This window comes from Pseudomonas sp. KSR10 (assembly GCF_022355455.1).
Classification (GTDB): Bacteria; Pseudomonadota; Gammaproteobacteria; order Pseudomonadales; family Pseudomonadaceae; genus Stutzerimonas; species Stutzerimonas stutzeri_E.
Genome location: NZ_JAKOEN010000019.1, coordinates 1,229,355 through 1,287,025 on the forward strand (window position 1 = coordinate 1,229,355; position 57,671 = coordinate 1,287,025).

Consider the following 57,671-nt stretch of genomic DNA (forward strand, 5'->3'; position numbering starts at 1 on the left):
GTTGCCCGGCCACCGGGTGGGTGTATCCGAAGATGACCGGGCCGACCTGCTGATCGATCTCGCGACAACGGATCCGGCTTGCCATGTGCTGCTTCAGCAAAGAACGCAGCCGATCGCCGATCTGCTGCTGGTCAACCGCGTCAATCCGGCGAGCCAGCTACAGCGGGATCTGTTAATGATCTGGCGCAGGCGTCCTGGAATGTCACGACCGCCGCAGCTGGTGCATGAAGACGAGGCAGCACCAGAGGCTCTCGCACACAAGATGACAATTGGCCACTACGCACCTCAAAGCCAGGCGGCCAGCGACCTGCGAAGCCTGGCGATCTGGTGCCTTGCTCAGCGCGCAGAGTGCTGAACATGCTCAGCCCACTGCGTTACTACCAAGCCATCCGATACCGGCGTGGCGCGAGTCTGTACGGCGCGCTCAGCTGGTTGGTCGCCTATACACTGGCCTGGCTGCTATTGCGCCTCGAAGCCCCCGGCTGGCAGTGGGTATTGGCTGAGCGTCGCAGACTCTATCCGCACGTGGCCGACAAACGCCCTAGCGCGGGCGACCCATTACGGGTTCTGATTCAGAGCGTCTGGTTGATCCTCGCGCGCCCCTTGCAGGAACCAGGCACGCGTCGCCTATGGAATCCGGCCCGATCAGCAGGCCACCGGCTGCGTAGCGTCGCGGCCAAGCTGGCCGTGCCGATGCGCGCGAGCAGCGACCTTCTGCCGGGGCTGAAGGGTCTGCGCAACGTCGAGGCGCGCGCCAACCGTGCCGAACGCTGGCACTCCAAACTATCGAAACCAGCCAGATACGCATTTAACGCGGCCATCGCGGTGCTCGCCACGCTGCTCAGCATTCTTTGCATCACCGAGCCCTTCGGCTATGCCGCACAGATCACCTTCGTTCTGCTGCTCTGGGGGGTCGCCCTGCTGGTCAGGCGGGTGCCGGGCCGCTTCGCGGTACTGATGCTCATCGTTCTCTCGGCGATCATTTCCTGCCGCTACTTGTGGTGGCGTTACACGGCGACGCTCCGGTGGGATTCGCACTTCGATCTGGCCTGCGGCATTGTCCTGCTTGCCGCCGAGACCTACTCATGGATCGTGCTGATCCTCGGCTACGTCCAAACCTGCTGGCCGCTCGATCGTCAGCCTGCACCCTTACCGAAAAACACTGCTGAGTGGCCGTCGGTCGATCTTTTCATACCGACCTACAACGAAGACCTCTCGGTAGTGCGCACCACTGTGCTAGCCGCGTTGGGGCTGGACTGGCCGCATGAAAAGCTGAACATATACATCTGCGATGATGGACGGCGGGACAGTTTCCGACGCTTTGCCGAAGAGGTTGGGGTGGGCTACATCACTCGCCCGGACAACAACCACGCAAAAGCCGGCAACCTCAACCACGCCATGACCGTGACCCACAGCGAGCTGATCGCCATTTTCGACTGCGACCACATCCCGGTGCGCTCCTTTCTTCAGGTCACCACGGGCTGGTTTCTTCGCGATTGGAAGTTGGCGCTGGTGCAAACCCCACATCACTTTTTCTCGCCAGATCCCTTCGAGCGCAACCTCGGCTCGTTCCGTCGCAAGCCCAATGAGGGCGAGCTGTTTTACGGCTTGGTCCAGAACGGCAACGACATGTGGAACGCTGCATTCTTCTGTGGCTCCTGTGCGATTTTGCGCCGCACAGCCGTAGAGAGCATTGGCGGCTTCGCCGTTGAAACCGTCACCGAGGACGCGCATACCGCGCTGCGCCTGCATCGCTCGGGCTGGAATTCAGCGTATCTGCCTACGCCTCAGGCGGCCGGCTTGGCGACAGAAAGCCTGTCGGCGCATATCGGCCAGCGGATACGCTGGGCACGCGGCATGGCTCAGATATTCCGTACCGACAATCCTCTTCTGGGTCGCGGCCTCAGCATCTTTCAGCGCTTGTGCTACGCCAACGCCATGCTGCATTTCCTTGCCGGCCTGCCTCGCCTGATCTACCTGACCGCACCGCTCGCATTCCTGCTCCTGCACGCGTACATCATCTATGCGCCGGCGTTGATGATCGTCTTGTATGTGTTGCCGCACATGATTCACGCCAGCCTGACCAACGCACGCATGCAGGGCGAGCACCGGCATTCGTTCTGGGGCGAGGTCTACGAGACGGTACTGGCCTGGTACATCGCCCGTCCCACGACGGTGGCGCTGTTCAATCCCGGGAAAGGAAAGTTCAACGTCACGGCAAAGGGCGGGCTGATGGATCACGATCAGTTCGACTGGCGTATCGCCCGGCCTTACCTGGTCCTGGCCATACTCAACGTCGCGGGGTTGGGATTTGCCGTCTGGCGACTGTTCACAGGCCCAGTCACCGAGATCGGTACCGTCCTGGTCAGCTCCGCCTGGGTCATTTACAACCTGCTCATCATCGGCGCTGCCGTGGCGGTTGCGTCGGAGGTGAGGCAGATACGCCGGGCGCATCGCGTTATGGCTCGCCAGCCCGCATCGCTGAAGCTCAGCAACGGACACCTGTTCCCCTGCACATTGTTGGACTTCGCCGAAGGCGGTGCCGGTCTGCAGATCCCGTCTGGCCTGCAAATCGGCATGGATCAGCCGATTTCCCTGATCCTGCGGCGCGGCGACCGTGAATTCATTTTCCCCGGGCGCGCCTCTCGCCAAGTTGGAGAACGTCTGGGAATCCGGCTCGACACCCTCGATCTGGCCCAGCAAATCGATCTGGTTCAGTGCACGTTCGCTCGTGCCGACGTCTGGCTGGATCGCCATGATGGCTTCGAGACGGACCGCCCACTACACAGCCTCATCGAGGTTCTGCGTATGGGAGGTCGCGGCTATTACCGCTTGCTCGAACAGCTCCCGCAAGGCTTGAGCAAACCGCTTCGCCCCATTTTTCGACTAGCCGCCTGGCTACTCAGCTTCTGCCCCCGTACCCCAGCCTCTAAACCTCTGGTAAATCTGCCATGAACACCCAAACGCACTCCTGGACGCTGCTTACCACCTTACTGTGGGCACTCACTGCTGTTGCTTCCACGGAGCCGAGCGTTGACGTTGATATCGCGCCACCCAGCTGGGATTCCAGTCGTAGCTTCAGTGACTTGGGCCGTCCTCGGGATCAGTTGCTATTGGGTATCCGCAACGCCGAGCAGATCGAATTTCGCCTGCGCCACGACCGGATCGCCACCGACGCCACTTTGCACCTGGACTACACACCTTCACCGGCCCTGCTTCCAGTGCTCTCGCACCTGCGGATCTACCTGAACGACGAACTGATGGGAACGCTGCCCATCACTAAGGAGCAAATAGGCCAGCGGGTCAGCAAAGACCTGGCGCTCGACCCGCATCTGCTCGGAGACTTCAACCGGGTACGCGTCGAATTCGTTGGCCATTACAGCGATATCTGCGAGGACCCGGCGCACAGTGGCTTGTGGCTCAATCTCGGCAGGCAGAGCCGGGTCAGTCTTCATGAGCAGGCGCTGGACATCGCCGGCGATCTGGCTTGGTTTCCGCAACCATTCTTCGATGAACGCGACAGTCAGCCTCTCAACCTCCCGGTCGTATTCAGTGGCGCCCCGACACCCAACGAGCAGCGTGCAGCTGGCATTCTGGCTTCCTACTTTGGCGGTTTGGCGGCCTGGCGAGGCGCCAGCTTCCCCGTGCTGTTCGATGCACTGCCGTCCACAACAGCCCGCCCGCAGCCAACCGTGGTCTTCGCCACCAACTCCCGCCGCCCGTCGTTCCTCGCCGAACACCCCGAGGTAGACGGCCCCACGGTAGAACTGATCGAGCATCCAGAAGATCGCTACAGCAAGTTGCTGCTCATCTTCGGTCGCGACGATAACGACCTCATCGTAGTGGCATCGGCGCTGGCAATGGACAACGGTCAGTTGCGTGGCAACCGGGTCCGGATGGAGCGAATGGAGCCGCCTGCTCGCGTGCCGTACGACGCGCCCAACTGGATACGTACCGATCGTGCAGTACAGCTTTCAGAGCTGATCGACTATCCCCAGCAGTTACAAGTAAGCGGGCTACAACCATACCCGATCACACTGGACGTCAATCTGCCGCCGGATCTGTTTGTCTGGCGCAACCAGGGCATTCCGTTACAGACCCGTTATCGCTACACCCCGCCAACGACCACGGACGAATCACGCCTCAATATCAGCGTCAACGATCAGTACATCACCAGCATCGCCTTGCAAGGCAGCGATAGCCGCAGCGGTGTGGAAAACGTTCGACTGTCCGTCCTTTCATCCGACTCGACAACCGAAAGCGAGAAGTTGCTGGTGCCCGCGCTCAAGATGGGTATCCGCAACAAGGTGCGATTCGAGTTCAATTTCGCCAGCAAGCTGGGCAATGCCCAGCGAGACCGCTGCCAGACCTACCTGCCGACCAATATCCAGGCCGCCATCGACGAGCAGTCTTCCATCGACCTCTCGGGCTACTACCACTACATGGCCATGCCCGACCTGAAGGCCTTCTCTCGTAGCGGCTTCCCTTTCAGCCGGATGGCTGACCTGTCCGAGACGCTGGTACTGGTCCCCTCGCAGCCCAACCAGGAGCAAGTCGGAACCCTGTTGGATACGCTTGCCCTGATTGGCTCGCAAACCGGTTATCCGGCCTATGGCGTTCGTATCACGGATGACTGGAAGATGGCCGAGCAGGTCGATGCCGATCTGTTGTTAATCGGCCCGCTGCCGCAACAGCTGGCAGACGGCGCGACATTACCGATTTTGCTGGAATCGCCACGTAGCTGGTTACAGAACGGCGGGGGCGGGCCGACCATCGAGCCGGCCAACGGCAACCTCGGCATGACCGCCAACGGTCCACTGGCAGCAGTGGTTGGCCTGCAGTCGCCTTTTCACACGCAACGCAGCCTGGTTGCACTGCTCGCCTCGGCTCCGCAGGACTACGCGCTGTTACGCGATGCCTTGACTGATTCCGGCAAGCAGGAGGCTTTTGCCGGTGCTATCGCGTTGATTCGCAACAGCGGAGTCAGCAGCCATTTCGTTGGCGACCAGTACTATGTGGGCGATCTGCCTTGGTGGCTGCTGCTGTGGTTCCACCTTTCTTCGCATCCAGTTCTTTTGGCTTTCCTGGCAGCCGCTAGCATCGTGCTGTTCGCTATCGTGCTCTGGCGGGCACTGAGCTGGGCTGCTCGTCGGCGCCTGGCCGACGCTGAGTGAGCCCGATGCGCAGCTATCGATTGTTGCTGCTCGCGGCACTGCTCCCGGTGTGGTGCCACGCACAGGTACCGGCGGACCGGGCAGAGCAGGCCGAATGGCTGCTGGCCCAGATCCGCGCCGCCGAGGCGGTGAGCCGCGACGAACTGGTTCATGACGCCTTGACGCGTCTACAGCGCGTTGCCCCTGGCGATGCGCGTGCGCTGCTGGCCGAAATGCGACTCGCCCTGCGTCAGAGGAACCCGCAACAGGTGGAAGCGCTGCAACTGCGCTTGCAGCGGTCGGCGGCCGGCACCGAGGCCGAGCGAGCTGGACGCGTTCTCTACTCATTGAGCCGTGAGGCCGGGCAGCAGCAACTGCAGCAGGCCCGGCTGGCAGCCATGGCGGGCAGGCCAGAAGACGCACTGCAAGGATTTAGAGCGCTCTATGGTGACAAACCGCCGACGCTGGAACTAGCAGTCGAGTACTGGCGTGTGCGCAGCGCTCAGCCGGGTCAGCGTTCGCTGGCGATCGACGCGCTACGCCGCCTTGACGAGCAATACCCGGGCAATCCACCCGCTCGTCAGCTATTGGCCAACCTGCTGTTCGAAGATGGACAGGACACGGCGGCCCTCGCTCTGTTGGCCGAGCTGGGACGCAACCCGGCCGCGACCGATGCGGCAGCCCAACGCGAGTTCGAATACCTCGCGACCCGGCGAATCGACGACACCAGCATAAAAGCCTGGACCGGCTTCCTTCAGCGTTATCCCACCGGCCGTTTTGCCACCGATGCGCGATCGAATCTGGAACGAAGCCAGCGGCTGCTGGCCGATCCATACTGGCGAGCCGGGCAAGAGGGACTGCACCTGCTCGATCGCTCGCAGGACGCGGCCGCCGAAGCCAAGTTAAGGCAGGCCTTGCGCGGCTATCCGAACGACCCCGAGCTGTTGGGCGGCCTCGGCCTGGCGCTGATGCGGCCGGGCCATCGCCAAGAGGCGCTGGTGTATTTCGGCCGCGCCAAGGAACACGAAGAAGACATCGACAATCTGAGCAAGTGGAACGACCTGATCGTCTCGACCCGCTACTGGCTCACGCTCGAAAAAGCCGACCAGGCGCTCGAGCAAAAGCGGACTGAGGAAGCGGCGTCGCTGTACGCCAGCGCCCTCAAGCAACAACCGAGCAACCCCTTCGCCCAGCTCGGGCTGGCACAAGTCGCCGAAGCGCAAAATCGACTTGCCGACGCTGAAGCCGGCTACCAGCAGCTGCTCAGCCGGGAGCCGGGCAACGCCAGCGCGATCCGCGGACTGCTTCGCCTGTATCAGGCGCAATCGCCAGAACGCGCGCTGGCGTTCATCGAAACGCTCGGAGCCAGCCAACGAAATTCCTTCGCCGAGATGCGCAATGGTTTACTGTTGGCCCGCTATCGCCTGCTCGCCGAACAGGCGCTGGAACGCGGCGACCAGCCTGCGGCGATCACTGCACTGAAGCAGGCCCGCAGCTTGGCGCCAGCCGACCCCTGGCTGACCTATCGACTAGCCAGCTCTTTACGGCAGCAACAAGCCTTTATCGAAGCCGATGGGGTATTCGACGACCTGCTCAAGCGGCAGGCCGACGATCCCAGCGCGCGCTACGCCCACGCGCTCTATCTGTCCGGTGCACAGCGCGATGCCCAGGCGCTCGCCAGCCTGCATCGCATCAAAGAGTCCGACTGGGACGAAGACATGCACGCCCTGGCGACGCGCCTCGAGCGGCGGGAGTTGATGTCCCGCATCGACAAGCTACGCGCCACCGGCCGTGAGGCGGCGGCCGTCGAGCTGATGCAGAAGCGGCTGCGCACGCACGGCGATTCCGTGGACGATCTGTTGGTGCTGGCCGATTGGGCGGTGATACGCGGCGAGTCCGCGGTCGCCTCTCCCTATGTCGAACGCGCACTGCACATCGACCCGACTCACCCGGAAGCGCGCCTGATGCGCATCGAACTTCTGCTCGCCGAGGGCCAAACGGATGCCGCCAGACAGGCGCTACGAACAACCCCGCCCGCATTAACCGAGAATGACTGGAACGCCAATCGACGCCTGGCCAACAGCTGGGCCGAGGTCGGTGAGCTGGACAAGGCGCGGCAGATGCTTCAACAGCTGGAGGCAGGCCTGCAGCGCCCCGATCCGCTGATCCGGCGCGACACCGCGCGGCTTGTTGCCGGGATCGATCCGAGCGCGGCGATGGCTTACTACCGGCAGGCACTGATTGATGCCGACCTGCTGGCAGAATCCGCCAGCACCGCCGAACTGACCCAGGCCACCCGGCAGAACGCCGCAGATGACTGGCTGATCCGCAGCCTTCGCAGTGACACCGCCGCCCTCCACCAGCAGCAAGACACCACCCTAACGCTGCAGCACGACCACGGCTGGCGTAACGATGATGGCACCCCGGGCATTTCCGAGCTGCTCACCGACACCACCCTGTTGCACCTGGAAACCCCAGTAGCCAACGGCCGCAGCTTCCTGCGCGCCGAACGCCTGGCGCTGGATGCCGGCAAGCTGGAAGAAGATGCTTTCTTTGGCGCTTGTAGGGCACGCGACGATTGCGCGGGCCAGAGCCAGCGCGGCACGGCAACGCTGCTGGCCGGGGGCTGGCGCGATGAGCGACTGGAGGCGGATCTGGGCCTGACCGAAGGGTTCGAAATCGACAATTTCTACGGCGGCGTAACCGGTAGAAGAGATATCGGCCCCATCGGCATGTCACTCAGTGCGTCACGGCGGCCAATGAGCAACTCGCTGCTGTCCTACGGCGGCGCTCGCGATCCGGTAATCGGAACCCGCTGGGGCTCGGTCACCGCCAACGGCATGAGCCTGGGCACGAGCTGGGACGAGGGCGGCGCGCATGGTCTGTGGTCGTCGCTGGGTTACCACTGGCTGCTCGGCGACAACGTCGCCAGCAACAACCGTCTCACGGCCATGGCCGGCTACTACTACAAACTGGTCGACCGCCCCGACGAGCGCGTCCGCACGGGCCTGACCTTCATCCACTTCGGCTACGACAAGGACCTGAGCGGCCATACTCTCGGCCAGGGCGGCTACTGGAGTCCGCAGAACTACAATTCCATCAGCGTGCCGATCAGCTACGCCTGGCGCAACCAGGACTGGTCCGTGCTGCTGGAAAGCAGCGTCGGTTGGTCCGTATCGCAATCGAGCGGCAGCCGTGACTATCCGCTGGCGGCGCTGCGGGACAAGGTGGCCGCGATCGATTCAGAGGTGGCCACCCAGACCAGCGAAGGGTCGACCAGCCGTGGACTCAGCTATCGCCTGCAGGGGCTGTTCGAACGGCGGCTCAGCGATCATTTCGTGCTGGGCGGTGGGCTCAGCCTGTTGCAGAGCGACGAATACGCACCCAGCCGCGCCATGCTCTATCTGCGCTACAGCTTCGCGCCATGGCGAGGCGATCTTGCCCTGCCCGTCGAGCCATTGCTGCCCTACGCTGACTTCAGATGACGACGCGGTAACCGACCCAGCCAGAGCGCCGGCAGTTATACTTGCCGGCTTTTCTGGCCGGTCGGCCGTCATTTCCGCCCGCAGGACATTCAATGGACAGCATCAATTCCCGCCTCGCCGCAGAACTGGGCGTGCGCCCGCAACAGGTTGCCGCCACCGTGGCGCTGCTCGACGAAGGTTCCACCGTGCCCTTCATCGCCCGTTACCGCAAGGAAGTCACCGGCAGCCTGGACGACACCCAGCTGCGCCTGCTCGAAGAGCGTCTGCGCTACATGCGCGAGCTGGATGACCGCCGCGCTTCGATCCTCGCCAGCATCGAAGAGCAGGGCAAGCTGACACCCGAACTGAAGCGCGAGATCGACCTCGCCGACACCAAGACCCGCCTCGAAGACCTCTACCTGCCCTACAAGCAGAAGCGCCGCACCAAGGGCCAGATCGCCCTGGAAGCCGGCCTCGGCGAGCTAGCCGATGCGATCTTTGCCGATCCGGAGCTCGACCCGGAAAGCGAGGCCGGCCGTTTCGTCGACGCAGAGAAAGGCTTTGCCGACGTCAAGGCGGTGCTCGAAGGCGCCAAGTACATCCTCATGGAGCGCTTCGCCGAAGACGCCAACCTCCTGGCCAAGCTGCGTGACTTTCTCACCCACAACGCCACGCTCAGCGCGCGCGTGGTGCCGGGAAAAGAGAACGAAGGCGCTAAGTTCAGCGATTACTTCGAACATGACGAACCACTCAAGAGCGCGCCGTCGCATCGTGCGCTGGCGATCTTCCGTGGTCGCAACGAAGGCGTGCTCAGCGTCAGCCTGAAAGTGGGAGACGAGGCGCCGGGCACCATGCACCCGGGCGAAGTGATGATCGGCGAGCGTTTCGGCATCGCCAACCGTGGCCGCGCGGCGGACAAGTGGTTGGCCGAGGTGGTGCGCTGGACCTGGAAGGTCAAGCTCTATACGCATCTGGAGACCGACCTGCTCGGCGAACTGCGCGACAAGGCCGAGGACGACGCCATCGGTGTCTTCGCGCGCAACATGCACGACCTGCTACTGGCCGCGCCGGCCGGCCCGCGCGCAACCCTGGGCCTCGATCCGGGCCTGCGTACCGGCTGCAAGGTGGCCGTCGTCGATGCCACCGGCAAGCTGCTGGACACCGCCACGGTCTATCCGCACGCCCCGCGCAACGATTGGGACGGCACCCTGGCGGTGCTGGCCAAGCTCTGCGCCAAACATGCCGTCGACCTGATCGCCATCGGCAACGGCACTGCCAGCCGCGAAACCGACAAGCTTGCCGCCGACCTGATCAAGCAGGTGCCGGGGCTCAAGCTGACCAAGGTAATGGTCTCCGAAGCCGGCGCTTCGGTGTATTCGGCCTCGGAACTGGCCGCCAAGGAATTCCCCGACCTGGACGTCTCGATCCGCGGCGCCGTATCCATCGCGCGCCGCCTGCAAGACCCGCTGGCCGAGCTGGTGAAGATCGAGCCCAAGGCCATCGGTGTCGGTCAGTACCAGCACGACGTGTCCCAGCTCAAGCTGGCGCGCTCGCTGGATGCGGTGGTCGAGGACTGCGTGAACGCTGTCGGCGTCGACGTCAACACCGCCTCGGTGGCGCTGCTGGCGCGGATTTCCGGCCTGAACGCCACCCTGGCGCAGAACATCGTCGCCTACCGCGACGCCAATGGCGCGTTCAGATCCCGCAGCGAGCTGAAGAAAGTCCCGCGCCTGGGCGACAAGACCTTCGAGCAGGCGGCCGGCTTCCTGCGCGTAATGAACGGCGAGAACCCGCTGGACGCCTCGGCTGTGCACCCGGAGACCTATCCGCTGGTCAAGCGCATCGCCCAGGACACCGGTCGCGACATCCGCTCGCTGATCGGCGACTCGGCTTTCCTCAAGCGTCTCGACCCCAAGCAGTTCACCGATGAAAGCTTCGGCCTGGTCACCGTCAGCGACATCCTGCAGGAGCTGGAAAAGCCCGGCCGCGACCCGCGACCCGAGTTCAAGACCGCTGAGTTCCAGGAAGGCGTGGAAAAGCTCAGCGACCTGCAACCGGGCATGATGCTCGAGGGCGTGGTGACCAACGTGACCAACTTCGGTGCCTTCGTCGACATCGGCGTGCATCAGGACGGATTGGTGCACATCTCCGCGCTATCGGAGAAGTTCGTCAAGGATCCCTACGAAGTGGTCAAGGCCGGCGACATCGTCAAGGTGAAGGTCATGGAGGTGGACATCCCACGCCAGCGCGTCGGCCTGTCCATGCGAATGAGCGACACGCCCGGCGAGAAAGCGGACAGCATGCGCGGCGGTGGCAACAACCGTGGCGGCCAGGCGCGTGGCGAGCGCAAGCCGGGCAAGCCGGATACCAAGCCGGCACCGGCCAACAACGCTATGGCCGCGCTGTTCGCCAACGCCAAGAACCTTAGGAAATAAGCAATGACCGCAAAAGCCGAGGCGATCGGCAGCAGCAGCGCCTTCGGGCGCTTGCTAGGCCTGGAGATTCTCAAGGCGGAAGGCGGCGAAGCCCTTCTCAGCCTGAAGATGCATGACGGCCTGCGCAACCTGCACGGCAAGCTGCACGGCGGTGCGCTGTTCTCGCTGATCGACACCGCTATGGGCCAGGCCAGCCACAGCCTGGGCGATGGCTCGCCGAACAGCGTGACCCTGGAATGCAAGGTCAACTACATCCGCCCGGTGACGGACGGCGAGCTGCTTTGTCGCGCCTGGGTGGTGCATGGCGGGCGACGCACCCAGGTGCTGGAAGCCGAAGTACATCAGGGCGAGAAGCTGGTGGCCAAGGCGCAATCAACCTTCGCCTGCCTCTAAAAGCGGCAAGCAACACGCTACGAGCGCCAAGTAAGCACACCGAGCCCTCTCTTGTGGCTTGAAGCTTGTCGCTCACCGCCCCATATTGTGCCGACTGATGCGTGAAGGAATCCAAACTTGAGCGACCTCCTCTCCCACCGCCTGGCATTGTTGGCCGAGCACACTAACCTTCCGCTGCTTTCGCAATGCCTGCATGGGATCGAGCGCGAGTGCCTGCGCGTTGACGCTCATGGCGAGCTGGCGATGACGCCGCATCCCCGCGCGCTGGGCTCGGCGCTGACGCATCCGAAGATCACCACCGATTACTCCGAGGCGCTGCTGGAGTTCATCACGGCCACCGAGACCGATCCGGAGCGGACACTGGCCGAGTTGGACGCGATCCATCGCTACACCTACAGCAAGCTCGATGACGAGTTTCTCTGGAGCCCGTCGATGCCCGGCCGCCTGCCGGAAGAGCCGCTGATTCCCATCGCCGAATACGGCAGCTCCAACATCGGCCGGCTCAAGTATGTCTACCGGCAAGGCCTCGCGCTGCGTTATGGCAAGACCATGCAGTGCATCGCCGGCATTCACTACAACTTCTCGCTGCCCGAGTCGTTGTGGTCGGTACTCCAGGCCGACGAGGGCGACGACCGCCCGCAGCAGGACTATCAATCCTGGCGCTATATCGCGCTGATCCGCAATTTCCGCCGCTACAGCTGGCTGTTGATGTATCTGTTCGGCGCCTCGCCGGCACTGGACGCGAGCTTCATGCGCGGTCGGTCACACCAGCTCGATCAGCTCGACGAAGACACCCTGTACCTGCCTTGGGCAACCAGCCTGCGCATGAGCGACCTGGGCTACCAGAGCAACGCCCAGGCCGGTCTGACGCCCTGCTACGATGACCTGCCCAGCTACACCAGCAGTCTGCACAAGGCGGTTTCCACGCCCTACCCGGCCTATGCGGCACTGGGCACCAAGGACGCCCAGGGCAACTGGCAGCAGCTCAACACCAACGTGCTGCAAATCGAAAACGAGTACTACTCCAACATCCGCCCCAAGCGGGTCACCGCCACCGGCGAACGCCCGCTGCATGCGTTACGAGCACGGGGCATTCAGTACATCGAAGTGCGCTGTCTGGACATCAACCCCTTCCTGCCGCTGGGCATCGACGTCGTTGAAGCGCGCTTCCTCGATGCCTTCCTGCTGTTCTGCGCATTGCAGCAGAGCCCCTGCCTGGTCGACGGCGAGTGCAGTGCCAGCAATGACAATTTCCTGAAGGTGGTCAAGGAAGGCCGCAAGCCCGGGCTGGAACTGCAGCGGCGCGGCGAGAACGTCACCCTGCATAGCTGGGCCAGCGAGCTGATCGCCGAGATCGGTCAAGTCGCCGCGCTATTGGATCGCAGCCATGGAGGCGTCGAGCATGCCCACGCGGTGGCCGAGCAACAGGCGAAGGTCGTCGACAGCAGCCTGACGCCCTCGGCGCGAGTCCTCGAAGCGCTGCAGCGTAATGGAGAAAGCTTCAGCCAGTTCGCCCTGCGCCAGACGCGCCAGCACGCCGATTACTTCCGCAGTAACGCCTTGCCCGAAGCCGACATGACGTGGTTCGACACAACGGCACAGGATTCACTGGCTCAACAGGCCGAGATGGAAGCCAGTGACACCCAGGACTTCGACAGTTTCGTCGAGGACTACCAGTGCAGCCTGACCTGCTTGACGCCGGCATAGCGCAATTGCGCAGAGCCCCCACGGCCGTTCGCGAGCGGCCGTAGGTCAGAACCAGCGCCAGCCAGAGCGGCACCCATCTGGGTGATGGATGCCACCAAGGGTCTACAGCGTCTTTTCGAAGATTTTCGAGTTGCGCTGGAAGTTGTAGAGCGAAGCCCGCGCCGCTGGCAATCGCTCCACCCCGCTGGGTTCGAAGCCCCGTTCGCGGAACCAATGCGCCGTGCGGGTGGTGAGCACGAACAGAGTCTTCAGCCCCAGCTTGCGCGCCCGCGCCTCGATGCGCTCGAGCAACTCGTCGCCGCGCCCCCCGTGGCGGTACTCGGGGTTCACCGCCAGGCAGGCCAGCTCGCCGGAATCGGAGTCGGCGATCGGATACAGCGCGGCGCAGGCGATGATCAGTCCATCGCGCTCGACAATGGTGAATTGCTCCACCTCGCGTTCCAGTACTTCGCGTGAACGCCGCACCAGAATGCCCTGCTCCTCGAGCGGTGTGATCAGATCGATCAGCCCGCCAACGTCCTCGATGGTCGCCTCACGCAACTGCTCGAACTGCTCCTGCGTCACCAGCGTGCCGTCACCGCCATCGCGGGTGAACAGTTCGTTGAGCAGCGAGCCGTCCTCGGCGTAGCTGATCACATGGCTGCGCCGCACGCCGCCCTTGCAGGCTTGCGCCGCCGCGTCGAGCAGCTCGCCCTGGTAGCTGCTGCCTAGCCGCTCCACATAGGCCGGGATCTGCTGCGGGCGCAGCTCGCGCACCAGCTTGCCCAGCTCGTCGCGCAGTCCGCGCTCGGCACCGTAGAGCACCAGCTTGTCGGCCTGCAGGTCAATAGCCGCGCGGGTCGCGATGTCTTCGCAGGCGATGTTGAAGATTTCCCCTGTCGGCGAATAGCCCAGCGGCGAGAGCAGCACGATGGTGCGTTCGTCCAGTAGCCGGCCGATGCCCTTGCGATCGACCCGACGCACCTCGCCGGTGTGGTGGAAATCGACGCCGTCGAGCACGCCTATCGGGCGCGCGGTGACGAAATTGCCGCTGGCGACGCGCAACCGAGCACCCTGCATTGGCGAGGAGGCCATGTCCATCGACAACCGTGCCTCCAGCGCGATGCGCATATGGCCGACCGCGTCGATCACGCATTCCAGCGTCGCCGAGTCGGTGATGCGCAGGTCGCGGTGGAAACGCGGCTCAATGCCCCGCGCGGCCAGTCGCGCCTCGATCTGAGGGCGCGAACCGAACACCAGCACCAGGCGCACTCCGAGACTGTGCAGCAGTACCAGGTCGTGGACGATGTTGGCGAAATTAGGATGTTCCAGGGCATCGCCCGGCAGCATGACCACGAAAGTACGGTCGCGGTGCGCGTTGATATAGGGCGATGAGTCGCGAAGCCAGGTGACGTAATTGTGCATTGCAGAAGCCTTAGGTAACCGCTTGTTCAGTCCGGAATGCCGGGTCGAGTGATGGGAAGAAGGGAGCAGATCCATGCTGCGATTCTAGGATCGCCGAACCTGCCCCTATCCTCGGCTCGCCGGTTGCAGGCAGTAGTGCTCGATCATTGCGCGCAACAACCTCACGGTGGGTTCGACTCTGTCGAGATCCAGGTATTCGTCTGGCTGGTGTGCACAGGCGATATCGCCCGGGCCGAGCACCAGCGTTTCGCAGCCAAGCTGCTGAAGATAAGGCGCTTCGGTGGAGAAGGCCACTGCCTCGGCGGCATGGCCAGTCAGCCGCTCGGCCAGCCTGACCAGCTCCCCCTCGGCGGGCTGGTCGAAGGCCGGCACACTGGGGAACAGCGGCATCAGGTCTATCTTGACCTGGTGTCGTTCGGCCACCGGGCGCAAGCGCTGCGCAATCGCCTCGCGCAGCTGCTCCGGCTGCATGCCCGGCAGCGGGCGCAGGTCATATTCCAGCGAGCACTGGCCACAGATCCGGTTGGGGTTGTCACCGCCGTGGATGCAACCCAGATTGAGCGTCGGCTGCGGCACGTCGAACAACGGGTTGTTGTACTCCCCCTGCCACTCGCGGCGCAGCGTCAGCAGCTCGCCCATGACGTCGTGCATGGCCTCCAGCGCGCTATGGCCGTAGGCCGGGTTGGAGGAGTGCCCGCTCTGCCCGTGAATCTCGATGCCCTCCATCATGATGCCCTTGTGCAGGCGCACCGGGCGCAACCCCGTCGGCTCACCAATCACCGCGGCCCGCCCCAGCGGCCGGCCGGCCGCTACCAGCGCGCGGGCACCAGCCATGGAGCTCTCCTCGTCGCAGGTCGCCAGGATCAGCAATGGTTGCCTGAATGGTTGATCGAGCAATGGCAGCACAGCTTCGATGATCAGCGAGAAGAAACCTTTCATGTCGCAACTGCCGAGGCCGTACCAGCGGTCGTCGGCTTCGCGTAGCCGCAGCGGATCGGTCGTCCACAGTTCATCGTCGAAGGGCACGGTATCGCTGTGCCCGGCCAGCACCAGTCCGCCCGGCCCGGTGCCGTAGCTGGCGAGCAGATTGAATTTTCCGGGCGAGATTTCCTGCGTTTCACAGGTGAAACCGAGGTCGCCCAGCCAACCGGCGAGCAGGTCGATGACCGGACGATTGGTCTGGTCCCAATGCGCCTGGGTGCAGCTCACCGAAGGCGCGGCAATCAGAGCGGCGAACTGGTCTTTGAGCGAGGGGATGGGCACGGGCGACCTCCTGAAAGACAGTTGAGAAGGCACCCAGTGAAACATGAAACGCGCCGCCGCAGCCTTACCTAAGAAGCAAAAACTGCGGCGACGGGCCGGATCAGACGAAGATCGCCTGCAGGATGGTGAAGAAGATGATCGAGAGGATCGCGCCGGCAGGCAGGGTGATCAGCCAGGACATGAAGATCGAACCGACCACGCCGAGGTTCAGTGCGCCGATACCACGCGCGATGCCGATACCGAGGACGGCGCCGACCAGGGTATGGGTGGTGGAAACCGGCAGGCCGATGGCGGAGGCACCAACTACCGTAGTGGCGGTCGCCCGTTCCGCGGCGAACCCGCGACTAGGGGTCAGCTCTGTGATTTCCTTGCCGATGGTGGCGATCACCTTGTAACCGTAGGTAGCCAGACCGATGACGATACCGACCGCGCCCAGCAGCAGCACCCAGCCCGGCACCGCCGACTTGGCGGCAATCTCCGCCGCGCCGCCCGACTGAATAACACCCACCACGGCGGCCAGCGGACCCACCGCGTTAGCCACGTCATTGGCGCCGTGGGCGAAGGCCATGGAACATGCGGTAAAGATCATCAGAACGGCAAAGACCTTTTCCACGCTGGCGTAGTGAAAGGTGCGATCAGCCTCGACGTCGACCTTGATGCGCGACAGCAGTGCGATCCCGACCAGCATCACCAGCACGCCGATGGCGAACGCCAAGAGGATGCCCTGACCACCGTTCAGCGTCAGGCCGACATGCTTGAGGCCCTTGGTGACCGTCATCAACGCAACCATGAAACCGGTCAGGAACATGTACAGCGGCACGAAGCGCTTGGCGTTGATGAAGGGATCATCGGTGTTGATGATCAGCTTCTGTACGCTCATGAACAGGCCAAAAGCGACGATGCCGGACAGCATCGGCGTCACCACCCAGCTCGCCACGATGGGGCCGATGGCGTCCCAGTGCACCGCATCGGTGGACACGCCGACCGCGGCAAAGCCGATCACCGCACCGATAATCGAGTGCGTGGTGGAAACCGGCCAACCTTTCATGGTGGCAATCATCAACCAGGTGCCGGCCGCCAACAGCGCTGACATCATGCCCAGCACCATTAGATCCGGCGAAATGACTTCCGCATCGACGATGCCGTTCTTGATGGTTTCGGTGACTTCGCCGCCCGCCAGGTAGGCACCGCAGAACTCAAAGATCATCGCGACGATGATGGCCTGCTTGATGGTCAGCGCCCTGGAACCCACCGAGGTTCCCATGGCGTTGGCCACGTCGTTGGCGCCCACGCCCCAGGCCATGAAGAAACCGAAAGCGCAGGCGAGCACCAGCAGTACGAAGCCGTATTCCGCGATAAAGGACATAAGGAATTACCTGTTGAACCAGAAAAGACGCTGGCGCCTCAGCGCGCCAGCAATTGTTCCAGACGGTTGCCGACTCGCTCGGCACGGTCAGCTACGTCACCGATCCATTCGATGATCTTGTAGAGGAACATCACGTCGACTGGAGGCAATTCCTTTTCCAGCTTGAACAGGGCACGGCGCACCGTGATCTGCATGCGGTCGGTTTCGCGCTCGATTTCCTCGAGCTCCTCGACCATTTTTTCTACTAGTGTGGCTTCACGGCCGGCAAAGCCGGTTTCCAGCAACGAATCCAGCTCCTTGAGTGCCTTGAGTGCCTGGCAGCTGGCGTCGACGCTGCGCTGCACGAAGGCCATCATCTCCGGCTGCAAGGCCGGCGGAATGGTCATGCAACGGCCCAGCATCAGCCCGGCGATGTCCTTGGCACGGTTGGCAATTTTGTCCTGTACACTCAGCAGCTCCAGCAGATCCGAACGCGGAACCGGCAGAAACAGGCTTTTGGGTAGGTGCTGACGAACGCTTTTCTTGAGCTTGTCGGCCTCGTTTTCCAGTCGGGCCATCTCTTTCTGGATCTGTTCGACTCGTTCCCAGTCTTCGGCCGTGATCGCCTGGAACAGCGGTACCAAGTTGGCGGCACATTCGTGGGACTTGGCCATATGCTGTTGCATCGGACCGATGGGCGAGCGTCCGAACAGGCTGACGAAAGGATTGATTGGCATAGGGAGCACCCCGGCTTCAGAAGGCGGCAAGTATACGGATGACCTCAAAGGGCCGCTACCAAGTGACGTAGGTCACACTCAAACATAGGCATCATCTCGGCACCATGCAGAAAGAAACCGAAATCAAACTGCGCGCCAGTCGCGAAACCCTGTTGGCGCTACGCGATCACCCGCTGCTGAAAAAGCGCAACAAGAGCGGCTGGCAGCGGCATGAGCTGTTCAACCAATACTTCGACACCCCCACGCGCGAGCTTGCTCAGGCCAAAGTCGCGCTGCGCCTGCGTCGCGACGGCGAGCAGTTCATCCAGACGTTGAAAAGCCGCGGCCAGAGCGTGGCCGGGCTGTCCGAACGCAACGAGTGGGACTGGTACCTGGACAAGGCCAAGCTGGATACCAAAAAGCTCACCGACGATTGCTGGCCCACCAGCCTCGCCGAGCTGGACAAGAAGACCTTGAAGCCGATCTTCACCACCGATTTCGTCCGCGAGAAAGCCGAAATCGCCTGGGGGCGCGGCAAGACCAAGGTGGTCATCGAAGCGGCGCTGGACTTGGGCAAGGTCATCGTTGGCAAGCAGAGCGAAGAGATCTGCGAGCTGGAGCTCGAGCTGCGCCAAGGCGAGCCTGAAGCCTTGCTGGAGTTGGCCGCCGAGCTCGCGGCCGATCTGGCGCTGATGCCCTGCGATATCAGCAAGGCCGAGCGGGGCTACCGCTTGTACGACACCGACAGCTACTCACTGAGCCTTCCGGTGCCGCCTCTCGAGGCGACAATGCCGCTGGATGACGCCTTCGCCGCGCTGGCCTGGCATCTGCTGGGCAACAGCCAGCGGCTGGCCGAGCAATACCGCTTCAACGGCCACTGGAAGCTGCTCGGCGAGTGGCTGCAACAATTGGTCGAGCTACGCGCCCTGCTCGGCAGCCTCGGCCAGGCCGCACCGCGTGCCACCAGCCGTGAGCTGCGCGAGCAGCTCGACGCGCTCATCCAGGAATGGCGCCCGAGGGTCGAAGCCGGGCAGGATGACGAAAGCGCACGCAAAAGCGCACCCGAGGCCTTCGCCGCCGAACTGGCGCAGCCGCGCTGGGGCCTGTTCTCGCTGAAGGCCTCGCTGTGGTTGCTGCAACGGGGCTGGACAGTTGGCCGCAATAACCGTGGCAACCGCCAGGGCGTAGCCGAGCTGGGTAATTGGCTGCCACGCCAGCTGGCCGAAGAAGCCGCAACGCTGCAGCTGCAACGCTATCAGCAGCAACCCGAAGACCTCGCCGAACAGCGCCCACGCATGGAGCGGCTGCTCGTCTGGTTGCATCTGGCCCGTACCACCCTGGACCTGCCGGAAGTCGATCGCCTCTACGGTGAGCTGGCCAAGCTCTATGCATTGGCGCAGCAACCGCTGGACGATGAATTGCTCGACGCCCGCGTAGCCCAGACGCATACGGTCTGGACGCTAAAAGCCTGGAAGATGCTGCAGAAGTAAGCCGGAGCCAAGCCCACGGTGGATCGAGTTACCGATCCACCGTGGGCCGATCGGGTGATAGGACGCTGCGTAACGATCTTTCGTCAAGCGCCGACACTGCGCAAAGTTGAACCATCGTGGCAGACAGGACGCGCGTTTAACGGCAAGCTTGGCCCTCGTCTCCATCCTGCTCGAAGGGCCCCATGTCCGTGTTGAATTCCCCCGCCCAGGACCGCTTTCTCGACCTCAACGACCTGTTACGTGATCTCGTCGCTCAGGGCCGGCTGCAACAGGAAACCGCCGAGCAATGCATGACGTTGCGGCGCAGCGCGGCGAACGCTCAGCAGCATCCGCTGGAATTTCTGGGCGCCCAGCAACTCGACGACCTGACGCGGCCCGGCAAGAAACTCGACCTCGAGACTCTCACCGTCTGGCTCGCCGAGCAGGCCGGACAGCCCTATTTGCGCATCGACCCCCTAAAGATCAACGTCGCCGCGGTCACACCGTTGATGTCCTACGCCTTTGCGCAGCGCCACAAGATTCTTGCCGTGGCGGTGGACAGTTCGGCGGTGACCATCGCCAGCAGCCAGCCGTTCGTGAAGAGCTGGGAAGCCAACCTCATCCACGTGCTCAAACGCCCAATCAAGCGGGTCGTTGCCAATCCGGTCGACCTGCAGCGCTTCACCGTGGAGTTTTACCGCCTGGCCAAGTCGGTCAGCGGCGCCACCGCGACCGATCAGAAGGTCAGCGGTGCCGGCAACTTCGAGCAGCTGCTCAACCTCGGCGCCAGCGATCAGGAGCCGGATGCCAACGACTCGCACATCATCAATATCGTCGACTGGTTGTTCCAGTACGCCTTCGATCAACGTGCCAGCGATATCCACATCGAGCCACGGCGTGAACAGGGTACGGTGCGCTTTCGCATCGACGGCGTGCTGCACAACGTCTACCAGTTCCCGCCACAGGTGGCGATGGCGGTGGTCAGCCGCCTGAAGACCTTGGGTCGGATGAACGTAGCCGAGAAGCGCAAACCGCAGGACGGCCGGGTCAAGACCAAGACCCCGGACGGCGGCGAGGTCGAGCTGCGCCTGTCGACCCTGCCGACCGCCTTCGGCGAAAAGATGGTGATGCGGATCTTCGACCCGGAGGTCTTGCTTAAGGGGTTCGATCAGCTCGGCTTTTCCGCCGAGGACCTGCGCCGCTGGCAGAGCATGACCGGCCAGCCCAACGGCATCATCCTGGTCACCGGCCCCACCGGCTCGGGCAAGACCACCACGCTTTACACCACGCTCAAGCAACTGGCGACGCCCGAGGTGAACGTCTGCACCATCGAGGACCCGATCGAGATGATCGAGGGCGCCTTCAACCAGATGCAGGTACAGCACAACATAGACCTGACGTTCGCCAGCGGCGTGCGTGCACTGATGCGTCAGGACCCGGACATCATCATGGTCGGCGAGATCCGTGACCTGGAAACCGCAGAAATGGCGATCCAGGCGGCGCTCACCGGGCATCTGGTGCTGTCCACGCTGCATACCAACGACGCACCGTCAGCAATTACCCGTCTGCTCGAGCTTGGCGTGCCGCACTATCTGCTGCGCGCCACATTGCTCGGAGTCATGGCTCAGCGCCTGGTGCGAACGCTCTGCCCGCACTGCAAGGCGCCGGTTCAGCTGGATGCCGATGACTGGCAGGCCCTGACCAAACCCTGGAACGCGCCGCTGCCGAGCAATGCACAACAGGCGGTGGGCTGCATCGAATGCCGCGACACCGGCTATCGCGGCCGCGCTGGGGTCTACGAAATCATGCTGCTCAATGACGCCATCAAGCCACTGATCACCGCCGATACCGACCTCATCGCCTTGCGCCGCCAGGCCTTCAAGGACGGCATGCACAGCTTGCGCCTGTCCGGCGCGCAGAAGATCGCCGCGGGACTGACCACGCTGGAGGAAGTGCTGCGAGTGACGCCGCAGAGCGAGCAGAAATAGGCCGGGCTGGACGCTCGTAGGGTGGATGTCGCTTTTTGCATCCAACAGACACCGCCCGGTGGATCGATAAAGCGTGATCCACCCTACGCCAGACGATGCTTTGTTCGCGCCCCCACCTGCTTACCGTAAAGTCAGCCCTGCCGCGCCGCCAGTATCCCCGCCACGCGCGCAGGCTCGCAATTCAGATAAGCCGAGGACTGCAGCCAGTCCTGATCGGGATACCAGGAAAACATGAACTGCCCGCCCTTCAGGCTATCGACCACCATGCGCGCCACTTCCGGGCGCACCGCAGGGCAGCCCTGGCTGCGGCCGATACGGCCCTGAGTAACGATCCAGGTAGGATTCACGTAGTCGGCCGGGTGGATCACGATGGCCCGCTCACGCGCCAGATCGTTCACGCCAGGCTCGAGACCATCCATGCGCAGCGAGTAGCCGTGCTTGCCGCTGTAGCTCTCGGCCGTGCGGAACAGACCGATACTCGACTGGTGGCTGCCGAGCACATTGGAGAAGCGCGTGGCGAGGTTTTCGCCAGACTTCTTCCCATGAGCGACATAATCTTCCAGCAACAATCGGCGCTGTTGCAGGTCAAAGATCCACAGTCGGCGCTCCGACGACGGCAGCGAGAAATCGATCACCGCCAGTCGCTGCGCGGGGTTAGCGCCATTGTTGACCGCGCACTGCATGGCCGCGACGGCGTGCGTAAGCACTTTGGGGTTGAGCGAGGGCGCCAGTGGGACCAAGCTGTCCACGATCGGCTGGTAGGAAGGGCTGGCCGCAAGCAGCGGCGTCGACAGGAGCAGGCCTGCCAAAAGACAAAGGCGTCGGAACGAAACCATCATGTGTTGAACTACCTCACCGACGCCAAGGCCAAACGTCCCTTTTGACAGGCGCCTCACACACTGCGGCCCGGGAGGCGACAGCGAAACAGGTCAGACAGGAGCGGACAGGCTCCCACTTCGTCTGACAGATCATTTTGTAGTGGCCCGAAAGGGTCTGGTTTTCCCAAAACCGCAGCGGATCTGCGGCGGAGTCTAGCAGTCGGTGGGATGACCGGGAGTGAAGCGTTGTACAAAAAACATGCATTTCGTCTGGTTATCGCTCTGTTGTTCGTACCCTTTCTGGCGTCGGCGCAACCGACCAGCGAGCCATACAACCCTATCCGTAACGCCCTGCAGGTGCTGCCCAGCGTCTGCGAGGGTCCCCTCGCCCAGATCGACCAAAGCGCTCTGCCACCGCTGACCGAGCTTTATCACCGGCACCAGTTCGCTGCGCTGTGGACCTCCTACGCGCAACTCGACGAACTGCTGGGGCAGCTCCATGAACTGGTTGATGACGGCTTGAACCCCGCGGCTTACCATCCCGAAGCCATTCGTCATGCCATGCAGACGGCCACGACCGAACCGTTGCATCGCGAGTGCAGCGACATTCTCGCCACGCACGCCTATCTGCTGGCGCTGCGGCACCTGACTCAAGGGCGTTTGCCGCAGGATCGTCTCGAGCCGGTCTGGCGCAGCCCCAGCGCCGCGGCCCAACAAGAAGCGGACACCCGCTTACTGGCAATCGCCGACGACGGCCTGACGCATCTCGAGCAGGCCTTCGACAAGGCGCGCCCAGCGCTCGAGCAGTACCACAATCTGCGCAAAGCGCATGCCCGCCTGCGCGCCGAACCTGCGCAGCGTTGGCTGCCGATCCCACCGGGGCCGACCTTGCGCCCCGGCATGTCGGATCCTCGGGTTCCGCTGCTGCGCCAGCGCTTGGCCAGCGATGGCTATCTCGTCGACGTGGTCGCTACGGGAGCGCTCGAAACACGCTATAGCCCGCCCATCGAGCAGGCACTCAAGGCCTTCCAAACCCGCCACGGACTGCAGGACGACGGTGTGCTGGGCGCTGATACGCTGGCCGCATTGAACACATCGCCGAGCGACCGGCTGAATCAGCTGAAGATCAACCTGGAACGGTTCCGTTGGCTGTCTCGCGACATCGAAGCACGCTCGCTGCTGGTCGACATTGCGGGCGGACGGGTCATCTACTTCCGCGACAAGCGTCCACGCTGGGAGGCCCGTAGCCAGGTCGGTCGCGACACCCGGCAGACCCCCGCGATCAAGTCGACTGTCACCCGCCTCACCCTGAATCCGACCTGGACCGTGCCACCAACTATCTTGCGCGAAGACAAACTGCCCAAGATCCGCGAGGATCTGGGCTACCTCGCCCGGCAGGGCCTGCAAGTACTCGATTATCAGGGCAACACGCTGGATCCGGAGCAAGTTGACTGGAACAGTCCCGGCAGGATCCTGCTGCGTCAGGCGGCGGGCCCCGACAACCCGCTCGGACGTCTGGTGATTCGCTTTGCCAATCCCTTTTCGATCTATCTGCACGACACGCCGAGCCAAGGCTTGTTCGCCCGTTCACAACGCGCGTTCAGTTCCGGCTGCGTCCGCGTCGAGTCGGTGATGCAATTGGTCGATCTACTGCTGGCCGATGGCGAACACGAGCGCTTCTCTCGGCTGCTCGCGACGGGCCAGACGCACGAGTTCGGTCTGGCCAAACCCACTCCGATCCTTCTGGCCTACTGGACAGCCGAAGCGGACAACGCGGGACAAGCAAGCTACCGGCCGGATATCTATCACCGCGACCCCGACTTGCTGGCCGCACTGCTCGCTGCCGACCGACTACGGTTGCTCGAGGGACCGCAGCCCGACGCAGGCAAACAATAGCCGCGACGCGATGGCTGACCGAGCGTTCGCAGGCCTGCGACCGGACCGGCGGCACTGGCAGACTGTCCGCAGGCCAAGGTCTACTTGCCACAAATTCCACCCAGAGTATCTTTCGCAGCCGCAATCACCAACAGATGAACAAGCAGCACCGCTACACGCAATTGCTCGGGCCGTACGGCTGAGCATGTCATTCTCGACGCCATGGATAGCCGAGCAGAAATTGTGAACCCGGAGAACCTAGACAACACGGGGAGCGGGGCCGACCGACTGGCCGCGCTAGGCCGTTACCGTATTATCGGCAGTCCGTCAGAAGCAGCGTTCGACGATCTGGCGCTGCTCGCGGTGGAGCTGTGCAGCTGCTCCAGCGCGGCCATCGTACTCATCGACGGTGAACGTCAGTGGCTGAAAAGCTTCATCAGCAACGAGGACAACCCCCACGAGCCGAGCCGGACGCTCTGTGCCCGCGCAGTCGGCCGTTCACAGCCATTGGTGATCCCCAGTCTCGCCGATGAGCCGCTCGCCGAGGGCCTCTCCGGCTTCTTCGCCGCCGTGCCGCTGGAAAGCCCGCAAGGCCTGTCGCTCGGCGCGCTGTGCGTGATGCACAGCCAACCGCAGCAGCTGTCGGAGCGGCAACTGGCGTACCTGCAAACCTTGGCCCGTCAGGTGATGGCGCTGCTGGAGCCGCGCCATGCCCTCGCAACAAGCGAGAACGACCCGCGAGACGAGGGCTCGCCGGGTTACGCGGCCTCGGTACGCGAGGCTGAGAAACGCTACCGCGCACTGGTCGATCTCAGTCCCCAGGTGATCTGGCAGTGCGATGCCAGCGGCTCGCTGATTTTCTGCAACCGCTATTGGTGCGACTTCACCGGGCTATCGGCCGAAGAGTCGGCTGGCTGGGGCTGGCTCAACGCCGTCGCGTCGGACCACCGGGAAGCAGTGCTGCAGCAGTGGAGCTCAGCGTTGAAAAGCGGCAAGTCGGGCAGCTTCGAAGTGCCCCTGCTCGCTGCTGACGGTTGCCCGCGCTGGTTCCAGGGCTCCGGCGCGCCAGTCTACGACCAGGACGGTCGCCTGTTGCATTGGGTGCTGGTGGCCCAAGACATACACGAACGGCGCCGCGCCGAGACCGAGCGGCTGGAAAGCGAGGCGTTTACTCGCAGCCTGCTGGACTCGGCCAGCGAGGGCTTCTATTCCGTCGATACCCGCGGCTTCGTCACCCTGTGCAACGAGGCCTTCGTCAGGTTGCTCGGCTTCGCCAGCAAGGATCAGGTGCTTGGCCAGCAGCTGCATCAGGTGATCCACCACAGCCACCCGGACGGTTTGCCCTACGCCGTCGAAGATTGCCCCATCCAGCGTACCGCCAGTACCGGCGAGCCTGCGCATGTCGAATATGAACTATTCTTCCGACAGGACGGCAGCAGCCTGCCGGTGGAGTACCGGGTCGCACCGCTCTACCGCGACGGGATCCTGCAAGGCGCCATCTGCACCTTCACCGACATCAGCGAGCGCGCACGCGGCGAGGCGCAGCAGGCTTATCTGCTGGACCTCAGCGACCACCTTCAGGACACCGATGGCCGTATCGAGCTGACCGACATCATGGCCGAGCAACTGGCTCCGCTGATGTCGGTGGAGTGCATCGCCAGTGGTCATCTCGACGAGCACGGCGGCCTGGTCATCGACCACTACTGGCCGCCGGACACCGGCAATCGCGCCGAGCCGTATCCGCTTGGCGACTGCGCAAACATTCTGCGGCTGAGATTATCGCAGGGCCTTATCGTGCCGTTCGAAGACCTGCTGGACGAAGCCGGCTGCCGCGACAAGTGCGACGCCCTGCATGAACATCTCGGCTACCGCAGCCTGTTGCTGGCACCATTGTTGGGATTGCCCGCCAATTGCGCCTTCCTGCTGTTCGCCAGTCGCCAACCCAGACCCTGGAGCCAGGCCGACATTTCGCTGGTGCGCGAAGTGGCCGAGCGCGTCCGTGCGGCGGCCGATCGTACGAGGGCGCGCAAAGCCTTGCTCGAGGCCGAGCAGCGGGTCAGCCTGGCCAACGAGATCGCCTCGATCGGTGTCTGGGAGTACGACTTCGAGCGCAACACGTTGCATTGGGATGCGCAGCTCAAGGCGCTCGCCGGGATCGCCCCGAACGAGCCGGCACTGTCTGTCGACGAGTTCCTCGCACGGGTCCATGCCGACGATCGGCGCGTCCTGCTCGATGCCTTCCGCAGCGCCCTGGAAGGCGTCGGGGACGGCGAGTTGAACCTCGACTACCGCGTCTATGACGAGGCCAGCGATCGATTCCGCTGGCTGACCAACCGCGGCCGTCGGCTGTTCGATGCCGACGGCAGGATTCGCCTGCTCGGTACCGCCCGGGAAATCACCGACGAACGCAACGCAGAATTGAAGTTGCTGCGCATGAACGCCTTGCTCGAGGAACAGATACAGGAGCGTCAGATAACCGGGCAGCGGCAATCGGTGCTGATGGAGCTGGGCGACCTGCTACGCGGACAGCCAGACAGCGCCACTATCGTCGCGGCGGCTGTACGCGCCTTGGGTATGACCCTCAACGTAACCCGCGCCGCCTTCCTGAGTGTCGATCCCGGCGGTCAGTACGCCACCGTCGAACGTTACTGGAGCGACGGTGCGTTGGGCGACTATAGCGAGCATATGTGCTTCGCTGACTACGGTGACTTCATCTATGACCTGCAGAATGACGAGCTGGTGGTGGTGGATGACGTCCTGCACGACACCCGCACCGCCGCGCAGGCCGCAAGCCTGAGGCTGCGACGCATACAAAGTCTGGTCTGCGTGCCGCTGCACGAACAGGGGCGCCTGAGCGCCGCGTTGATCTTGTTGCAGGACCGTCCGCGCCAGTGGGCCGAAGACGACATTTCCTTTATCCGCGAAGTCGCCGACCGCGCCTGGACCGCCGACGAGCGGATGCGCGCCGAACGCGCCTTGCGCGCCAGTGAGGAGCAGTTCCGCACCCTCGCCGACAACATGAGCCAGTTCGCCTGGATGGCGGACCCGGCAGGACGCATCTACTGGTACAACAAGCGCTGGTACGACTACACCGGCACCACCCTGGAAGCCATGCGCGCGCTGGGCTGGCGGTCGGTGCATCACCCCGATCACCACGTACGCGTCAGCGCCTCGATGAAGCGCGCCGTCGCCATCGGCTCGATTTGGGAGGAAACCTTCCCGATGCGGGGCAAGGACGGTCAGTACCGCTGGTTTCTCGCACGTGCCGTGCCCATTCGCGACGACTTCGGTCAGGTCACGCACTGGTTCGGCACCAATACCGACATCACCGCACAGGTGGCGGCCGAAGAAGCGCTGCGCGAGCTCAACGACAACCTCGAACGGCGCGTTGCCGAGCGCACCCGCGAGCTGGCGGAGATCAACCACCTGCTGCACTTGGAAATGGGCGAGCGCGCGCGCGCCGAGGAAACCCTGCGCCACGCGCAGAAGATGGAAGCCATCGGCCAGCTCACCGGCGGCCTCGCTCACGACTTCAATAACATGCTGACGGGTGTGCTGGGCGCGCTGGACCTAATCCAGCGCCGGGTCGCCAGCGGACGGCTGACCGACCTCAACCGCTATGTCGATGCGGCGACCAGTTCGGCCAACCGAGCCGCGGCCCTGACCCACCGTTTGCTGGCATTCGCCCGTCGCCAGTCACTCGATCCGCAACCGGTGGACGTCAACCAGCTGGTGCGGTCGATGGAGGACATGCTGCGCCGAACCATGGCCGAACACATCCAGTTCGACACCCATCTGCAGTCGGACCCCTGGCAGGCCTACACCGATGCGCACCAACTGGAAAACGCCCTGCTCAACCTGGTAATCAATGCCCGCGACGCCATGGGCGACGGCGGCAGGCTGGTCATTCAAACCGGCTGCGTACAGATCAGCAGTGCGCAACCCGACGGTCCCGAACCCGGCGACTACGTCACCCTCAGTGTGGCCGACAATGGTTGCGGCATGCCGGCTGACGTGGTTGCCAAGGCCTTCGATCCGTTCTTCACCACCAAGCCCATCGGCCAGGGTACTGGCCTCGGTTTGTCGATGGTCTATGGCTTCGTCAAGCAGACCGGCGGCCATGTACGCATCGACAGCACGCCCGGTCAGGGCACGCTGATCACCCTGTTCCTGCCGCGCAATCGAATCCATACGCAACAGCAGGAGGACCTTCGCAGTACGCCCATGGCGATCCAGGGCGCCCGGACCAATGAAACGGTGCTGGTTGTGGAAGACGAAGCCGCCGTCCGCATGCTGGTGGTCGAGGTGCTTCAGGAACTGGGCTACAAGGTTCTCGAGGCCGTGGACGGCGCCAGCGCGCTGCCCCATCTACAGAGCGATCAGCGCATCGATCTGCTGGTCAGCGATTTCGGCCTGCCGGGTCTCAACGGTCGACAATTGGCTGAAGTCGCCCGCCAGCACCGGCCGGATCTACGCGTGTTGTTCATCACCGGCTACGCACCGAACGCCGAGGTTCGCGGAGAGTTCCTCGCACCCGGCATGGACATGCTGGCCAAACCCTTCAGCATCGACATGCTCGGGGCCAAGGTTCGTCAGTTGATCGAACGCAGCGGATAGTCGCAGCAAGGAACTCTGCCGACCGCTGCGTACTCTCTAGAAAAGGATCAAGCGGAGGCATCAATCATGCGCAGAACAATACTGGCGGCAATCACCCTGAGCTGTATTCCCTTTGGCGCGGCGATGGCGGACGGCGATTTCGTCCGGCAGGTCCTGTCCTCGGGCGCGACCACCGCCTCCACCTACATGACCTTCAAGGATGACAAGCGAGTCGCTGCCGCCCGGGAGGACGCCGGTAGCTTCGTCGCCAGCGATGGCGCCATTCGAGGCCCCTATCTCGAAGCGATGCTGATGAAGCTACGCAGCGAGCAGCCACAGTTGCAGGCCAGTGACATGCAGCTGGCCAACGCCATTCTCGCCGCCGAACAGCAGTAGGTCACGAAGCAGGCCGACCGGTACGAGGTCGGCCTATTGCTCCGTGTGCAGCCACGTGGCGGTATCCGTTCCACTCGCAGGAGGAGACATGAAAAAAACCGCATCCGCCGTCTGGCAAGGTGATTTGAAAAGCGGCAAAGGCACCATCAGCACCCAGAGCGGCGCGCTGAAAGACAATCCCTACGGCTTCAATACCCGCTTTGAAGAAGCACCCGGCACCAATCCCGAGGAGCTGATCGGTGCCGCCCATGCGGGCTGTTTCTCCATGGCATTATCGATGATGCTCGGGCAGGCCGGACTTACGGCCGAGCGCATCGAGACCTCGGCGGAAGTTACCTTGGACAAGGTCGGCGAGGGTTTCTCGATCACTGCCATCGCCTTGACCCTCAAGGCTAAGGTTCCAGGGGCTGACGAAAACCAATTCCAGCAGATCGCCAATCAGGCGAAGGAAGGCTGCCCGGTCTCCAAGGTCCTCAACGCGCAGATCAGCCTGAACGCCACCCTGGAGAGCTGATTCGGAAGGCAAAAAAAAACGCCGCCCAACTGGGCGGCGCTTTCGTTTCGGACGACTTGCGACGATCAGCCGCGAATGTTGTAGATGTCCTTTTCGTTCAGCTCGGCGTATTCGTACAGACGCTTGAGATAGGCGCTCTGCTGATCCCAGACTTTCTTCGCAACCGGGTCGGCCGCGGCAGAAGCGTCGACCACTTCGGCCGCGACTTCCTTCAGGCGCGCCAGCACGTCGTCGGGCAGACGACGTACTTCGACGCCCTGCTCGCGCAGTTGCTCCAGTGCTTCCATGTTCTTGGCGTTGTAGTCGTCGAGCATGTCGCCGTTGACCGCACGGGCAGCGGCACGAACGATGGCCTTGAGGTCGTCCGGCAGGGTGTCCCAGGCCTTCAGGTTGACGTCCAGCTCGAAGGTCACGTTCGGCTCCTGCCAGCCCGGGGTGTAGTAGTACTTCGATGCCTTGTGCAGGCCCAAGGCGAGGTCGTTGTACGGGCCGATCCACTCAGTGGCGTCGATGGCACCGGTCTGCAGCGCGGTGAAGATCTCACCGGCCGGCATGTTGACCACGGTCCCGCCCATCTTGGTCAGCACTTCGCCGCCCAGGCCCGGGGTACGCATCTTGAGCCCGTTGAAATCGTTGACCGAATTGATTTCTTTGTTGAACCAGCCCGCGGTCTGTACGCCAGTGGCGCCGCAAGCCATTGGCAGTACGCCGTAAGGCTTGTACACCTCCTCCCACAGCTCCATGCCGCCGCCGCGGTGCAACCAGGCGTTCATTTCCTGAGCGTTGGGCCCGAACGGCAAAGCGCAGAAAAATTGCGCGGCCGGGACCTTACCCTTCCAGTAGTAAGGAGCGCCATGGCCCATTTCGGCGGTGCCGCGCGAGACGGCGTCGAAGACTTCCAGCGCTGGCACCAGCTCGCCAGCGGCATACACCTTGACCGTCAGGCGCCCGTCGCTCATTTCATTGACCAGCTTGGCGAAGTTCTCCGCACCGACGCCCACGCCAGGGAAATTCTTCGGCCAGGAAGTAACCATCTTCCAATTGAATTTCTCGGTGCTTGCACTGCCTTCGGTTTTGGCTGCGGTTTTCTCGGTTTCCTTGTTGCAACCCGCCAGCGCGGTTGCAGCCAGGCCGACACCAGCGGCGGCCAGAATTTGACGACGTTTCATGAGTCACTCCTTGTTGTTGTAATGCTGAAGATCGGAACCCCCGAACTCAGGTGGTTCTAGCTATCATATGGCTATCTCTCGCTCAAGCACCGCGACTACGTACAAGGACTACGTACGTAGTACTGCCGGTTGCGGCTCCAGCGCGCAGCCGCCTAGAATCGCCGGCCTTCTGGGCCATAACAATAAAGGATCTGCCATGTCGAAACACGCCCCTCCACTGCTCGGTCTCTCCAGGGTGATCGACGCCGTGAACGCCCGCTTCGGACAGGCCTGCGCCTGGCTCACCCTATTCCTCGTCCTCGGCACCGCCGTGGTCGTGGTGTTGCGCTACGGTTTCGGCATCGGCGCAACCGCCTTGCAGGAAGCCGTCCTTTACGCACATGCATTGGTTTTCATGGGTGCCGCCGCCTGGGTTCTACAGCGCAACGGCCATGTCCGCGTCGACATCTTCTATCAGCGCTTCAACCCTCGCTACCAGGCCTTGGTCGAAGTGCTCGGCACCCTGCTGTTTCTTCTGCCGGTCTGCCTGTTTCTCGGCTGGGCCAGCTGGGATTACGTCAGCAACTCCTGGGCGACCCTCGAGGGCTCCAGCGAGTCAGGCGGCCTGAAGTTCGTCTTTCTGCAGAAAAGCATCATTCTCGTCCTGGTTGTCTCTCTGAGCCTGCAAGGCCTTTCCGAAATCATCAAGGCCGCGTACATCGTCGCCGGTCGCATGCCCGCATCGGAGGTGAAGCATGGCTGAGATGATGGCGATACTGCTGTTCATCAGCATCTGCGCGGCCTTGATGGCCGGCTACCCCGTGGCCTTCACCCTGGGCGGCGTCTCGCTGCTGTTTGCCGGCATCGGCATGCTCACCGGCACCTTCGATGGCGGCTACCTGAGCGCGCTGCCGAATCGCCTGTTCGGCATCATGAACAACCAGACGATGCTGGCAGTGCCATTATTCGTGTTCATGGGCGTGATGCTGGAAAAGAGCCGCGTGGCTGAGGACCTCCTCGAATCCATGTCGCGATTGTTCGGCACCCTGCGCGGCGGCCTGGCGATTTCCGTATGCGTAGTGGGCGCGCTGCTTGCGGCCAGCACCGGCATCGTCGGCGCCACGGTGGTGACCATGGGCCTGCTGGCATTGCCGACCATGTTGCGCCGTGGCTATGACCCGGCCATCTCCACCGGCACCCTGGCCGCTACCGGCACTCTGGGCCAGATCATCCCCCCTTCGATCGTGTTGGTGCTGTTGGGCGACGTGATGTCCAGCGCCTATCAGCAAGCCCAGCTGAAGATGGGCATCTTCTCGCCAAAGACCGTTTCGGTCGGTGACCTGTTTGTCGGCGCGCTTCTTCCCGGCCTGCTATTGGTCGGCCTGTACATTCTCTACATCATCGCCGTGGCGGTCTTTCAGCCGAAGAAGCTACCGGCGCTGCCACAAGAAGAGCTCGGCCCGATCGAGTGGGGCAAGCTGATCAATGCGCTGGTGCCACCGCTGCTGCTGATCAGCGCCGTGCTCGGCTCGATCCTGGCCGGCTACGCGACGCCCACCGAGGCCGCTGCGCTGGGCGCACTGGGCGCGATGATCCTGGCCTTCTACAAGGGCAAGCTGAATTTTGGCCAGCTGCGCGACGTGGCCTACGGCACCACCGAGATCAGTGCCATGGTGTTCCTGATCCTGATCGGCGCCTCGCTGTTCTCCCTGGTTTTCCGCGGTTTCGGCGGCGAAGCGCTGATTGAGGACGTCTTCGCGCAGTTGCCAGGCGGCGTGCTCGGTGCGTTCTTCCTGGTGATGGTGGTGATCTTCCTGCTGGGCTTCATCCTGGACTTCATCGAAATCACCTTCGTGGTGGTGCCGATCGTCGGCCCGGTGCTGCTGGCCATGGGTTTGGACCCGGTGTGGCTCGGGGTGATGATCGCACTTAACCTGCAGACCTCGTTCCTCACGCCGCCCTTCGGTTTCGCCCTCTTCTACCTGCGCGGCGTGACGCCGAAATCCGTGCCCACCAGCACGATCTACAAAGGCGTGCTGCCGTTCATCCTGATCCAGATTCTGCTGCTGGTGATCGCCTATCAGTTCCCTGGCCTGGTCACTTGGCTGCCCGAGCAGGTTTACGGCAAATAGTCCCATGCAGACGCCCGTTTCGACGGGCGTCTGGCTTTTCGGCAACCGGTTTCGGCGCGATCATAGGGGCCGAGCCACCATCGCCGAGCCCTCATGCCCACCGAATCAATCCGCCACGCACAACTGGCTGAGCGCTTTCAGCAGCTCGACACCTTTCTGCTGCGGCATCAGGCGTTATGGCGACCGCGCCCGTTCACTCAGCGAAACCTGCTCTGGGAAGCGGACCACCCCGAGCTTGCCCGATGGCTGCGCAGCCGCTCGCTGGCAGAAGCCGAGGCGGCACACAACCATCCCGTCGACCTCATGGCGCCCACGCCATTTCCCCTACTGGCTGAACAAGCCACGGCCTTTAGCGTCATCGATGAGTTGCCCCAGTCACCCCCCACCCGTGTTGATGCCCGGCAGGCAGTCGACGTGCCTGGGCGCAAATGGCTGCAGATCCGGGCATTCGACTCGGCGCTGGCGTTCGACGAAGCCCCGCGGCACTGGCTCGACTGGTGTGCAGGCAAGGGCCATCTCGGACGTCAACTGGCCGCTCGTGGCGGCACATTGACCTGCCTGGAATGGGATTCGGCGCTGGTCGCGGAGGGCAACCGTCTCAGCGAGCGGCTTGGCATCGCCGCGACACATCGCCAGCAGGACGTGATGGATGAAAGCGCTACCACGCAACTCAGCCCGACAGTGACGCCGGTGGCGTTGCACGCCTGCGGCGATCTGCATGTCCGCCTGATCGATCTGAGCATCGCGCAGCGCTGCGGCCGCCTGGCGATCGCGCCCTGCTGCTACAACCGCATCCAGACCGCTCACTATCAACCCCTGTCGAAGCAGGCCGCACGCTCGAAGCTTCTGCTGTCCCGCGACGATCTCGGCCTGCCACTCAGCGAAACGGTCACCGCTGGCGCGCGCGAAAGGCGACAACGCGATCAGTCCATGGCCTGGCGCTTGGGCTTCGACCTGCTCCAACGTGAGCTACGCGGCGAGGACGTCTACCTGCCGACACCTTCTCTACCGGGCAGCTGGCTGAAAAAGAGCTTCGAAACCTACTGCCGTGACCTGGCCACGATGAAGAAGCTGCCCGAACCGCCCCCGCGGGACTGGGCCGCCCTCGAACGAGGCGGCTGGCAGCGCCTTGCCGAAGTGCGCAATCTAGAGCTGTTGCGCGGCCTGTTCCGTCGTCCGCTGGAGATCTGGCTGCTGCTCGACCGCGCCTTGCTGCTGGCCGAAAATGGCTACGCGGTAAGGCTGGGCACCTTCTGTCCAGCCGAACTGACCCCACGCAATTTAATGCTGATCGCCGAACTCGACGACCACCGCGCAAACACATGAAGGACGTCATGCAAACAACTGGCAACAAACAGTTTACTCGCCGCGAGCAATGGCTATAATGGCGCCCATCTTTTAGCCGGTATAGCTCAGCTGGTAGAGCAACTGACTTGTAATCAGTAGGTCCCGAGTTCGACTCTTGGTGCCGGCACCATACAAATCAAAGGGTTACGCGGAAGCGTAGCCCTTTTTTGTTGGCTGAACGTTTCCCGGAAGGGATTTGTCACTTCGATTCCCTTTGGTCGAAACGAACCGACCGGCTCGGAACCAGCGCCCCGCCTTCTCGCAGCATCGCTGCCTGTTATCTCGCCGTATGCCGATGAACAATCACGGATGTCGCCAATCAAAAAACGACGAGGTCTTTCCCTTGCAGCCTGGCGATGCTGTAAAGCCGATAACCGCGTAAGCCGGGCGCCGTTCGTGGACGTCCGGCAAAAGTCGCGGTAAACAATCCGGGCGACTGATTGAAGAGGAGGCGCAGCATGGTCCAATACAAAGGTGGCTGCCTTTGCGGCGGCGTCCGAATTGTGGCATCGGGCGCGCCGTACCGGGTCGGCCTTTGTCATTGCCTCGATTGCCGCAAGCATCACGGGGCTCTTTTTTACGCCGCTGCGGTGTTCCCTGAGGACGCGGTGGTAATCGAAGGCGAAACACGTGATTACGCTGGGCGGTTTTTCTGTCCGCGCTGCGGCTCGTCGGTCTTCGCCCGCACGGCAGACGAAATCGAAGTGAACCTGGGCTCGTTGGATGCCCCGGATCAACTGATGCCAAGTTATGAAAGCTGGGTCGTCCGTCGCGAGTCCTGGTTGCCGCCGTTCCCGCTCACGAGGCGATACGAGCATGATCGTGAAGGGACGGGCCGTGCTGAGGAGTAGAGGTATGCCGGTGAGAAGGCGCCGTGCGAGGTGACAGGAGCATGCCTTGGCCGAAGCTTTCGATCTCGCAGAACTCACCGCTGGTTCATGGCACATCAACGAGACGCTTCGGTCGCGATGCGCTTGCACTGCGTACCCTCTAGCCACGCCAGTTACGACTTCTGACGCTATAAACAAAAAGCCCCACCTCCAGAGAGGTGGGGCTTTTTTAGGGCTGTGTCCTGTCCTTTCGGCCGCTCCTTGCGGCAATTCCTTACGCCGAACCTGGCGCTTGCGAGATCCTTCGCGGCAGCTCACCCCAACCCAAACGTTGCAGGCTGGGCACCGCGCTAGGCGCTTCATGACGCGTCGAAACGGGTCACGGAGCGGCCAGCAACGGCAGCAGGGTTAAGAGATGCAGTGATGGCAAAAGTTCCACTTTTGAAATGAAAAGGCCATCAGATTAAGCGGATCGCTGCCGAACGCCGTAGCCGTGGCGCCCGTGCCATCCGATGCAGCTGGTCGGAGCGGAAATTGCGGGCGCGGTATTCGCAGGGTTGAACGATCGCGTATCGCTCGTACCGCCCCCCAACGTGCAGTCGGGTATCGAGCCATCGCTGGCCTTTCGCCAGGGCCTGCGCGCAATCAACCGTTACGTCTGCGCGTTTGCTTGGTGCCGGAACATGAGGGGCAAAACGCGGTCTGCTGTGCGTCGCCACTCCAGCGCAACTGAAAGGCAATGCCTGCCACCACGGAGCCCGCCTTGAGGAGCCAGGCCACTTGATGACAGCGATCAGAAGCATCTTCGACAAACTCAAACTCTATTTTTTCAACGCCTCGTGGATGATGGCGGAGCGGCTGCTGAACATCGGCGTGGGCTTTGTCATGGCGATCGTGCTGGCCCGCTATCTGGGGCCTGAGCAGTTCGGCATCCTCGCGTACGCGATTTCGATGACGGCCATCTTCGCCTCGGCCGGCCATATGGGCCTGGCGGGCCTGGTGGTGCGTGAGGTGGTGAAGCAGCCGGCGGCGGTTCCGGAAACCCTGGGCACCACCTTCATGCTTAAGCTGAGCGGCATGACCCTCGGCTTTCTGCTGATCCTGATCTATGCCTCGCTTTTCGAGAAGGTAGGCGGCACCGAGTTCTGGATGCTGCTGATCGTCGCCTCGGCAATCTTCTTCCAGACCTTCGATGTGGTCGAATACTGGTTCCAGTCGCAGGTCCAGGCCAAATACCCGGCCATTGCGAAGTCCAGCGCGATCCTGCTCTCGGCCGGGCTGAAGCTGCTGATGGTGGTCAGCGGTGCCGGCGTGGTGGCCTTCGCCTTTGCCCATACGGCGCAGTTCGTCATGGCGGCGCTGATCCTCGCGCTGCTCTACAAGGGCACCACGCGCGTCTCACTGATGAGCTGGAAAGCCAGCTTCGCACGGGCGCGCGAGCTACTCAGCCAGGGCTGGATCATCTATCTCGGCTCGATCTTCGCGGTGGTCTATATGAAGATCGACCAGGTGATGCTCAAGTGGATGGTCGGCGCCGAGGAAGTGGGCGTCTATGCCGTGGCCGCACAGCTGTCGGAGGCCTGGTACTTCTTGCCAACGGCCATCGTCGCGTCCTTCTTCCCCAAGCTGATCAAACTGCACGAGGCCGACCCGGCCCGCTTCAACCAGCGCTTCCAGCAGCTGTTCGATCTGCTGTTCATCCTGGCCATCGCCGTTGCGCTGCTGGTGTCACTCGTCGCCGGGCCACTGATTTCCCTGCTGTTCGGCGCCGAGTACCAGAACTCTGCCTCGATCCTCACCATCCATATCTGGGCAGGCGTATTCATCTTCATGCGCGCGGCGTTCAGCCGCTGGATCCTGATCGAGGGGGCGCTGATGTTTTCCCTGATCACCCAAGGCCTCGGCGCGCTGGCCAATGTTGGCCTGAACGCGCTGCTGATCCCGCACTACGGCGGTGAAGGCGCCGCTATGGCAACCCTCATTTCTTATGCCGTCGCTTCGTACGCTGCGCTGCTGGTGCACAGCAAAACGCGCCCGGTCTTTCTCATGATGACCAAGTCGATGGTCAGTCCCATTCGCTATGCATTCAAAGCCGTAGGAGCCGCCCGATGAGCCTCATGTCCATCGCCAGAGCCTTGCCTGATCCCGTCAAGAACGCGATCAAGGCGACCCGGAGCACCACCGGCCTGGCTCTGGTCCGGCTGTTTTCCAGCACCGGCTTTCTCGCCTCGCTGTATTACTGCTTCGTCAGCCGTGAGTTCGACCGCGAGCACCGTGCGGTGCTGCTCGGACGTCTGAATTTCGCCCGGCGAATGCAGAGCAAGGGCGAGAACGACGCCTTTCTGCGGCGCAATGTTCACCGCCTGGAAAAAGGCTTGATCATGCGCCCGCGCCGCGCCACCTTCGCGGAGGATTACATCGGCCCCACCGTGCGCTGCTTTGCCGACGCGGCCCAGGCAGGCATCGCCAACGGCCAGCAACGCTGGGCCAACGATGTGCTCACCGACTACTTCTCAGCGGTCGGCAATACGCCGCGCATCGACTCGGCCAGGCAGGCGTTCGCCGGTACGCAGCGCGACGACGACAACCGCTGCGTGCCCTACCCGCACAGCCAGCTGCCGGACTGCCCGGTCAGCTACGACGAGCTGATGGTGCTGTTCCGCCGTCGCCGCTCGGTGCGCTGGTATCAGGACAAGCCCGTCAGCAGCGAACTGCTGGAGCAGGCGGTCCGCGCCGCCGCACTGGCGCCTTCGGCCTGCAACCGTCAGCCGTTCCGCTTCTATATCAGCAACGGCAAGGAAAAGGCCGCCGAGGTCGCCAAGTGCGCCGGCGGTACGGCGGGCTTCCACGACAACCTGCCGTGCGTGATCGCCGTGGTCGGCGATCTGGGCTGCTATCCCGAGGCGCGCGACCGCCACGTGGTCTATATCGACGGTTCGCTGGCAGCGATGCAGCTGATGCTGGCCCTGGAGAGCCTGGGCCTGTCCAGCTGCTCGATCAACTGGCCGGACGTCGAAGAACGCGAGCGCCAACTGGCGAAGATATTGGGCCTGGCCTACCACGAGCGCACCGTGATGCTGCTCGCCGTGGGCTATGCCGATCCAACGGGAGGGATTCCTTATTCGGACAAGAAGACCGAGACAGACTTGATCGTATACAACTGAGGTAAGCGATGATTATCGAGATCAGAAAGGCAGGCTTCGTCAATAAAGGCGCTGAGCTGATGTTGCATGCAGCGCTGCAGAAGCTGAAGGCCCGGTATCCAGACGCTACCTTCGTCATGGCACCCACTCCGAAGAAAGCCGAGCAGCCGTTCCGCAAACTGGTCCAGCTGGGTTTTTATCCCAAGGCATGGCTGTGGCGCTATGGCATCCAATGGGGAACGCTGGCCAATTTCGCGCCGCGCCAGCTTCGTGAGATGTATGGCGTAGTGCTGGATAAAGAGGTCGATGTGGTCATCGACGCGGCCGGCTTCGCCTACAGCGATCAATGGGGCGAGAGCCCCTGCGCCGAACTCGCCCAGTCGGCCAAGCGCTGGAAGAAAAACGGCACCCGCGTGATCCTCATGCCCCAGGCGCTGGGCCCGTTCGAGTCCGAGAAGAACCAGGCTGCGATGAAGACGGTGGTCGAGAATGTAGACCTGATCTTCCCGCGCGAGCGCGTGTCGTACGAGCACCTGACCGGCCTGGTCGGCGAGCAGAGCAAGATCAAGCAGTCGCCGGACTTCACCAACCTGATCAAAGGCGTGTTGCCGGTGAATTTCGATACCGAGCAGAACCGTTTCTGCATCGTGCCCAACTGCCGGATGCTCGACAAAACCGACCAACAGACCCGCGATGCCTACCTGCCGTTTCTGATCAGCTGCACACGCTACCTGCTGGAGAAGGGCGCCAAGCCCTTCGTCCTGGTGCATGAAGGCAAGGATGATCAGCGGCTCGCCGACGAGTTGTCGGCGGCCGTCGGCGGCATCCCGATCGTCAAGGAAAGCGGCGCGCTAGAGATCAAGGGCATCCTCGGCGCCTGCAGCGGCACCCTGGGCAGTCGTTTCCATGGGCTGGTCAGTGCGCTGTCCCAGGGCGTGCCGGCGCTGGCCACGGGTTGGAGCCACAAGTACCAGATGCTGTTCGAGGACTACGGATTTCCCGAAGGGCTGGTGCAGGTCACCACCGACGAGGCTGAAATCAAACGCAAGATCGATCTGGTGACGGACGATGCCGAGCGGATCAAGGGCTTGATCCAGAGCCGTACCGATCAGCTCAAGCAGCAGTCCGAGCAGATGTGGCAGCAGGTCTTCGCTGTGATCGATCAATGCGAGCGCATCCGCCACGATCGCCACGCGGCGGTGGGCGCGGCCTGAAGCTTGATGGCACCGGCCTGGTGAGGCACTGAAAGGCAGCGTGGGCTTCGGCCCACCTGTCAGCCATGCCGGGCAAATCGCTGGCGGACCAGCCGGTACAGATAGTAAACGACGAACAGAAGCACCACGCCGGTGGAGATCGGGTCGAGGTATTGCGCGACCTTCTCGTATTGCGATTCGAGCGCAAAACCCGCCAGCGCCAGCAGGGCCGTCCAGATCAGCGAACCCAGGCTCGAATAGAGCAGAAACAGGGGCATCGGCATACGGACGATACCGGCCGGCACCGAGATCAGCGTGCGCACCGCAGGCATAAGGCGGCCAAAAAACACCGCCGCTTTGCCATGCCGATCGAACCAGGCACTCGCCTTGTCGACATCTTCCGGCGACAGCGTCAACCAATGCCCCCAGCGTTTGGCCAGGCGCCTCATGCTCGCCTGGCCAAGCCTGGCGCCGGCGTAGTACCAGGGCAGCGCACCCACCACCGAACCGGCCGTGCCGACAGCGATCACACCGATGAAGTTGAGCTCGCCACGGGCCGCGACAAAGCCGGCCAGCGGCATGATCAGCTCCGAGGGGATCGGTGGGAATATGTTTTCCAGCAACATCAGCGCGAACACGCCGAGATAGCCAAACGCCGATACCACCTCGACGATTTTGTCGAACATCGTTACCTCTGCTGTGGCTGGGATGGGTTGGGCGCCTCTTCCGTCAGGGAAGGTGACGCGTCTGGCGGCAACGAAGCGTAATAATCCGCCACCGCTTGCATCTGCTCCGGCGTGAGGCGCTGCGCGGCGCTATGCATGACGTTGGCGTATTCACTGCCGCCACGCTGGCCGGCGGTGAACAATTCCAGTTGCTGCTTCAGGTAACCGCTGTACTGGCCTGCAATGCCGGGGTACATCGGATTACGCGGCGAGCGCTTCGGGCCGTGACAATGCACGCAGGACGGAACACCCCGTTCCGGCACGCCGCGTTCGGCCAGGGTACGACCGCGCTCCAGCGCTTCAGCGGAGGCTTGGGGTTCATCCGCTCGGGCAGGCACCGGCAACCTGGCGTAATGCCTGGCCAGCGCCTTCAGAACGGAGGGTTCGAGCCCCGCAGCCACCGATTGCATGATGCCGCTGTGGCGTTGGCCTCGAGCATAGGCCCGCAACGCGCCATGCAAATAGGCCTGGCTCTGCCCGGTCAGGCGTGGCACCAGCCCGCCCCGCCCGTTACCGTCGACGCCGTGGCAACGACTGCAGTCGGCCAGCACCGGCGCCAGCGCATCATCCCGCGGTCTGGCACTTTCGGCAGCCCTCGATCCGCGGCTGTCCTCGGTGCGATCCCCCAGCGCAAGCTCGCGATAGCGCTGCTCGGACATGCCCGGCAGCGCTTGCAGGAAGGCCACCATTGCCCAGACTTCATCGTCGCGCTGCGGCGCCGGCCAGGCGGGCATGGCGGTGAACTTGACTCCATGCTTGACGATAAGGAACAGCTCCTGGGGCTCCCAATGCGCTATGCGCGGCGGCAGGAATGGTGGTTCGGGGGTCATCTGCCGAACGATCAGCGAGCGCTTGCGTCCCGGTGCGCCATGACAGGCGAGGCAACCGGTTTGATAATGCCCGGCGCCCTTGAGCACCAAGGCCGGATCGTCGAGCGGGGGCACCTCGATGCCCATCGATTGGGTACTGACCGCGCGGCGCATCACGTAGTGCAGCATCCAGCCGGTCGCCTTCCAATGCCCGGAGCTGGCGCTGATCGGCACCAGTCCCAGCGACGCCAGCAGCACGGCAGTCACACCGGCGAGCCCCGTCAGCAGCGCGACGCCCGCCGCCGCGCGCCGCCAGGAGCCACCCGTCAGCCAGCACAACCCGCGACGCAACGGCATCGCCGCCCGGCGGAACAACGACCTAACTGAGCGAAACGACATCGCGCTTGTCCTGTAACAGACCACCGAGCAGACACAGCCCGCCGATCAGGTAACTGGTGCCGCCGAACACCAGCATGATCACGCCGCCCAGCTGTTGGTCCTCCAGCGGATTCAGACCCGACAGTGCCGAGCCGGTGTGGTCGAACAGCGGTCGGCTGGACATCGCCAGCAGCACGCCGAGCAACGTCATGTGCATAGAGGTCAGCAGCAGACCGGCGATGCCGGCCAGGACACGGCGATGCCTGACCCCACCGAATGCGGCGAGCCACACCAACAACCCGACGAACAGGTAGCTGCCCTGCTCCAGCAGTTGCGCGGCCGTGGCGGTTCGCGCCGCGTGGTGCATCGCCGGCATATGCCAGGCCCACACCACGAACAGCTCGATCACCGAGGCCAGAATCGGTGAGAAAACGAACGGGATCCGGCTGGACAGATCCAGCCGGCCGCCAGCCAGCCCGATCGCCAGCAATGGTGCTGCCACGGCCACCACCATCACGTGCATCAACATATGCCCGACGAACAACTGATCGGCCATGGCCGGCAGCGGACCGAGCCAGACCACCGCCAGCGTGACCAGGCCCAACATCAGCGACAGGTGACGCCAGATCATTCGCAGCTCCCGATGAAGACCACGCTTAGCGCGACGAACACCGTTGCGACGAAGCTCAGGCCGCTCAGCAGAAGCGTCGAGAAGCCCAGGAAGCGATGTCGATCGGCCGGGGTATCGAAATCATGCGGCGCCGTCGCCGTGCCGAAGGTATGTCCGCGCCAGCCACGCCAGCCGACCAATGCGATGCCCACCAGGGCGACCAGCGTCAGCACGCCAATGGCGGTGCGCAGATCACCCAACGGGCCGGCGCGCCCCGCCAGCTTGGCGCACCAGAACGCCGCCGCCACGTAGCACAGCAGAAAGTGCACCGCCCAGATCGCCGGCCCGAGGGTCAGCAGCCACAGGGAGTCTCGCAGCTGCGGCGCGGGTTCGGGCTGGGCCTCGAATGTGCGTTCAGGTTGTTCGTTCATGCGAGCTCCGGGAATCCGGCGATGACCGCGACGGTCACACCCAGGGTAATGGCCATGAAATGCCAATAGAGCGCGACGTTGTGGATATCGATGTCGTAAGCGGCAGTCATGCGGCCTGCGGCGCGACGCGCCAGACAATACAGCTGCATGACCAGCCCGACCGCCAGGTGCAGCAGGCACCAGAGCACCAACACCCAGACCGTCGCGGGGTAGACATCGCGGGTCGGGTCGAGCCCGCTGAAATGAGGCCCGGCCCAGAGTGACCAGGCGCCCACCAGGGTGAGCAGCGCCGCCAGCCCCAGTGCGAGATAGAAGCCCGCCGCCTGGTCCCGAGCGTTGCAGCGCCGGGCCAGCAGCGTCAGCGCCCAGGCGCAGAGAATCAGCCCCAACGCGATCATCGGCCAGAACACACCGGGACCGGCAGCGTTGGCCGGTGGAAAGTCCTCATGCACGGTCCAGAAGAAGAAGTACCCGAACACCAGGCTGGCGAAGGCACTCATGTCGCCGATCATGGTGATGAAGGTGGCCCACCAGCCCACCGATTTGGCGCCTGAGGCATACAGCGGCAGCGACACCTCCAGACCGATGTCCTTGCGCGGCTTCTCCGGGATCATCGCGGTGCCGGTCCACAGCCATATCAGGATGGTGACCAGCGCCAGGCCACCGCTGACCAACGCCGCGACATACCAGCTGTAAGTGGCGAAGATGAACAGCCCCCCGGTGAAGATCGCCGCCCACATGCTGAGGAAGGTCGGGCCCGGCACGCGCAAGCACTGGATTGGCTCGGCATCGATGATGCTGCTGATCAGCGTCTCGCGCTTGCCTTCTTCGGCATCCGGCAGATAGAAGCGCCCGGCGTCGACGTCGCGCATCAGGTTGGGTTGGTCCCACAGCGGATAGCGGCTCTTGATGATCGGGATCGAGCGCGAGCCCCAGGGCCTGCCGGGCATCTCCGCCAGCCATTCGAGGGTACCGGCATTCCACGGATTGCGTGCACTGTAGGGTTGCTTGCCCTTGGGCCGCATGACGTCCCAGACCAACACCGCGACGCCGGCGGCGAGGATGAAGGCGCCCACCGTGGACACCATGTTGAGCACATCGAAGCCCATGTCCGGCGCATAGGTATAGACGCGCCGCGGCATGCCCAGCAGGCCAGTGAAGTGCATCGGCAGAAAGGCGATGTTGAAGCCGACGAACATCAGCCAGAAGGCGATCCGCCCGAGGCGATCCGATAGCGTCTTGCTCATCGCCAACGGGAAGAAGTAGTAGAGCCCGGCGATCACCGGGAACAGCATGCCGCCGATCAGCACGTAATGCAGGTGGGCGACGATGAAGTAGGTGTCGTGGGCCTGGAAGTCGAACGGCGCCAGCGCCACCATCACCCCGGTCAGCCCACCCAGCACGAAAATTGCCAGCGCGCCGGCGACGAACAGCATCGGTACCGACTTGACGAAGCGCCCGGCCAGCGCCGTCGCCAGAAAGCAGAAGATCTGCACCCCCGTGGGAATCGCCACCGCCTCGGACGCCGCCGAGAAGAACGCCAGTGAGATGCCCGGCATGCCGGTGGTGAACATGTGATGCACCCACAGCCCAAAGCTGATGAAGCCGGTACCCACCGCGGCCAACACGATGAAGGTATAGCCGACGATCGGCCGCCCCGCGGCGGTGGGCACGATGGTCGCCACCAGCGCCACGGCGGGCAGGAAGATGATGTAGACCTCGGGATGGCCGAAGATCCAGAACAGGTGCTGCCACAAGAGCGGATCACCGCCGCGGCTGGCATCGAAGAACGGCCAGTCGAAAGCGCGCTCCAGCTCGAACAGCAGGTCGCCCGCGATCAGCGGTGGAAATGCAAACAGGATCATCCCGGCGACCACCAGGATGTACCAGGAGTACAGCGGGATCAGGTTGATGCGCATGCCCGGCGGCCGCGTTTTCAGTACGCCGACGATCAGCTCCACCGCCGCCGCGATCGACGACACTTCGATGAACGACAGCCCGAGCAGCCAGATGTCCGCACCGAGGCCGTCCTGGTAGGTAGTGGTCAGCGGCGGGTACATGAACCAGCCGCCCTGGGGCGCAACACCGAAGAAGATCGAGCCGCAGACGAATACGCCGCCGATGATGAAGCACCAGAAGCCGTAGGCTGACAGCCTCGGAAACGGCAGATCCCGCGCCCCGAGCATCTGCGGCAGGATGAGAATCGAGAAAGCCTCGAAGATCGGCACGCCAAACAAAAACATCATCACCGAGCCGTGCAGGGTGAACACCTGGTTATAGGTTTCGGCCGACAGCAGATCGTTGTCCGGCACCGCCAGCTGCGCACGGATCAGCATCGCCAGCACGCCGGCGAAGAGAAAGAACAGGAACGACACGCCGGTGTACCAGAGCCCGACCTCGGTGTTGTTCACCGCCGACCAGTAGCGCCAACCGGTGGGGGTCTTCCAGGCCGCGGCGAGGCGTTCGGCCTGCGCTTCGGCGCGGGCTTGCTCCTGCGGGTCGCGGTATTCGATCGGCTCGCTCATTCCAGCCCCTTCAGGTAGTGCGCCATGGCCGTCAGCTGGTCATTGGGCAACATGCCGAACGTGGGCATCCTGACGTCGGGCTTGATCTGCCCGGTATGGCCGATCCAGCGCTGGAAAGCTTCGATATCGGCGGGCAAGGTACCGGCGGCGAGGCTCAGGCGACTGCCGACATGGGTCAGGTCGGGGCCGACCGTGCCGTCCGCCTCGGTGCCGCGCACCCGATGGCAGGCGCCGCAGCCATTGCTGAGAAAGGCCCGCTGGCCCTGGCGCTGCAGCGCCGATTGCGGCTCCGGCGCCGGCTTCGCCTGCCCGGCGAGCCAGGCATCGAAAGCCGCCGGCTCCATCACTACTACTGGAAAGGCCATCAGCGCGTGGGACGTGCCGCAGAACTCGGCGCAGACGCCGCGAAAGGTGCCGGTACGGGTTGGCTCCAGCACCAGTTGATTGCTGCGGCCGGGGATCATGTCCACCTTACCGCCCAGCGAGGGAATCCAGAACGAGTGGATGACGTCCGGGCTGGTCAGGTTGAAGGCCACCCGCTGGCCCACCGGCAAGCGGATCTCGTTGGCCAACTCCACTGCTTCTCCCGTATCCGTGTGGTAGCGCACCCGCCACCACCATTGCTCCCCGGATACATTCACCCGCAGAGCGATGTCGGCGGTCGAGCGTAGTGGCTGCATCAGCATCAGTCCGTAAACCAGAAGCGCGGTGAGCACGACGATGGGAAAGAGGATGCCGCCGCCGAAGATCAGCCAGCGCGCGCTGCGAATGCCGTGCGCCTCGGGGTGCGCCTGGGTGGAATAGACGGCGATGCCCATCACCCCGACCCAGATCAGCACTGCACCGCTGCACATCCACCAGAACAGCACGGCGATGCTTTCGGCACCGGTTCCGGCGGGGTCGAGCGCCGATTGCCGACCGTCGCAGGCGGCCAGCAATGCCATCTGCACCAAGCAGAAGCAGCGCCGCCACTGTCGCGCTCGCAGAAGGTTTTCGCACAGCTGAAGCCACATGGTCCTGCTCGTCCAAGGTCCCGTTCGTGTGACCCACAAGCGCGCCAAAAAGTTGGATAGCGGCGCGCTCCCGCTGGCATCGAGTCGTCAGAAGGGCTAACGGATTCTCTCGTCGTTGCGCTGGTCCAAACGGATGGGTACATGACGTTCGAGGAGAGAACATGGATGCCGACCGCAGTCACCGACGCTATCTGCTGACGCTGTTGCTGTTGTTCCTGGCGATATGGGGCGCGCTGGCCATCGCGCCCGTGGATCGTCATGACTGGCTGCTGGAAAACCAGCTAGTGCTCGTGCTGGCCGTCGCCCTGCTACTGGGTCATCGGCATTACCTGCCCTCGCCTTTGGCAGCGACACTGATCGTCATTTATCTGTGCATCCATCAGCTGGGCGCACACTACACCTATGCCAAGGTGCCCTACGACGACTGGTGGCAAGCGCTGACGGGAGACAGCCTGAACCAGGCATTTGACTGGGAGCGCAACCAGTTCGACCGGCTGGCCCACCTCAGCTACGGCTTGCTGTTGGCCTACCCGATCCGCGAAGTGCTGATCCGTCTGGGCCTGCGCCCCGGTCTCTGGAGCCTGCTGCTGCCGGTGGATATCGTGCTCTCGACCTCGGCGATCTACGAATTGATCGAATGGTTCGGTGCAGAGACACTCAGCGCAGCGGAGGGCCGAACCTTTCTCGCCACCCAGCAGGATCGCTGGGACCCGCAGAAAGACATGGCCCTGGCCACGGCCGGTGCGATCGTCGCCATGGTTCTGACCGCAGTGCTGGCTGGCACAGCCCGACAGACATTGCGCGGCGGCTCGGCCGACCAATCGGCCGCGCGATCATGAAGCCGGCTCAGGGGCGTTCGGGATGGCCGAGACGCTCTGCCGGATCAGGCACCTCGGGTTCGGTGGTCACGCCGATCCGCCGCAGGTACCACTGATACGCCAGGTACGAGCAGCCCCAGCCAAGCAGGACCCCGAGCGTATTGGCCAGCATGTCGCCGAGCGACGCCTCGCGATTGGGCAAGAGGCCCTGAGCGACCTCGATCAGAGCGGAAACGCCCACGCTGGCGGCGACCGACCAAATGGCGCTCCATTGCGAAAACGCCAGGCGCAGCGAAAACATCAGGGCGGCGAAACCGAGCATGTGATGCAGCTTGTCCTGCTGATCGAACACTTGCGGAATGGGTTCCGGGCGGAGTCCGCTGAAGACGATGACCGCCAGAACCGCGAGAAACGGCAGGAAACGCAAGCAATTCATAGGCAACCGGTAGCCTCGCTGGAATCGTGGAAATAGACGAAAAGATTGGCAGGCCCCGAATACCGGGCGTAATGCTGACGCCAGCAAAGGCGGCGTAAGATAGCAGCCCTTCGACGCGATGCGTACCGAGCATGGCCGTCGGCGTGCACGCTATGGAGGCCTAAACCCATCGATAGTTCGCGCTCTCCTGTAACAAATTGCGCCCTTTCGACCAAGTGCCGCCATACGGGCAACCGGCTAAACGGAACCGCGCGAGTAGGGTCCGAACCATAAGCGTCTGGCGAAAATACCTCGGCGACCAGGCGCGTGCCTTTCATCGCCACTTGCATGACGGGATAGCATTTTGACGCACCCCACTTCGCCGCCCGGCAACCTACAGCGGCGCCCGAACAGCGATACCCAGGCCATCATTCTGGCGGTCGAGGGCGACTGGACGCTGCCGCACTACGCCATCCTCCGGCGTCAGGTGGAACGGGCTCGCCGTCAGGTGACCGATGCCGATCAGGTCGATCTGCATGGGCTCGGCGAACTGGATACCGCCGGCGCCGGGCTGCTGGCGGAGCTGCTCGGCCCGGCGCGGGTGGCCCGCCTGAGCGATTGGGCGCCGGAACTGCCCGCGGAACGTCAGGCGCTGCTGAAAACCGTCGCCGCCGCGCTGGATAAGCCGCAAGCACAACAGAAGCCTGAAACCAACGGGTTTGCCGATGTTCTGACTCACGTGGGCCGCAGCGTTTCCAGTGTCTGGAACCAGCAACGCACCCTGCTCGGCTTTATCGGCCTGACCCTGCAGACATTGTTCAGCGTCAGCCTCAGCCCGCGCCGATGGCGGATCACCTCGCTGGTGGCGCATATCGAGCAGACCGGGCTAGATGCGATACCCATCGTTGCACTGCTGACCTTTCTGGTCGGCGCCGTGGTGGCCTTTCTCGGCGCCACGGTGCTGGCCGATTTCGGCGCGACCATCTACACGGTCAACCTGGTGGCGTTTTCCTTCCTGCGCGAATTCGGCGTACTGCTGGCCGCGATCCTGCTCGCCGGGCGCACCGCCAGCGCCTTCGCTGCGCAGATCGGAGCAATGAAATCCAACGAGGAAATCGACGCCATTCGCACCCTGGGCCTCAGCCCGATCGAGCTTCTGGTACTGCCGCGCATGCTGGCGATGCTGATCACCCTGCCGATCCTGACCTTTATCGGCATGCTCAGCGGCATCGTCGGCGGGCTGACCGTCTGTGCCCTGGCGCTGGATATCTCGCCGGCGATGTTCTTCACCATCTTGCAGCGCGACATCCCGCTCAACCACTTCCTGGTCGGCCTCGGCAAGGCGCCGGTATTCGCTTTTCTGATCGCCGTGATTGGGTGCCTGGAAGGTTTCAAAGCCAGCGGCAGCGCGCAGTCGGTAGGCGAGCACACCACCTCCAGCGTGGTGCAGTCGATCTTCATGGTGATCCTGATCGATGCGATCGCCGCGCTGTTTTTCATGGAGATGGGCTGGTGATGGCTGGCGAGCCTGTGATCCAGGTGCGAGGCCTGGTCAACCGCTTCGGCAGCCAGGCGGTGCACGTCAATCTCGACCTGGATATCCGCCGCGGCGAGATTCTCGGCGTGGTCGGCGGCTCCGGCACCGGCAAGTCGGTATTGCTGCGCAGCATCGTCGGCTTGCGCCAGCCCAACGCCGGCAGCATCAAGGTGTTCGGCGAGAACCTGCTGAAGTTGTCCGGCCAACGCCGCTCGGAGATCGAACGACGCTTTGGCGTACTGTTCCAGCGTGGCGCCTTGTTCACCTCACTCAACCTGCAGGAAAACGTCGCCCTGCCGCTGATCGAGCACATCGGCCTTAAAAGGGCCGACGCCGAACACCTGGCGCGGCAGAAGCTGGCGCTGGCCGGCCTGCCGCCGGATGCCGCCTGCAAGTACCCCGACGAGTTGTCCGGCGGCATGGTCAAGCGCGCGGCGCTGGCCCGGGCGCTGGCGCTGGATCCGGAGGTGCTGTTTCTCGACGAGCCGACCGCCGGCCTCGACCCGATCGGCGCGGCCGCCTTCGATCAGTTGATCCTGACCCTGCGTGATGCGCTGGGCTTCAGCGTGTTCCTGGTCACACACGACCTGGATACGCTCTACACCATCTGCGACCGCGTCGCCGTGCTGGCACAGAAGCGCGTGCTGGTGGTCGATACCCTCGAAACCGTGGCCGCCACCGAGGACGCCTGGATTCGCGAATATTTTCACGGCCCGCGTGGTCGCGCCGCGCACGACGCTGCGCCAAAGCTGGAGATGCCCTGAATGGAAACCCGAGCCCATCACGTCCTGATCGGACTGTTCACCGTGATTGCGGTTGGCGGCGCGCTGCTGTTCGCGCTGTGGCTGGGCAAATCGAGCATCGATCGTGAATACAGCTACTACGACATCGGCTTCAGCCAGACGGTCAGCGGACTGTCGAGCGGCAGCTCGGTGGAATACAGCGGCATCAAGGTCGGCGATGTCGTCCAGCTGTGGCTGGAGCCGGATGACCCGCGCAAGGTCCGCGCGCGCATCCGCGTCTATGGCGGCACGCCGATCAAGACCGACACCCAGGCGCGCCTGGCTTTGGCCAACATCACCGGCAGCATGGTTATCCAGCTGCATGGCGGCACCCCGCAGAGTCCACGCTTGGCAGGCGATCCCGACGACCCGCCGTTGATCGTCGCCGACCCCTCGCCGCTCAGCGCGCTGTTGGAAAACGGCGAGGACCTGCTGAGCAACATCAATAACCTCTTGCTCAGTGCCAATCAGGTTTTCTCCGAGGAGAACACCACGCGCTTGAGCCGCACCCTGGAACACCTGGAGCAGGCCACTAGCGTGCTGTCCGAACAGCGCGGCGACCTGGCGCAGACGCTAGAGCAGTTCAATCAGCTGAGCCAGGAGGCCAACACTGTGATGGGCGAGCTGTCGAGCCTGGCGCGCAACGCTAACGGCCTGCTCGACGATCAGGGTCGCAGCGTGCTCGCCAGCGCGGCACACTCGATGAAAGCCCTGGATCGCGCCACTGCGCGCCTGGATACGCTGCTCGAGGACAACCAGGGCGCGCTGAACAACGGCATGCAGGGCTTCAACGAACTGGGACCGGCGATCAATGAGTTGCGCACTACCCTCGCCGCCTTGCGCCGGGTGACCCAGCGTCTGGAAGACAACCCCAGGGGGTTCCTGCTCGGCCGAGATAAATTACAGGAGTTCAATCCATGAGCCTTCGCTACCGTTCCGTGGTCCTCGTCATCCTGTTCGGACTGATCACGGCGCTCACGGCCTGTTCGGTTCTGCCGGAATCCGAGACCCTGCGGATCTTCCTGCTGCCGAGCTCACCGACGCCGCAGCAAGCCAGCGAGCCGACCGTCCAGCAGGCGCTGCGTATCAACACGCCGCAGGCCAGCAGGATTCTCTCCGGGCAGCGCATCGCCGTCGTGCCGCAGGGCAACCAGATCAGCGCTTACGGCGGCGCACGCTGGGCCGACGCTGCGCCAGTGTTGCTGCGTGACCGCCTGATCGAAGCCTTCCAGCGCGACGGACGCATGCCTTCGGTAAGCAACGAAGACGTCAATCTCTACGCCGACCTCAGCCTGCACAGCGATCTGCGCGCCTTTCAGACCGTCTACATCGATGGCAAGCCGGACGTGGTGATCACCCTCGACGCGCGGCTGGTCAATCGCAACGACCAACGCACCCTGGCCAACCGTCGCTTTGAAGTTCGCCAGCCGAGCGCCGATCCCCGCGTGGAAAGCGTGGTCGAGGCCTTCGGCCAGGCCAGTGACCGGCTCAGTGCCGACATTCTCGAATGGACGCTGAGCCATGCCCGACAACTGCCCTGAGCAACTGCCGGACGGTAGGCGCTAATCGCCTCGGAATTGATCCAGATACACACAAGTAGCGTATTAGAGCGCCTAAGATGACTCCGGACGTTTAATTGCCGGAGCAGAGTTCATGAGTCAGCCACGCACCCGAGCCGCACTCAAGGTTCTCGCAGCCGCCGCCGTGATTGCCGTCATCGGGGCGCTGCTGTGGAGCGAATTGCGCCCCAGCGGTCTCGGCGAAGGGTTCGCCAGCGGTAACGGTCGCATCGAAGCGACCGAGATTGATATCGCCACCAAGAATCCGGGACGAGCGCTTGAAATCCTCGTGGACGAGGGTGATTTCGTCCAGCCGGGCCAGGTACTGGCACGTATGGATACCGATGTGCTTCAGGCACAACTGAACCAAGCGCGTGCGCAGGTCCGTCAAGGCGAGAATGCGATCCTTACCGCAGAGGCCATGGTCGCCCAGCGGGAAAGCGAGCGTGCCACCGCCGAAGCCGTGGTGACCCAGCGCCGAGCTGAACTGACCGCGGCCCAGAAGCGCCACCAACGGACCGAAACCCTGGTGGCGCGCAACGCCATGGCGCGCCAGCAACTCGACGATGACCTCGCCGCCATGCAAAGCGCCCAGGCGGCGCTCGCGGCCGCGCGCGCTCAAGTGATCTCCGCCGACGCCGGCATTGCCGCAGCGAAATCCCAGGTGATCGAGGCGCGTTCGGCTGTCGAGGCGGCACAAGCCGGCGTTGAGCGCTTGCAAGCGGACATTCGTGACAGCGAACTGAAGAGCGACCGGGTGGCTCGTGTGCAATACCGAGTGGCGCAGCCCGGCGAAGTCCTCGGCGCGGGGGGCAAGCTGCTCAATCTGGTCGATCTGGCCGACGTCTACATGACCTTCTTTCTGCCCGAACGTCAGGCCGGACGCGTGGCGAGCGGCGCCGAGGTGCGGTTGGTGATCGACGCCGCCCCGCAGTACGTAATTCCGGCCAAAGTCAGCTATGTGGCCAGCGTGGCGCAATTCACACCGAAGACCGTGGAAACCGAAAGCGAGCGCGAAAAGCTAATGTTTCGGGTCAAGGCGCGCATCGATCCCGAACTGCTCAAGCGCCACATGGAGCAGGTCAAGACCGGCCTGCCGGGCATGGCCTATCTGAAGCTCGACGCTGACAGCGAGTGGCCCGCCCATCTGCAGATCAATGTGACGCCATGAGCGAGCCGCTCGATCCGGTGGTGCAGGTTGCCGGGGTCAGCCTGCAATACGGCAAGACGCGTGCGCTGGACGAGCTGACGCTAACCTTGCCCGCGCGATGCATGGTCGGCCTGATCGGCCCCGATGGAGTGGGCAAGTCCAGCCTGCTGGCGTTGATCTCCGGGGCGCGCAAGCTGCAGCAGGGCACGCTACGCGTACTCGGCGGCGACATCGCGGAAGCCGGCCACCGGCGCAGGGTCTGCCCGCGCATCGCCTACATGCCCCAAGGGCTGGGCAAGAACCTCTATCCAACGCTCACTGTTTTCGAAAACCTCGAATTCTTCGGCCGCCTGTTCGGCCAGGCGGCCGAGGAGCGCCGCTGGCGCATTGCCGAACTGACCCGCAGCACGGGTCTCGCGTCCTTTCTCGAGCGGCCGGCGGGCAAACTGTCCGGCGGCATGAAACAGAAACTCGGCCTCTGTTGCGCGCTGATCCATGACCCCGACCTGCTGATTCTCGACGAGCCCACTACCGGCGTCGATCCGCTGTCACGTGCGCAGTTCTGGGAGCTGATCGAGCGCATCCGCAGAGAGCGGCCGCAGATGAGCGTGCTGGTGGCCACTGCATACATGGATGAGGCACAGCGCTTCGACCATCTGGTGGCGATGGATGCCGGCCAGGTGCTCGCCACCGGCACGCCCGCCGAGCTGCTTGAGCGCACCGGCAGCGACTCGTTGGAGCAGGCCTTCATCCGCCTGCTACCGGAAGCCAAACGCAGCCAGCACCGCGAGCTGGTCATCCCGCCGCAGCCGCCCAGCGACAGTGTTGCGATCGAGGCTCATGGGCTGACCATGCGCTTCGGCGATTTCGTCGCGGTGGATCAGGTCAATTTCCGCATCACCCGCGGCGAGATCTTCGGCTTTCTCGGCTCCAACGGCTGCGGCAAGACCACCACCATGAAAATGCTCACCGGCCTGCTGCCGGCCAGCGAGGGGGAAGCGCTGCTGTTCGGCAAGCCGGTGGACCCGCACGACATGCAGACCCGCCAGCGGGTCGGCTATATGTCCCAGGCTTTCTCGCTATACAGCGAGCTGACCGTAAGGCAGAACCTCGACCTGCACGCCCGGCTCTTCCACCTACCGGCCGAACGGCGTGGTCCACGCGTGCAGGAGATGCTCACGCGCTTCGATCTCAGCGACGACGCCGACAGCCTGCCCAGTCGCTTGCCATTGGGCGTGCGCCAGCGCCTGTCGTTGGCGGTGGCCGTGATCCACAACCCGGAAATTCTGATTCTCGACGAGCCCACATCCGGCGTCGATCCGGTGGCCCGCGACGGTTTCTGGGAACTGCTGGTGCAACTGTCACGAGAAGACGGCGTCACGATTTTCATCTCGACCCACTTTATGAACGAGGCGCTACGCTGCGACCGAATCTCCTTGATGCACGCCGGTCGGGTGTTGGACAGCGACACGCCGCAAGCCTTGATGGCCAAGCGCGGGCTGCCGACCCTTGAAGCGACTTTCATCGCCTATCTGAAGGAAGCCGCCGCGGCGCACGCCGTCGAACAGCCAGCAGCCGCCTCAACCGCTACGCACGATTCGATCGAAGCGACAAGCAACAGTGGCCGCCAGCCCCGCTTCAGCCTGCGTCGGCTGCTCAGCTATACCCGCCGCGAGGCGATGGAACTGCGCCGCGACCCCATCCGCGCAACGCTGGCGATGCTCGGCAGCGTGCTGCTGATGTTCATCATGGGCTACGGCGTCAGTTTCGACGTGGAAAACCTGGCCTATGCCGTGCTCGACGGTGACCGGACCACCACCAGCCAGCATTACCTGCAGAACATCGCCGGCTCGCGCTACTTCTTGGAAAAGCCGGCGCTGGCCAGCCATGCCGAACTGGACGCACGCCTGCGCAGCGGCGACATCAGCCTGGCGGTGGAAATCCCGCCCGATTTCGGCCGCGACCTCAAACGCGGGGCCGTGCCTCAGGTCGCGTTCTGGATCGATGGCGCCATGCCGATGCGGGCCGACACCATCAAAGGCTACGTGCAGGGCATCCATCTGACCTACCTGCAGCAACTGGCCCGCGAAGCCGGCGTTGACGGGCAACTGGCACCGGCGGACGTCGCCATCCGCTATCGCTACAACCCCGACGTGCAGAGCCTGCCGGCCATGGCGCCAGCGATGATTCCGCTGCTCTTGATGATGATTCCGGCGATGCTCACCGCCCTCGGTGTCGTGCGAGAGAAGGAGTTGGGCTCGATCACCAACTTCTACGTCACCCCGACCACCCGCCTGGAGTTCCTACTCGGCAAGCAGCTGCCCTACATCGCCCTGGGCATGTTCAACTTCGCCACCCTGGCACTGCTGGCGGTGTTCGTCTTCGGCATCCCGATCAAGGGCAGCATTCTGACCCTCTGCCTCGGCGCCCTGCTCTATGTCGCCTGCGCCACCGGGCTGGGCCTGTTGATGTCGTCGATCCTCAACAGCCAGATCGCCGCCATTTTCGGCACCACCATCGTCACCTTGCTGCCGGCGATCCAGTTTTCCGGGCTGATCCACCCGACCTCGGCGATGGAAGGGTTTGGCGCCTTTATCGGCAAACTCTATCCCACCAGCCATTTTCTGATCATCAGCCGCGGGGTGTTTTCCAAGGCGCTGGGCCTGGCCGACCTGTACCCCTATTTCATCCCGATGCTCCTGGCGATTCCGCTACTGACTCTGCTCAGCGTCGCAGGCCTGCGCAAGCAGGAGAAATAACATGGCCAATGTCCGGCGCAAGCTCAGCAATATCATCCAGCTCGGCCTCAAAGAGCTGCGCAGCCTCTACCGCGACCCGGCAATGTTGGTGCTGATCATCTATTCATTCACCCTGGCCATCTACGAAGGCGCCACTGCCGTGCCCGAGGCGCCGCACCGCGCCAGCATCGCCGTCGTCGACGAGGATCGCTCGCAGGCCTCGCTGCGTATCGTCAACGCCTTCCAGCTGCCCTACTTCATCGAGCCCAAGGCCATCACCCTGCAGCAGATGGACAGCGGCATGGATGCCGGTCTCTATACCTTCACCCTGAACATTCCGCCGAACTTCCAGGCAGATTTACTGGCCGGTCGCCAGCCGACGATCCAGCTCAATGTCGACGCCACCCAGGTCAGCCAGGCGTTCACCGGGGCCGGACAGATCCAGCAGATCATCGCCAGCGAGACCGCCGACTTCGTCCGGCGCTACCGCAGTGTTGATGCGCTGCCGGTCGAAGCCGTCGTGCGCACGGCCTTCAACCCCAACCTGAATCGGGCCTGGTTCGGCGCCGTGAACGAGGTGATCAACCAGATCACCATGCTGGCGATCATCCTCACCGGCGCCGCCCTGATCCGCGAACGTGAGCACGGCACCATCGAGCACCTGCTGGTGATGCCGGTGACGCCGTTCGAAATCATGGTCGGCAAGGTCTGGGCGATGGGATTGGTGGTGTTGGCGGCCGCGGCGTTCGCGCTGCGCTTCGTGGTCGAGGGGTGGCTCGATATCCCGATTCAAGGCTCGCTGCTGCTGTTCGTTGGCGGCGCCGCGCTGCATCTGTTCGCCGCCACGTCCATGGGCATTTTCTTCGGCACGGTGGCGCGCTCCATGCCGCAACTGGGTCTGCTGGTGATTCTTACGCTGATCCCGTTGCAGATCCTCTCCGGCGGTGTGACCCCGCGCGAAAGCATGCCCGCACTGATCCAGCACATCATGCTGGCGGCGCCGACCACCCATTTCGTCGAACTGGCGCAGGCGATTTTGTTTCGTGGCGCCGGCGTCTCGGTGATCTGGCCACAACTGCTGGCGCTGCTGGGGATTGGTGCGGTGTTTTTCCTCGGTGCGTTGTCGCGGCTGCGGCAGTCGTTGCGTTAGCGCTCCGGGGGCGGGGGCTGCTCAGCGGTGCTTTCAGCACCGTCATTCGGCGCCGAATCGGCGATCGCATGCGACGCCAACGGACCGGATGGCGTCGCGAGAAGCACGCTCGACTTCTGATCGAAGACCGCCTGAATCGCCGAGACACGAGACACCATTCGGCGACTGGCGATGCGCACGGCCGGGTCCTCGCTGGCCATCAGCTCCAAGGAGAACGTTGTCAGCGCCTCGGACAGCTGCGACAGATTGTGTGCGGTGAGACTCAGCAGCTCGGCGAGCTGTTCGTTACGGATATGCATTCCTTTGCACCGGTCATGAATGTCGACGCGATAGTACTCAATTGCGCCCGCCGCGCCACGTACGCTTTCGCCGTAACGCCATTTTTGTGTACTGGGACCAGGTCCTTCCAGGCGCTTGCCGCGCCGCATGTCACAAATGCCATCCGCGCCATGCGGTCAATTTCATTGTCTGCCGAGCGAAGCTGCCTCAAACTTTCAACCGCCTTACCATCTCCTACGCTACGGCTGGGAATTTTTACATTTTCAGCATGTCTATCCTGCCGACATGCGAAGAGCTTGCTGCTCTGTAGCGCGCCAAGGAAGCCTATCAATCATGCGCATTCTCGTAACCGGCGGAGCCGGGTTCATCGGTTCAGCACTGATCCGTCATCTCATCCAAGACACCGAGCACAGCGTCCTCAACCTGGACAAGCTGACCTATGCTGGCAATCTCGAGTCGCTGGCGGACGTGGAAAACAGTGACCGCTATCAGTTTCTCCAGGCCGATATCGCCGACCGCGAGCGGGTGAGCGAAGCCCTGTTGGAATTCCAGCCGGACGCCATCATGCATCTGGCCGCCGAATCCCATGTCGATCGCTCCATCGATGGCCCGGCCGAATTCATCCAGACCAACATCGTCGGCACCTACCAGCTGCTCGAAGCGGCACGCGCCTACTGGCAGACCCTGCCGACCGAGCGCCGTGAAGCCTTCCGCTTCCACCATATTTCCACCGATGAGGTATATGGCGACCTGCACGGTGTCGACGATCTGTTCACCGAGACCACGCCCTACGCACCCAGCTCGCCCTATTCGGCCAGCAAGGCCTCGTCGGACCATCTGGTTCGCGCCTGGCAACGCACCTACGGCCTGCCGGTGCTGATCACCAACTGCTCGAATAACTATGGGCCTTATCACTTCCCCGAGAAGCTGATTCCGCTTGTGATTCTCAACGCGCTCGATGGCAAGCCGCTGCCGGTGTATGGCAACGGCACCCAGGTTCGTGACTGGCTGTTCGTCGAGGACCACGCGCGCGCCCTGTTCAAGGTCGTCAGCGAAGGTAAGGTTGGCGAGACCTACAACATCGGCGGCCACAACGAGCAGAAGAACATCGACGTGGTACGCGGCATCTGCGCCCTGCTGGAAGAACTGGCACCGCAGAAGCCGGCCGGCATTGAGCGATTTGAAGACTTGATCACCTTCGTCAAGGATCGCCCCGGTCACGACCTGCGCTATGCCATCGACGCCAGCAAGATCGAGCGCGAGCTGGGCTGGGTGCCGCAGGAAACCTTCCAGACCGGCCTGCGCAAGACCGTGCAGTGGTACCTGAACAATCTCGAATGGTGTCGTCGCGTCCAGGACGGCAGCTATCAACGTGAGCGCCTCGGCGCGCTGGAGAACGCATGAAAGGAATCATCCTCGCCGG

General features: G+C 63.3%; 44 protein-coding genes and 1 tRNA gene (2 of these 45 cut by a window edge). 31 read left to right on the forward strand and 14 right to left on the reverse strand.

Annotated elements, in window-relative coordinates; all coding sequences use genetic code 11:
* The 7 genes from bcsQ to gshA all read left to right on the forward strand — a co-directional run.
* Positions 1-355 carry the end of a cellulose biosynthesis protein BcsQ gene (gene bcsQ, locus MCB86_RS14530; RefSeq protein ID WP_045164180.1) on the forward strand. Its footprint begins 380 nt before the window's first position, so only the last 355 of its 735 coding nucleotides appear in the window; its start codon lies beyond the left edge, outside the window; the stop codon is at positions 353-355.
* Positions 356-357: 2 nt separating this feature from the next.
* Positions 358-2,955, forward strand: coding sequence for a UDP-forming cellulose synthase catalytic subunit (gene bcsA, locus MCB86_RS14535; RefSeq protein ID WP_045164181.1), 2,598 nt, complete (start codon positions 358-360; stop codon positions 2,953-2,955).
* Positions 2,952-5,174, forward strand: a complete 2,223-nt coding sequence (gene bcsB / locus MCB86_RS14540; RefSeq protein ID WP_045164182.1) for a cellulose biosynthesis cyclic di-GMP-binding regulatory protein BcsB — start codon at positions 2,952-2,954, stop codon at positions 5,172-5,174. Before bcsA ends, bcsB begins: the two co-directional genes overlap by 4 nt.
* 5 nt (positions 5,175-5,179) lie before the next feature.
* Positions 5,180-8,638, forward strand: coding sequence for a cellulose synthase complex outer membrane protein BcsC (gene bcsC, locus MCB86_RS14545; RefSeq protein WP_239611319.1), 3,459 nt, complete (start codon positions 5,180-5,182; stop codon positions 8,636-8,638).
* A 92-nt stretch (positions 8,639-8,730) separates the two neighbouring features.
* Positions 8,731-11,052 carry a Tex family protein gene (locus MCB86_RS14550; protein ID WP_239611320.1) on the forward strand — a complete coding sequence of 774 codons (2,322 nt, stop codon included), beginning with the start codon at positions 8,731-8,733 and terminating at the stop codon, positions 11,050-11,052.
* 3 nt (positions 11,053-11,055) lie between these two features.
* The gene (locus tag MCB86_RS14555) at positions 11,056-11,445 is read left to right on the forward strand and encodes a PaaI family thioesterase (RefSeq protein ID WP_045164185.1); all 390 of its coding nucleotides are present in this window, start codon (positions 11,056-11,058) and stop codon (positions 11,443-11,445) included.
* A gap of 117 nt (positions 11,446-11,562) precedes the next feature.
* Positions 11,563-13,152 (forward strand): glutamate--cysteine ligase, encoded by a 1,590-nt coding sequence (gshA, locus tag MCB86_RS14560; protein WP_239611321.1) that lies wholly within the window; start codon positions 11,563-11,565, stop codon positions 13,150-13,152.
* Between the two features lie 102 nt (positions 13,153-13,254).
* Here gshA and argA read toward each other — a convergent pair whose 3' ends face one another.
* The 4 genes from argA to MCB86_RS14580 form a co-directional block, all read right to left on the reverse strand.
* The gene (gene argA, locus MCB86_RS14565) at positions 13,255-14,556 is read right to left on the reverse strand and encodes an amino-acid N-acetyltransferase (protein ID WP_045164188.1); all 1,302 of its coding nucleotides are present in this window, start codon (positions 14,554-14,556) and stop codon (positions 13,255-13,257) included.
* A 105-nt stretch (positions 14,557-14,661) separates the two neighbouring features.
* Positions 14,662-15,819 (reverse strand): acetylornithine deacetylase, encoded by a 1,158-nt coding sequence (gene argE, locus MCB86_RS14570; RefSeq protein WP_239611322.1) that lies wholly within the window; start codon positions 15,817-15,819, stop codon positions 14,662-14,664.
* Between the two features lie 100 nt (positions 15,820-15,919).
* Positions 15,920-17,185 carry an inorganic phosphate transporter gene (locus MCB86_RS14575; protein WP_239611323.1) on the reverse strand — a complete coding sequence of 422 codons (1,266 nt, stop codon included), beginning with the start codon at positions 17,183-17,185 and terminating at the stop codon, positions 15,920-15,922.
* Between the two features lie 38 nt (positions 17,186-17,223).
* A complete protein-coding gene (locus tag MCB86_RS14580) occupies positions 17,224-17,901 on the reverse strand; it encodes a TIGR00153 family protein (RefSeq protein ID WP_045164191.1) in 678 nt (225 codons plus the stop codon).
* A gap of 104 nt (positions 17,902-18,005) precedes the next feature.
* Here MCB86_RS14580 and MCB86_RS14585 point away from each other — a divergent pair, with 104 nt between their 5' ends.
* On the forward strand, positions 18,006-19,370 hold the full coding sequence (locus tag MCB86_RS14585) for a CYTH domain-containing protein (RefSeq protein ID WP_239611324.1): 1,365 nt from the start codon (positions 18,006-18,008) through the stop codon (positions 19,368-19,370).
* Positions 19,371-19,552: 182 nt separating this feature from the next.
* On the forward strand, positions 19,553-21,337 hold the full coding sequence (locus tag MCB86_RS14590; protein ID WP_045164193.1) for a GspE/PulE family protein: 1,785 nt from the start codon (positions 19,553-19,555) through the stop codon (positions 21,335-21,337).
* Positions 21,338-21,468: 131 nt separating this feature from the next.
* On the opposite strand, the gene MCB86_RS14595 is transcribed toward MCB86_RS14590, so the two are convergent.
* Positions 21,469-22,176: a murein L,D-transpeptidase catalytic domain family protein gene (locus MCB86_RS14595; RefSeq protein ID WP_239611325.1), complete on the reverse strand. Its 708-nt coding sequence runs from the start codon at positions 22,174-22,176 to the stop codon at positions 21,469-21,471.
* 225 nt (positions 22,177-22,401) lie between these two features.
* Here MCB86_RS14595 and MCB86_RS14600 point away from each other — a divergent pair, with 225 nt between their 5' ends.
* From MCB86_RS14600 to MCB86_RS14615, 4 genes are all read left to right on the forward strand, one after another.
* Positions 22,402-24,051: a L,D-transpeptidase family protein gene (locus MCB86_RS14600; RefSeq protein ID WP_239611326.1), complete on the forward strand. Its 1,650-nt coding sequence runs from the start codon at positions 22,402-22,404 to the stop codon at positions 24,049-24,051.
* A gap of 222 nt (positions 24,052-24,273) precedes the next feature.
* Positions 24,274-28,647: a PAS domain S-box protein gene (locus tag MCB86_RS14605; protein ID WP_239611327.1), complete on the forward strand. Its 4,374-nt coding sequence runs from the start codon at positions 24,274-24,276 to the stop codon at positions 28,645-28,647.
* Positions 28,648-28,713: 66 nt separating this feature from the next.
* Positions 28,714-29,022, forward strand: a complete 309-nt coding sequence (locus tag MCB86_RS14610) for a DUF2388 domain-containing protein (RefSeq protein ID WP_045164196.1) — start codon at positions 28,714-28,716, stop codon at positions 29,020-29,022.
* 88 nt (positions 29,023-29,110) lie between these two features.
* Entirely contained in the window at positions 29,111-29,536 is a 426-nt protein-coding gene (locus MCB86_RS14615; RefSeq protein WP_045164197.1) for an OsmC family protein, read from the forward strand.
* A gap of 65 nt (positions 29,537-29,601) precedes the next feature.
* Here the strand turns inward: MCB86_RS14615 and MCB86_RS14620 are convergent, their stop codons facing one another.
* Positions 29,602-30,705, reverse strand: coding sequence for a TRAP transporter substrate-binding protein (locus tag MCB86_RS14620; protein ID WP_045164198.1), 1,104 nt, complete (start codon positions 30,703-30,705; stop codon positions 29,602-29,604).
* 196 nt (positions 30,706-30,901) lie between these two features.
* On the opposite strand from MCB86_RS14620, the gene MCB86_RS14625 reads away from it, so the two are divergent.
* From MCB86_RS14625 to MCB86_RS14660, 8 genes are all read left to right on the forward strand, one after another.
* Positions 30,902-31,447 (forward strand): TRAP transporter small permease subunit, encoded by a 546-nt coding sequence (locus MCB86_RS14625; RefSeq protein ID WP_239611328.1) that lies wholly within the window; start codon positions 30,902-30,904, stop codon positions 31,445-31,447.
* Positions 31,440-32,816 carry a TRAP transporter large permease subunit gene (locus MCB86_RS14630; RefSeq protein WP_045164200.1) on the forward strand — a complete coding sequence of 459 codons (1,377 nt, stop codon included), beginning with the start codon at positions 31,440-31,442 and terminating at the stop codon, positions 32,814-32,816. The genes MCB86_RS14625 and MCB86_RS14630 overlap by 8 nt, the downstream gene beginning before the upstream one ends.
* Positions 32,817-32,909: 93 nt before the next feature.
* Positions 32,910-34,142, forward strand: a complete 1,233-nt coding sequence (locus tag MCB86_RS14635; protein ID WP_239611329.1) for a methyltransferase — start codon at positions 32,910-32,912, stop codon at positions 34,140-34,142.
* 75 nt (positions 34,143-34,217) lie between these two features.
* Positions 34,218-34,293, forward strand: a tRNA-Thr gene (locus MCB86_RS14640).
* Between the two features lie 328 nt (positions 34,294-34,621).
* A complete protein-coding gene (locus MCB86_RS14645; RefSeq protein ID WP_045164202.1) occupies positions 34,622-35,014 on the forward strand; it encodes a GFA family protein in 393 nt (130 codons plus the stop codon).
* Positions 35,015-35,776: 762 nt separating this feature from the next.
* Positions 35,777-37,105, forward strand: a complete 1,329-nt coding sequence (locus tag MCB86_RS14650) for a flippase (RefSeq protein WP_045164203.1) — start codon at positions 35,777-35,779, stop codon at positions 37,103-37,105.
* The gene (locus MCB86_RS14655; protein WP_239611330.1) at positions 37,102-38,157 is read left to right on the forward strand and encodes a nitroreductase family protein; all 1,056 of its coding nucleotides are present in this window, start codon (positions 37,102-37,104) and stop codon (positions 38,155-38,157) included. Before MCB86_RS14650 ends, MCB86_RS14655 begins: the two co-directional genes overlap by 4 nt.
* 8 nt (positions 38,158-38,165) lie before the next feature.
* Complete coding sequence (locus MCB86_RS14660) at positions 38,166-39,350, forward strand: polysaccharide pyruvyl transferase family protein (RefSeq protein WP_239611331.1); 1,185 nt, start codon at positions 38,166-38,168, stop codon at positions 39,348-39,350.
* A 59-nt stretch (positions 39,351-39,409) separates the two neighbouring features.
* Here MCB86_RS14660 and MCB86_RS14665 read toward each other — a convergent pair whose 3' ends face one another.
* The 6 genes from MCB86_RS14665 to coxB are packed head-to-tail and all read right to left on the reverse strand — an operon-like array spanning position 39,410 to position 45,820.
* Positions 39,410-40,015, reverse strand: coding sequence for a DedA family protein (locus tag MCB86_RS14665; RefSeq protein ID WP_239611332.1), 606 nt, complete (start codon positions 40,013-40,015; stop codon positions 39,410-39,412).
* A gap of 2 nt (positions 40,016-40,017) precedes the next feature.
* A complete protein-coding gene (locus MCB86_RS14670) occupies positions 40,018-41,262 on the reverse strand; it encodes a c-type cytochrome (RefSeq protein ID WP_239611333.1) in 1,245 nt (414 codons plus the stop codon).
* Positions 41,243-41,872: a cytochrome c oxidase assembly protein gene (locus MCB86_RS14675; RefSeq protein ID WP_239611334.1), complete on the reverse strand. Its 630-nt coding sequence runs from the start codon at positions 41,870-41,872 to the stop codon at positions 41,243-41,245. Before MCB86_RS14675 ends, MCB86_RS14670 begins: the two co-directional genes overlap by 20 nt.
* Positions 41,869-42,282, reverse strand: a complete 414-nt coding sequence (locus MCB86_RS14680; RefSeq protein WP_239611335.1) for a hypothetical protein — start codon at positions 42,280-42,282, stop codon at positions 41,869-41,871. Before MCB86_RS14680 ends, MCB86_RS14675 begins: the two co-directional genes overlap by 4 nt.
* Positions 42,279-44,807, reverse strand: a complete 2,529-nt coding sequence (gene ctaD, locus MCB86_RS14685; protein WP_239611336.1) for a cytochrome c oxidase subunit I — start codon at positions 44,805-44,807, stop codon at positions 42,279-42,281. The genes MCB86_RS14680 and ctaD overlap by 4 nt, the downstream gene beginning before the upstream one ends.
* Positions 44,804-45,820, reverse strand: a complete 1,017-nt coding sequence (gene coxB, locus MCB86_RS14690; RefSeq protein WP_239611337.1) for a cytochrome c oxidase subunit II — start codon at positions 45,818-45,820, stop codon at positions 44,804-44,806. The genes ctaD and coxB overlap by 4 nt, the downstream gene beginning before the upstream one ends.
* Before the next feature lie 161 nt (positions 45,821-45,981).
* Here coxB and MCB86_RS14695 point away from each other — a divergent pair, with 161 nt between their 5' ends.
* The gene (locus MCB86_RS14695) at positions 45,982-46,659 is read left to right on the forward strand and encodes a DUF2238 domain-containing protein (protein WP_239611338.1); all 678 of its coding nucleotides are present in this window, start codon (positions 45,982-45,984) and stop codon (positions 46,657-46,659) included.
* A 7-nt stretch (positions 46,660-46,666) separates the two neighbouring features.
* Here the strand turns inward: MCB86_RS14695 and MCB86_RS14700 are convergent, their stop codons facing one another.
* A complete protein-coding gene (locus tag MCB86_RS14700) occupies positions 46,667-47,074 on the reverse strand; it encodes a VanZ family protein (RefSeq protein WP_045164211.1) in 408 nt (135 codons plus the stop codon).
* A gap of 406 nt (positions 47,075-47,480) precedes the next feature.
* Here MCB86_RS14700 and MCB86_RS14705 point away from each other — a divergent pair, with 406 nt between their 5' ends.
* From MCB86_RS14705 to MCB86_RS14735, 7 genes are all read left to right on the forward strand, one after another.
* A complete protein-coding gene (locus MCB86_RS14705; protein WP_239611600.1) occupies positions 47,481-48,569 on the forward strand; it encodes an ABC transporter permease in 1,089 nt (362 codons plus the stop codon).
* The gene (locus MCB86_RS14710) at positions 48,569-49,354 is read left to right on the forward strand and encodes an ATP-binding cassette domain-containing protein (RefSeq protein ID WP_239611339.1); all 786 of its coding nucleotides are present in this window, start codon (positions 48,569-48,571) and stop codon (positions 49,352-49,354) included. Before MCB86_RS14705 ends, MCB86_RS14710 begins: the two co-directional genes overlap by 1 nt.
* The gene (locus tag MCB86_RS14715; protein WP_239611340.1) at positions 49,355-50,293 is read left to right on the forward strand and encodes an MlaD family protein; all 939 of its coding nucleotides are present in this window, start codon (positions 49,355-49,357) and stop codon (positions 50,291-50,293) included.
* Positions 50,290-50,913 carry an ABC-type transport auxiliary lipoprotein family protein gene (locus MCB86_RS14720; RefSeq protein WP_045164215.1) on the forward strand — a complete coding sequence of 208 codons (624 nt, stop codon included), beginning with the start codon at positions 50,290-50,292 and terminating at the stop codon, positions 50,911-50,913. The genes MCB86_RS14715 and MCB86_RS14720 overlap by 4 nt, the downstream gene beginning before the upstream one ends.
* Before the next feature lie 112 nt (positions 50,914-51,025).
* The gene (locus MCB86_RS14725) at positions 51,026-52,102 is read left to right on the forward strand and encodes an HlyD family efflux transporter periplasmic adaptor subunit (protein ID WP_239611341.1); all 1,077 of its coding nucleotides are present in this window, start codon (positions 51,026-51,028) and stop codon (positions 52,100-52,102) included.
* Entirely contained in the window at positions 52,099-54,840 is a 2,742-nt protein-coding gene (gene rbbA, locus MCB86_RS14730) for a ribosome-associated ATPase/putative transporter RbbA (protein WP_239611342.1), read from the forward strand. The genes MCB86_RS14725 and rbbA overlap by 4 nt, the downstream gene beginning before the upstream one ends.
* Before the next feature lies 1 nt (position 54,841).
* Positions 54,842-55,969 (forward strand): ABC transporter permease, encoded by a 1,128-nt coding sequence (locus MCB86_RS14735; RefSeq protein WP_239611343.1) that lies wholly within the window; start codon positions 54,842-54,844, stop codon positions 55,967-55,969.
* Here MCB86_RS14735 and MCB86_RS14740 read toward each other — a convergent pair.
* Entirely contained in the window at positions 55,966-56,268 is a 303-nt protein-coding gene (locus MCB86_RS14740; RefSeq protein ID WP_239611344.1) for a hypothetical protein, read from the reverse strand. The two genes, MCB86_RS14735 and MCB86_RS14740, sit on opposite strands and share 4 nt — an antisense overlap.
* A gap of 313 nt (positions 56,269-56,581) precedes the next feature.
* On the opposite strand from MCB86_RS14740, the gene rfbB reads away from it, so the two are divergent.
* Both rfbB and rfbA read left to right on the forward strand, forming a co-directional pair.
* Positions 56,582-57,652: a dTDP-glucose 4,6-dehydratase gene (gene rfbB, locus MCB86_RS14745; protein ID WP_045164219.1), complete on the forward strand. Its 1,071-nt coding sequence runs from the start codon at positions 56,582-56,584 to the stop codon at positions 57,650-57,652.
* Positions 57,649-57,671 carry the beginning of a glucose-1-phosphate thymidylyltransferase RfbA gene (gene rfbA, locus MCB86_RS14750; protein ID WP_045164220.1) on the forward strand. The gene runs 850 nt beyond the window's last position, so 23 of the gene's 873 nt are visible here — the first part of the coding sequence; the start codon lies at positions 57,649-57,651; its stop codon lies off the right edge, out of view. Before rfbB ends, rfbA begins: the two co-directional genes overlap by 4 nt.

Bases quoted from the DNA above. Each gene is read 5' to 3' on its own strand.
- bcsA (WP_045164181.1), top strand. From the start codon at position 358: ATGCTCAGCCCACTGCGTTACTACCAAGCCATCCGATACCGGCGTGGC.
- bcsB (WP_045164182.1), top strand. From the start codon at position 2,952: ATGAACACCCAAACGCACTCCTGGACGCTGCTTACCACCTTACTGTGG.
- bcsC (WP_239611319.1), top strand. From the start codon at position 5,180: ATGCGCAGCTATCGATTGTTGCTGCTCGCGGCACTGCTCCCGGTGTGG.
- MCB86_RS14550 (WP_239611320.1), top strand. From the start codon at position 8,731: ATGGACAGCATCAATTCCCGCCTCGCCGCAGAACTGGGCGTGCGCCCG.
- MCB86_RS14555 (WP_045164185.1), top strand. From the start codon at position 11,056: ATGACCGCAAAAGCCGAGGCGATCGGCAGCAGCAGCGCCTTCGGGCGC.
- argA (WP_045164188.1), bottom strand. From the start codon at position 14,556: ATGCACAATTACGTCACCTGGCTTCGCGACTCATCGCCCTATATCAAC.
- MCB86_RS14575 (WP_239611323.1), bottom strand. From the start codon at position 17,185: ATGTCCTTTATCGCGGAATACGGCTTCGTACTGCTGGTGCTCGCCTGC.
- MCB86_RS14580 (WP_045164191.1), bottom strand. From the start codon at position 17,901: ATGCCAATCAATCCTTTCGTCAGCCTGTTCGGACGCTCGCCCATCGGT.
- MCB86_RS14585 (WP_239611324.1), top strand. From the start codon at position 18,006: ATGCAGAAAGAAACCGAAATCAAACTGCGCGCCAGTCGCGAAACCCTG.
- MCB86_RS14590 (WP_045164193.1), top strand. From the start codon at position 19,553: ATGTCCGTGTTGAATTCCCCCGCCCAGGACCGCTTTCTCGACCTCAAC.
- MCB86_RS14595 (WP_239611325.1), bottom strand. From the start codon at position 22,176: ATGATGGTTTCGTTCCGACGCCTTTGTCTTTTGGCAGGCCTGCTCCTG.
- MCB86_RS14610 (WP_045164196.1), top strand. From the start codon at position 28,714: ATGCGCAGAACAATACTGGCGGCAATCACCCTGAGCTGTATTCCCTTT.
- MCB86_RS14615 (WP_045164197.1), top strand. From the start codon at position 29,111: ATGAAAAAAACCGCATCCGCCGTCTGGCAAGGTGATTTGAAAAGCGGC.
- MCB86_RS14620 (WP_045164198.1), bottom strand. From the start codon at position 30,705: ATGAAACGTCGTCAAATTCTGGCCGCCGCTGGTGTCGGCCTGGCTGCA.
- MCB86_RS14625 (WP_239611328.1), top strand. From the start codon at position 30,902: ATGTCGAAACACGCCCCTCCACTGCTCGGTCTCTCCAGGGTGATCGAC.
- MCB86_RS14630 (WP_045164200.1), top strand. From the start codon at position 31,440: ATGGCTGAGATGATGGCGATACTGCTGTTCATCAGCATCTGCGCGGCC.
- MCB86_RS14635 (WP_239611329.1), top strand. From the start codon at position 32,910: ATGCCCACCGAATCAATCCGCCACGCACAACTGGCTGAGCGCTTTCAG.
- MCB86_RS14645 (WP_045164202.1), top strand. From the start codon at position 34,622: ATGGTCCAATACAAAGGTGGCTGCCTTTGCGGCGGCGTCCGAATTGTG.
- MCB86_RS14650 (WP_045164203.1), top strand. From the start codon at position 35,777: ATGACAGCGATCAGAAGCATCTTCGACAAACTCAAACTCTATTTTTTC.
- MCB86_RS14655 (WP_239611330.1), top strand. From the start codon at position 37,102: ATGAGCCTCATGTCCATCGCCAGAGCCTTGCCTGATCCCGTCAAGAAC.
- MCB86_RS14660 (WP_239611331.1), top strand. From the start codon at position 38,166: ATGATTATCGAGATCAGAAAGGCAGGCTTCGTCAATAAAGGCGCTGAG.
- MCB86_RS14665 (WP_239611332.1), bottom strand. From the start codon at position 40,015: ATGTTCGACAAAATCGTCGAGGTGGTATCGGCGTTTGGCTATCTCGGC.
- MCB86_RS14670 (WP_239611333.1), bottom strand. From the start codon at position 41,262: ATGTCGTTTCGCTCAGTTAGGTCGTTGTTCCGCCGGGCGGCGATGCCG.
- MCB86_RS14675 (WP_239611334.1), bottom strand. From the start codon at position 41,872: ATGATCTGGCGTCACCTGTCGCTGATGTTGGGCCTGGTCACGCTGGCG.
- MCB86_RS14680 (WP_239611335.1), bottom strand. From the start codon at position 42,282: ATGAACGAACAACCTGAACGCACATTCGAGGCCCAGCCCGAACCCGCG.
- ctaD (WP_239611336.1), bottom strand. From the start codon at position 44,807: ATGAGCGAGCCGATCGAATACCGCGACCCGCAGGAGCAAGCCCGCGCC.
- coxB (WP_239611337.1), bottom strand. From the start codon at position 45,820: ATGTGGCTTCAGCTGTGCGAAAACCTTCTGCGAGCGCGACAGTGGCGG.
- MCB86_RS14695 (WP_239611338.1), top strand. From the start codon at position 45,982: ATGGATGCCGACCGCAGTCACCGACGCTATCTGCTGACGCTGTTGCTG.
- MCB86_RS14700 (WP_045164211.1), bottom strand. From the start codon at position 47,074: ATGAATTGCTTGCGTTTCCTGCCGTTTCTCGCGGTTCTGGCGGTCATC.
- MCB86_RS14710 (WP_239611339.1), top strand. From the start codon at position 48,569: ATGGCTGGCGAGCCTGTGATCCAGGTGCGAGGCCTGGTCAACCGCTTC.
- MCB86_RS14715 (WP_239611340.1), top strand. From the start codon at position 49,355: ATGGAAACCCGAGCCCATCACGTCCTGATCGGACTGTTCACCGTGATT.
- MCB86_RS14720 (WP_045164215.1), top strand. From the start codon at position 50,290: ATGAGCCTTCGCTACCGTTCCGTGGTCCTCGTCATCCTGTTCGGACTG.
- MCB86_RS14725 (WP_239611341.1), top strand. From the start codon at position 51,026: ATGAGTCAGCCACGCACCCGAGCCGCACTCAAGGTTCTCGCAGCCGCC.
- rbbA (WP_239611342.1), top strand. From the start codon at position 52,099: ATGAGCGAGCCGCTCGATCCGGTGGTGCAGGTTGCCGGGGTCAGCCTG.
- MCB86_RS14735 (WP_239611343.1), top strand. From the start codon at position 54,842: ATGGCCAATGTCCGGCGCAAGCTCAGCAATATCATCCAGCTCGGCCTC.
- MCB86_RS14740 (WP_239611344.1), bottom strand. From the start codon at position 56,268: ATGCATATCCGTAACGAACAGCTCGCCGAGCTGCTGAGTCTCACCGCA.
- rfbB (WP_045164219.1), top strand. From the start codon at position 56,582: ATGCGCATTCTCGTAACCGGCGGAGCCGGGTTCATCGGTTCAGCACTG.